Source organism: Flavobacterium rhamnosi (genome assembly GCF_048286515.1).
Taxonomy (GTDB): Bacteria; Bacteroidota; Bacteroidia; order Flavobacteriales; family Flavobacteriaceae; genus Flavobacterium.
Genome location: NZ_JBLVPS010000027.1, coordinates 1 through 49,145, shown reverse-complemented (window position 1 = coordinate 49,145; position 49,145 = coordinate 1). Strand labels below are relative to the sequence as shown.

General features: G+C 34.2%; 39 protein-coding genes and 3 pseudogenes. 34 read left to right on the top strand and 8 right to left on the bottom strand.

The window, feature by feature from the left end; all coding sequences use genetic code 11:
* The 4 genes from ACNQGN_RS16780 to dinB form a co-directional block, all read right to left on the bottom strand.
* The coding region (locus tag ACNQGN_RS16780; RefSeq protein ID WP_417988989.1) for a transposase at nucleotides 1-105 on the bottom strand (105 nt) is incomplete at its 3' end.
* A gap of 174 nt (nucleotides 106-279) precedes the next feature.
* Complete coding sequence (locus ACNQGN_RS16775; RefSeq protein WP_417988986.1) at nucleotides 280-678, bottom strand: DUF1810 domain-containing protein; 399 nt, start codon at nucleotides 676-678, stop codon at nucleotides 280-282.
* Between the two features lie 94 nt (nucleotides 679-772).
* Nucleotides 773-3,829, bottom strand: a complete 3,057-nt coding sequence (locus ACNQGN_RS16770) for a DNA polymerase III subunit alpha (protein ID WP_417988985.1) — start codon at nucleotides 3,827-3,829, stop codon at nucleotides 773-775.
* Nucleotides 3,830-3,834: 5 nt separating this feature from the next.
* Entirely contained in the window at nucleotides 3,835-5,016 is a 1,182-nt protein-coding gene (gene dinB, locus ACNQGN_RS16765) for a DNA polymerase IV (protein WP_417988984.1), read from the bottom strand.
* A gap of 89 nt (nucleotides 5,017-5,105) precedes the next feature.
* Between dinB and ACNQGN_RS16760 the strand changes: the two genes are divergently transcribed.
* Entirely contained in the window at nucleotides 5,106-5,870 is a 765-nt protein-coding gene (locus ACNQGN_RS16760; protein ID WP_417988983.1) for an XRE family transcriptional regulator, read from the top strand.
* Between the two features lie 52 nt (nucleotides 5,871-5,922).
* Here the strand turns inward: ACNQGN_RS16760 and mobC are convergent, their stop codons facing one another.
* Together mobC and ACNQGN_RS16750 are read right to left on the bottom strand one after the other, a co-directional pair.
* Complete coding sequence (mobC, locus tag ACNQGN_RS16755; protein WP_417988988.1) at nucleotides 5,923-7,905, bottom strand: conjugal transfer protein MobC; 1,983 nt, start codon at nucleotides 7,903-7,905, stop codon at nucleotides 5,923-5,925.
* Nucleotides 7,906-8,070: 165 nt separating this feature from the next.
* The gene (locus tag ACNQGN_RS16750) at nucleotides 8,071-8,985 is read right to left on the bottom strand and encodes a toprim domain-containing protein (RefSeq protein WP_417988982.1); all 915 of its coding nucleotides are present in this window, start codon (nucleotides 8,983-8,985) and stop codon (nucleotides 8,071-8,073) included.
* A 491-nt stretch (nucleotides 8,986-9,476) separates the two neighbouring features.
* Between ACNQGN_RS16750 and ACNQGN_RS16745 the strand changes: the two genes are divergently transcribed.
* From ACNQGN_RS16745 to ACNQGN_RS16650, 20 genes and pseudogenes are all read left to right on the top strand, one after another.
* Nucleotides 9,477-10,337, top strand: a complete 861-nt coding sequence (locus ACNQGN_RS16745) for an IS110 family RNA-guided transposase (protein ID WP_417988981.1) — start codon at nucleotides 9,477-9,479, stop codon at nucleotides 10,335-10,337.
* 242 nt (nucleotides 10,338-10,579) lie between these two features.
* Nucleotides 10,580-10,846: a type II toxin-antitoxin system Phd/YefM family antitoxin gene (locus tag ACNQGN_RS16740; RefSeq protein ID WP_417988980.1), complete on the top strand. Its 267-nt coding sequence runs from the start codon at nucleotides 10,580-10,582 to the stop codon at nucleotides 10,844-10,846.
* Nucleotides 10,847-10,848: 2 nt separating this feature from the next.
* Complete coding sequence (locus tag ACNQGN_RS16735) at nucleotides 10,849-11,124, top strand: Txe/YoeB family addiction module toxin (protein ID WP_417988979.1); 276 nt, start codon at nucleotides 10,849-10,851, stop codon at nucleotides 11,122-11,124.
* Nucleotides 11,125-11,308: 184 nt separating this feature from the next.
* Nucleotides 11,309-11,479, top strand: a pseudogene (locus ACNQGN_RS16730) (RHS repeat-associated core domain-containing protein); the annotation flags it as partial.
* A 255-nt stretch (nucleotides 11,480-11,734) separates the two neighbouring features.
* A complete protein-coding gene (locus ACNQGN_RS16725; protein ID WP_417988987.1) occupies nucleotides 11,735-12,163 on the top strand; it encodes a DUF2380 domain-containing protein in 429 nt (142 codons plus the stop codon).
* Between the two features lie 11 nt (nucleotides 12,164-12,174).
* Nucleotides 12,175-12,660, top strand: coding sequence for a hypothetical protein (locus ACNQGN_RS16720; protein WP_417988978.1), 486 nt, complete (start codon nucleotides 12,175-12,177; stop codon nucleotides 12,658-12,660).
* A gap of 208 nt (nucleotides 12,661-12,868) precedes the next feature.
* Nucleotides 12,869-13,084, top strand: a pseudogene (locus tag ACNQGN_RS16715) (IS1 family transposase); the annotation flags it as partial.
* Nucleotides 13,085-13,314: 230 nt separating this feature from the next.
* On the top strand, nucleotides 13,315-13,605 hold the full coding sequence (locus tag ACNQGN_RS16710; protein WP_417988976.1) for a hypothetical protein: 291 nt from the start codon (nucleotides 13,315-13,317) through the stop codon (nucleotides 13,603-13,605).
* Entirely contained in the window at nucleotides 13,605-13,895 is a 291-nt protein-coding gene (locus ACNQGN_RS16705; RefSeq protein WP_417988975.1) for a type II toxin-antitoxin system RelE/ParE family toxin, read from the top strand. Before ACNQGN_RS16710 ends, ACNQGN_RS16705 begins: the two co-directional genes overlap by 1 nt.
* Nucleotides 13,896-15,035: 1,140 nt before the next feature.
* Nucleotides 15,036-17,762: a hybrid sensor histidine kinase/response regulator transcription factor gene (locus tag ACNQGN_RS16700; RefSeq protein WP_417988974.1), complete on the top strand. Its 2,727-nt coding sequence runs from the start codon at nucleotides 15,036-15,038 to the stop codon at nucleotides 17,760-17,762.
* 206 nt (nucleotides 17,763-17,968) lie between these two features.
* On the top strand, nucleotides 17,969-20,524 hold the full coding sequence (locus ACNQGN_RS16695) for a glycoside hydrolase family 32 protein (protein ID WP_417988973.1): 2,556 nt from the start codon (nucleotides 17,969-17,971) through the stop codon (nucleotides 20,522-20,524).
* A 16-nt stretch (nucleotides 20,525-20,540) separates the two neighbouring features.
* The gene (locus ACNQGN_RS16690) at nucleotides 20,541-22,079 is read left to right on the top strand and encodes a glycoside hydrolase family 32 protein (protein ID WP_417988972.1); all 1,539 of its coding nucleotides are present in this window, start codon (nucleotides 20,541-20,543) and stop codon (nucleotides 22,077-22,079) included.
* Nucleotides 22,080-22,388: 309 nt separating this feature from the next.
* Nucleotides 22,389-23,741, top strand: coding sequence for a sugar porter family MFS transporter (locus ACNQGN_RS16685; RefSeq protein ID WP_417988971.1), 1,353 nt, complete (start codon nucleotides 22,389-22,391; stop codon nucleotides 23,739-23,741).
* An 89-nt stretch (nucleotides 23,742-23,830) separates the two neighbouring features.
* On the top strand, nucleotides 23,831-25,489 hold the full coding sequence (locus ACNQGN_RS16680) for a glycoside hydrolase family 32 protein (protein WP_417988970.1): 1,659 nt from the start codon (nucleotides 23,831-23,833) through the stop codon (nucleotides 25,487-25,489).
* A gap of 164 nt (nucleotides 25,490-25,653) precedes the next feature.
* Nucleotides 25,654-28,749 (top strand): SusC/RagA family TonB-linked outer membrane protein, encoded by a 3,096-nt coding sequence (locus ACNQGN_RS16675; protein WP_417988969.1) that lies wholly within the window; start codon nucleotides 25,654-25,656, stop codon nucleotides 28,747-28,749.
* Between the two features lie 4 nt (nucleotides 28,750-28,753).
* Complete coding sequence (locus ACNQGN_RS16670) at nucleotides 28,754-30,454, top strand: RagB/SusD family nutrient uptake outer membrane protein (RefSeq protein ID WP_417988968.1); 1,701 nt, start codon at nucleotides 28,754-28,756, stop codon at nucleotides 30,452-30,454.
* 78 nt (nucleotides 30,455-30,532) lie between these two features.
* On the top strand, nucleotides 30,533-32,353 hold the full coding sequence (locus tag ACNQGN_RS16665; RefSeq protein WP_417988967.1) for a hypothetical protein: 1,821 nt from the start codon (nucleotides 30,533-30,535) through the stop codon (nucleotides 32,351-32,353).
* Nucleotides 32,354-32,357: 4 nt separating this feature from the next.
* Nucleotides 32,358-33,461, top strand: coding sequence for a DUF4960 domain-containing protein (locus ACNQGN_RS16660; RefSeq protein ID WP_417988966.1), 1,104 nt, complete (start codon nucleotides 32,358-32,360; stop codon nucleotides 33,459-33,461).
* 151 nt (nucleotides 33,462-33,612) lie between these two features.
* On the top strand, nucleotides 33,613-35,793 hold the full coding sequence (locus ACNQGN_RS16655; RefSeq protein ID WP_417988965.1) for a glycoside hydrolase family 32 protein: 2,181 nt from the start codon (nucleotides 33,613-33,615) through the stop codon (nucleotides 35,791-35,793).
* Nucleotides 35,794-35,846: 53 nt separating this feature from the next.
* Complete coding sequence (locus ACNQGN_RS16650) at nucleotides 35,847-36,755, top strand: carbohydrate kinase family protein (protein WP_417988964.1); 909 nt, start codon at nucleotides 35,847-35,849, stop codon at nucleotides 36,753-36,755.
* 186 nt (nucleotides 36,756-36,941) lie between these two features.
* On the opposite strand, the gene ACNQGN_RS16645 is transcribed toward ACNQGN_RS16650, so the two are convergent.
* Complete coding sequence (locus tag ACNQGN_RS16645; RefSeq protein ID WP_417988963.1) at nucleotides 36,942-38,702, bottom strand: AraC family transcriptional regulator; 1,761 nt, start codon at nucleotides 38,700-38,702, stop codon at nucleotides 36,942-36,944.
* A gap of 351 nt (nucleotides 38,703-39,053) precedes the next feature.
* Here ACNQGN_RS16645 and ACNQGN_RS16640 point away from each other — a divergent pair, with 351 nt between their 5' ends.
* The 8 genes and pseudogenes from ACNQGN_RS16640 (at nucleotide 39,054) to ACNQGN_RS16610 (ending at nucleotide 44,973) form a co-directional block, all read left to right on the top strand.
* A complete protein-coding gene (locus tag ACNQGN_RS16640) occupies nucleotides 39,054-39,674 on the top strand; it encodes a hypothetical protein (protein WP_417988962.1) in 621 nt (206 codons plus the stop codon).
* 153 nt (nucleotides 39,675-39,827) lie between these two features.
* Nucleotides 39,828-40,778 (top strand): helix-turn-helix domain-containing protein, encoded by a 951-nt coding sequence (locus ACNQGN_RS16635; RefSeq protein ID WP_417988961.1) that lies wholly within the window; start codon nucleotides 39,828-39,830, stop codon nucleotides 40,776-40,778.
* A 39-nt stretch (nucleotides 40,779-40,817) separates the two neighbouring features.
* The gene (locus ACNQGN_RS16630; protein WP_417988960.1) at nucleotides 40,818-42,011 is read left to right on the top strand and encodes a hypothetical protein; all 1,194 of its coding nucleotides are present in this window, start codon (nucleotides 40,818-40,820) and stop codon (nucleotides 42,009-42,011) included.
* Between the two features lie 204 nt (nucleotides 42,012-42,215).
* Nucleotides 42,216-42,704: a hypothetical protein gene (locus tag ACNQGN_RS16625; protein WP_417988959.1), complete on the top strand. Its 489-nt coding sequence runs from the start codon at nucleotides 42,216-42,218 to the stop codon at nucleotides 42,702-42,704.
* Between the two features lie 429 nt (nucleotides 42,705-43,133).
* Nucleotides 43,134-43,367: pseudogene (locus ACNQGN_RS16620) on the top strand (DUF4133 domain-containing protein); the annotation flags it as partial.
* A gap of 324 nt (nucleotides 43,368-43,691) precedes the next feature.
* A complete protein-coding gene (locus ACNQGN_RS18940) occupies nucleotides 43,692-43,838 on the top strand; it encodes a hypothetical protein (RefSeq protein ID WP_470303668.1) in 147 nt (48 codons plus the stop codon).
* A gap of 28 nt (nucleotides 43,839-43,866) precedes the next feature.
* The gene (locus tag ACNQGN_RS16615) at nucleotides 43,867-44,667 is read left to right on the top strand and encodes a hypothetical protein (protein ID WP_417988958.1); all 801 of its coding nucleotides are present in this window, start codon (nucleotides 43,867-43,869) and stop codon (nucleotides 44,665-44,667) included.
* Nucleotides 44,668-44,673: 6 nt separating this feature from the next.
* A complete protein-coding gene (locus ACNQGN_RS16610; protein ID WP_417988957.1) occupies nucleotides 44,674-44,973 on the top strand; it encodes a hypothetical protein in 300 nt (99 codons plus the stop codon).
* Nucleotides 44,974-45,192: 219 nt separating this feature from the next.
* Here ACNQGN_RS16610 and ACNQGN_RS16605 read toward each other — a convergent pair whose 3' ends face one another.
* Nucleotides 45,193-45,849: a hypothetical protein gene (locus ACNQGN_RS16605; protein WP_417988956.1), complete on the bottom strand. Its 657-nt coding sequence runs from the start codon at nucleotides 45,847-45,849 to the stop codon at nucleotides 45,193-45,195.
* Between the two features lie 773 nt (nucleotides 45,850-46,622).
* Here ACNQGN_RS16605 and ACNQGN_RS16600 point away from each other — a divergent pair.
* The 5 genes from ACNQGN_RS16600 (at nucleotide 46,623) to ACNQGN_RS16580 (ending at nucleotide 49,046) form a co-directional block, all read left to right on the top strand.
* Nucleotides 46,623-46,820, top strand: a complete 198-nt coding sequence (locus ACNQGN_RS16600) for a hypothetical protein (protein WP_417988955.1) — start codon at nucleotides 46,623-46,625, stop codon at nucleotides 46,818-46,820.
* Between the two features lie 33 nt (nucleotides 46,821-46,853).
* A complete protein-coding gene (locus ACNQGN_RS16595) occupies nucleotides 46,854-47,135 on the top strand; it encodes a hypothetical protein (RefSeq protein WP_417988954.1) in 282 nt (93 codons plus the stop codon).
* A 5-nt stretch (nucleotides 47,136-47,140) separates the two neighbouring features.
* The gene (locus tag ACNQGN_RS16590; protein ID WP_417988953.1) at nucleotides 47,141-47,608 is read left to right on the top strand and encodes a transcriptional regulator; all 468 of its coding nucleotides are present in this window, start codon (nucleotides 47,141-47,143) and stop codon (nucleotides 47,606-47,608) included.
* A gap of 62 nt (nucleotides 47,609-47,670) precedes the next feature.
* A complete protein-coding gene (locus ACNQGN_RS16585) occupies nucleotides 47,671-47,826 on the top strand; it encodes a hypothetical protein (protein WP_417988952.1) in 156 nt (51 codons plus the stop codon).
* A gap of 404 nt (nucleotides 47,827-48,230) precedes the next feature.
* The gene (locus tag ACNQGN_RS16580) at nucleotides 48,231-49,046 is read left to right on the top strand and encodes a ligand-binding sensor domain-containing protein (RefSeq protein WP_417988951.1); all 816 of its coding nucleotides are present in this window, start codon (nucleotides 48,231-48,233) and stop codon (nucleotides 49,044-49,046) included.
* Nucleotides 49,047-49,145 lie beyond the last annotated feature (99 nt).

The following is a 49,145-nucleotide window of genomic DNA, read 5'->3' as shown; positions in this document are numbered from 1 at the left end:
ATGTACATGGTCAGGCATTACCTCCATATTCTCAATCACGACACCTAATTCAATCGCTTTTTCATTCAACAACTCTTTTAATCTAATATCAATACCGTTAATCAATACCTTTCTACGCTATTTTGGACACCATATCAAATGATAGGCTATATTGTATGTAGCACTTCTGCTTTTCCTCCATCGCTTTTCCATTAAACAAATATATAAAAAAAAGTATTTAATTGTCACTTTCATATCTAAAATGATTAGAAGTATTTGCATTTTCAATTCATCCCCCGTCTAAAGACCCAGTCTATGGGGGCTTTCTTGAAAAATTATCGTAAATACAGGGTCTGTATTTTGAACATTAGCAAATAAGGTCATGCAGGAGCGCAGTTTCAGATCGTCAGGCGTTCCGACTATCTCGGATGCCGTTTTTCCATCGAGTTGCAGTACTGCAGTAGAAATTTCAATTAAATGTTTGCCCAGTATTGGATGTGCCAGATAGGAGGCTGCCTCTTGTAAATCGGAAATACCGTAGAATTTGGCCGTGTCGCTGGAGCCGAGCCCTTTGATCTGTGGAAAGATATACCACATCCAATGGGAGTTTTTCTTTCCTTCTTTAATTTCTGATAATGCTTTTAAATACACCTGATTTTGTGCGTCCAAAAATCTTTTTAGTTCCATGTTAGATTCCATATATTCTTAAATTCAATAGCTTAATTAGTGAGTGTCCGATTTATACTGATGTATTTCGTATTCCTTTTTTAATACCTTATCTGAAGGTATGAATTTATTGTTTCATTTTATGTCTTGGCAGCCCTATTTCATGTCCTTGCGGGTATGGATCGCGATGTGTCATACTCACGTCTTCACGAATATGCTCGTGGACTTTATATTGCCTGTCTTTGGTATTGGAATACCGTGGATCGGGGATGAAAGGCATCTTAGCCATCTTGGTTATCGTAATGGTAGGAAAATGATAATCCACTTCTACTGTTCCCAAGAGCAGGTAACAGCCGCCTCCCTGAAAGGGGTATTTTTCAAGGCTGTCCGTAAAATGTGCCGTATCGAAATATTCCCCTTCTATGTCTATCCAGGTACCAAAAAACATAGCTCCTCTTTTGGTGGGCACGTGTTTTCTTGAAATTAGATAGGCGAGCATTTTAACTGTTTTTTTGTGGTGCTTCACCAGGTCTTTTGCCATTACGGCTCCCCTATATCTGGTCTGCAACAGATCGAAAGGGGAGCAGGAGACAGGAAAGCTAAGCAATTCAATTTCATCGAAGGCATCTTCGAAAGCAGAGCGTTTCAATACCGGAAGCTTATACTCCTTTACCGGTTCCTGGAGTAGCATCAGGCTCCTGTTTTCGGGCTTGAAGTTTACCAGTATCAACCGCGCAATTACCAGCAATTGATTTTTAGTTTTTTCTGTAAAGCGAAATGCTCCAATGAATATCAGTATCTGGATTCCTTCAATACCGATGGGAATGCGATTGATGAAATCTTCCAGTGATTTGAACTCGCCATGCTGCCCACGCTCCTTTACTATAAAATGCGCCATTTTGGTTTCCAGGCCTTCAAGGTGCATCAGGCCAAGGTATACGTTGATACCATATAGGGTCGTTTCATATTCGCTCTTATTGACACAGGGATTGTGTAGAATTGCTCCGGACATTTTGGCTTCATGAACATAAACCTCTGTACGATAAAAGCCTCCCTGGTTATTGATAACCGCTACCATAAATTCGACGGGATAGTATACTTTCAGGTACAGGCTCTGGTAACTCTCCACGGCATAAGATGCAGAATGTGCCTTACAGAAGGAATAGCCTGCAAAGGATTCAATCTGACGGTATATCTCTTCGCTCAGCTTTACCGGATGGCCTTTTTTGGAACAGGAGGCAAAGAAATTATCTTTTACTTTCTGCAATGCTGCTTTTGAACGGCCCTTGCCACTCATGGCCCGACGCAGGATGTCGCCATCAGCAGCCGGAAGTCCTCCATAATGTAACGCAATCTTGATCACATCTTCTTGGTATACCATAATGCCATAGGTCTCCCCGAGTTGCTCTTTAAATACCTCATGGAAGTATTCGAACCTGTCGGGATGGTTGTGCCGGAATATGTATTCTTTCATCATTCCGGACTGTGCCACGCCTGGACGTATGATAGATGAGGCCGCTACAAGCGTTTTATAATTATCACATTTAAGACGACGAAGCAATCCGCGCATGGCAGGGCTTTCTATATAAAAGCAGCCGATGGTTTTTCCACGCCCTAAATACGTGTTGGCTACGGCTTCATCTTTGGATAACGACGTATTGCGGATATCCACTTTAATGCCACGGTTTTTCTCAATCAGCTTCACGCTGTCGTCAATATGACCAATGCCGCGCTGGCTAAGGATATCGAATTTTTCAAAACCGATATCCTCGGCAATATGCATATCGAAAAGTACAATTGGAAATCCTTTTGGAGGCATTTCCAACACGGTGTAATTGGTAATTGGTTCTTCGGAAATCAATATGCCACAGGAGTGCATGCTGCGTTGGTTTGGGTATTTTTCAAGCATCATACCGTACTGCTGGACGCATTTTACAATTGCATTGGTATCCTGCAGTGCTATTGGATTTTTGGCTAGCATATCCAATTCTTCTTTTGGTAAACCGAAAACCTTGCCGACTTCCCGAAATATCGAGCGGTACTTGAACTCTACATTTGTCCCGCAGAAAGCTACATGATCAGCACCATAACGATTGAAGATATATTCGAGTATTACATCCCGTTCTTTCCAAGACCAATCGATATCAAAGTCAGGCGGGCTCTTTCGGTTTACGTTCAGGAAGCGTTCAAAATATAGATCCAGTTCAATAGGGCAGATGTCTGTAATACCAAGGCAGTAGCTCACTATACTGTTGGCGCCGCTGCCACGTCCGATATGTAAAAAGCCGCAACTGTTGCTGTAGCGGATGATGTCCCATGTTATCAAAAAATAGCCGCTGAACTCCAACTCTTGAATCACTTTCAATTCCTTTTCAACCCTAGCTTTAGCCTGTGGGTTATTAACGCCATACCTCCAAACAAGTCCCTGCTGGGCAAGGCTTGTAAGCAAAGCCATATCGTTTTTCCTATTGTTGGTATAATACTTTTTATTTTTTGGTGTTTTGAAATCGAATTCAAAATTACATTCCTTAATTATTTTTTCGGTGTTCGCTACTATCTCTGGAAACTCGTTGTATTTTACCAATAGTTCTTCCAGAGGATACATTACTTCAGAGGTCTTACAGAAATCATCCTCGGTAAGTTTAGATAAAATGATGTTAGTGTCGATAGCTCGTAAGATCTTATGCAGGTTGAATTCTTTTTTTGTACGGAATGTCACTGGTTGCAGAATAACCATTTTGCTGAGTTTATTTTTCCATTCCTGTAGGAATAACTTAGGGAGCTGTTCGGGGCGAATGCCGATGTAGTGGTTCTCTTTTAAAACCGCAGGTATATTTTCCAATGGATAAATAATAAATACATTATCAAAATCAGGAGCGGCTAGAGGCAACGGTGTTCCATTGAAATTATGTTCGGTAAGGAAACGATTCATTTGGGCAAGACCTTCACGGTTTTGGGCAAGACCAATATAAAGGAGTTTATTCTCACTACGAAATTCCATACCCACCAGTGGTTTTATACCCACCTCGTTACATGCCTTAATGAAATCATAAATACCGGTAACCGTGTTGATGTCTGTTAATGCCATAGCTTTTATATTGGATACAATGGCCTGTTGTACTAAATCCATTAGTGGGATTGTACCGTAACGCAGGGAATGAAAAGAATGACAGTTGAGATACATTGGAATTAGAATTTACGTTTTAAGATTTCTGCTTTGTTATTGGGCTTGAATGTGGCACCAGCACATCGCATTACGGCATCAAAACCATACCGACTTTTCATTTTATCCATGGCTTGATATAAAGACAGCATTTCTTCTGTATCCTCAAATAAGTTGATTTGATAGGTACCGCGAACCAAACCGCTAAAACGTATCCCTATCAATCGGAGGCGCATGCGGCGATGGTATAATTTATCAAATAAATCGGTAACATTCTTAGTCAAAATGTGATCGGCAGAGGTATATTGTATCCTGCATTGTTTGGTCTCCGTATCAAAATTGGAATACCGTATCTTAATGACTACAGTCGAGGTCAGCCACTGTTCCGAGCGCAATTGAAATGCTAGTTTTTCTACCATCCCTACCAATATGGATTTCAGTTTTTGAATATCAATTGTATCCTGTCCGAAAGTATGTTCTGTTGAAATTGATTTCCTTTCCGTGTAAGGTTCTACAGGGTTGTTGTCGATTCCGTTTGCTTTTTTCCATAGCTCGATGCCATTTTTGCCTATCATTCGTTGCAGTACTTCTGCAGGCATTTCTGAAAGTGTCTGAATTGTACGGATACCAATTCGGGACAATAGCTGAAATGTTACGTCGCCAACCATAGGGATTTTCTGGATAGACAATGGGTTCAAGAAAGGCTGTACCTTATTTTCCGGTATTTCGAGATTTCCTCTTGGCTTCCCTTCACCAGTGGCAATTTTAGAAACTGTTTTGTTTACAGATAAGGCAAAGCTTATAGGCAAACCTGTTTCTTTGGTGACAGATTGAGCCAACTCGTTGGTCCATTTATAGCCACCATAAAATTTATCCATGCCGGTAATATCAAGATAGAATTCATCGATGCTTGCTTTTTCCACAATTGGGGCTTTTTGTTGAATCACTTCGGTAACATCATGCGATAATTTTGAATACAGCTCCATGTCGCCTTTCATTACTTTTGCCTGTGGGCAGAGTCGGAGAGCCATTTTAATAGGCATTGCCGAACGTACTCCGAAAGTACGGGCTTCATACGAACAAGAAGCGACTACACCACGGTCACCACCACCGATAATCAAAGGTATTCCCTCTAGTTTTGAATTTCCTAATCTTTCACAGGACACAAAAAAAGTATCTAAATCCATATGTACAATTGCTCTGCCCATAATCATCTCCTAATTTATACATTACAAAATTAGTACAGATTGTAACAAAAAGTCTTATATTTGCTGTTACAAATTGTAACAAAATTAACATGTCTTTATTTTCCGACAACATCAGGAACCTTAGGGTAAAAAAGAAAATTTCACAGGAAAAGCTTGCGGAGTCACTGGCCATAACAAGAGGCAGGTATGTCAAATATGAAGACGGGACTTCGGAGGCTCCTTATGAAATACTGAAGAAAATATCCCATTATTACCACATCAGCATTGATCTGTTGCTTTCTGTGGACGTAAGAAAAATCCCTATGGATGATCTGATGAAATTAGAAGGCAACAGACTGGTGCTGCCAATTACCGTTGATAAGGACGGTGAGAATTATATTGAAGTTGTTACACAAAAAGTGAAGGCAGGGTATTTAAATGGTTATGCTGACCCAGAATATATTGAAAATCTCCAACAGATTTCTCTGCCATTTTTGGGGCCAGGAAAACACAGGGGTTTTCCGGTGGAAGGGGATTCTATGCCACCACACGAGGACGGATCAATCATCGTTGGACGATACATTGAAAAGCTGGGTGATGTTCTGGATGGTAAAACCTATATACTAGTTACTAAAAATGAAGGAATGGTCTATAAGCGATTGAATAAAAACAAAAAAAACACACTCGTTTTGGAATCAGACAATAGTTTTTACCCTGCTTATGAAGTCAAAGCATCTGATATTCTTGAAATCTGGGAATATGAATGTAATATTGGACGAAGCGACAGGAAAAATGATAGCTCTGAAACTCAAAATATAATGGAGATGTTTTTAGAAATCAAAAGAGAAATTAGCATACTAAAAGTCAAAGTTTGATAATCATAATTTATTATTCTAACGGAGATTAAAATTATGAATACTTATGATTTTATTTTTTTATTACTAGATAAGCCAGGACAGGATCCTTTAAAAGACGTTTCATTTCAGATTGCATTATCTCTTGAATATCTTGTTTTATCTGCAGGTAATTTCGTTGTACCTCCGTGGAATCGAGTTTGCGAATAACCGCAATGTCCTTATATTCATCCTGTTCCTTTTGGAGCGCATCATGGTCATTCAGTATCTCACAATGAAACGTTTTTAATTCAATTTTGCAATCAGGATTATCGGCTATCATCCCTACGAATTCTCCAGAACTTAAAGCAGAGATCTTGGAAGGAGGTACGGCAGACTCTAATTGTTTGGAACGGTTAATGGAGGTATCACCACTATTAATAGAAAAACTTTCTCTGTCCTGCATGATTTTTCCAAATCGCTCTGATAATTGCTTGGCAGTGTCACCATTTACCTGACCGCTAACGATATTTCCGGTGATGTTCATAATCACATCAGCCTGTTCCCGGCCATAATCTTTGCGAAGCTGGCTGAAGTCCTGAATTCCCAAGCAAGTGGCTACTTTGTTACTTCGGGCTGTGGCAATAAGACTGTCCATATTGTTGAGGTAGATGGTAGGGAATTCATCAAATATTAAACTACTTTTCAGTCTCCCTTTTTGATTCACCAATTTTACCAAGCGGGTTACAAACAAGGATAATACGGCACCATAAATTTGTGTTTTCTGAGGATTATTCACCATGCAGACAATTTTTGGTTCGTCAGGATTATTGATGTCTAATGTAAAGTCATTCCCGGATAACACATAATACAAGTGGGGAGAGGAGAGTCTCGCCATCGCAATCTTAGCGGAAGCAATTTGTCCTTCTAATTGTTCCATTACGTCATTGAGGTAGGCATTTACGAAAGGATTAATGAGTACCTCAATCTCCTTCTCGGTTCGCAATATGGTAAACAAGCTGTCATAGTCTAGTTGCATAAGCTCAATAACATGCGGCAGCGTACAGAATTGACCATCCTTATATTTCCTTAAGTACCATATTATAGCTGTCAGAAAATTGATCGGTGATTCAACAAAAAAGTCTCCCTGTCTTTTAATCCATTCTCTGTTTAATCCCAATAAAATCGTTCGCGCTGATTCTGCAGCATCCGTGATGTCGGTCATGGCAGAAGGTTCTAAAGGATTGCATCTATGGGTACGCGTCAGGTCATCAAAATTAATTAAATAAAATTGAGGTGGTTTGGGATACAGATGTTTGTATTTCAGCCAGGTATTATAGGTGATTCTGGAAAGGTCATCGAACTTGAAATCATATACGAACATAGTAAATCCTTTACGGATGTGCTGGGTAATGACGTGTCGTATTATAAAGTATGATTTACCAGAACCTGGAGTCCCCAAGACCATTAAGGCACGAAAAGGATTAATGATATTTATCCAACTGTTTCGAACTTTATCTTTTAAATGATAGCGCGCTGGCAGGTTGATAGAATATTCATTTTCCAAGAGCCTTTCTTCCTGTGGAAAGGTTTCATTTTCTTTATTAAAAATATCCTTGTGGTTGAGCCTGTTTTTTATAATACGGGATAATAGGGTACCACCCGAAAGGATCAGAAGAAACCCTGCTGAGGTAATGCTCATATATACAATTGCTACTTGCACTATTTCTGTTTTTAGGTATAATGAAAAGCAGCTGATGAAATAAATCAGGATGCCCGTAATAATATAGGCAAAGGCTGTTTTATAATTCAGTTTTTCGTCTTTACGCCCTTTAGCACCTATCAGGGAAATCATTAACAATCCCAGTACAAAGAATTTGGATTTATAAAAGTTACTGAACAATCCTGTATTGTGGATATTGCTTAAAATAGTATTACCTAAACTACTAACCAAATGCCATTCTCTAAAAGCAGCGTAACAGTAATAATAAAAATGGATTACTAATAATAGGATGCTGATTAGTCTTGTCATATCCATGATTTTTCTTAGTGCCTGTTCGTTTTCTCCAGTATGCATAGCCATAACTTCCTGTTTATTGATTATTAAGATTGCCTTTTTTTCGCTTGCTCTTCAGTCGGTTCGGAGCATGTGTTACAGTCTGTTCGAATTTGGAATTTTTCACTGTCAGAACCTGTTCAGTTTTTTAGTTAATTTTAATGTTTATCTGAATATTAAATTTTCTTATGGTTTAATTTTTTTTTGGTAATCTCGGGCCTTTAGGGAATGGATTGGTAAATACCTTTTTTCTGATTTTTCGAAATTAATGGCCCAATCATTTAGATCTTTATAGTTAGAATAAAGTCCGCTTTCATCGCTATATTTAGTACTCAAAGAAAGTGCACGCCTGGTATAACTTTGTCCCGTTTCATCCTGATCAAAGTAAAGCCGGATGGATTGATGATTTTCCATAAAAGGGCGTGCTCTTTCGAAAAAAGAAACGGAATTTAAAATAACAAAATCCAAGCTGTTTTCAGGAAGGTTTTTATTTAGGGCTTTAAAGGAAAGAAAGTCAATAAAGCCTTCAAAAGCAACTACCTCACTATTGCCATTATCAATAGAGGTAATGTCTTTAGGTGAACTGCTTGTTTTGAAATAAGGATTGCGAATTTCAAAGCCTCCCAAATCATTTTTAAAGCCAATTCCATAATAGGTATTTCTATTTAGAGCGTATCGAATTTCCATGCAATAGTGTTGTGCAATTTCAATAGGAATCCTTCTGCGCCCGAGGTAGTGTAAAAGGGATGGAGAGGTAAGCGCAACGGCTTTTAGAATTTTAATTTTATGCTCCCGTTTATCACTGTTATCAACCTGGTGAATTATTGGCTGTTGAAGTGAAAAATCATTCTTTAAATTTTGCAGTAATTCATTGATGGAGCAGTTAAAATAGTGTGTTCCAAAATCAAGTAGGTTACCGCCTTTTCCAATTCCATGGTCGTACCAACAATTAAGTCGTTGATTGATTTTGAAAGAGGGCGTTCTTTCATCCCTAAAAGGAGAAAAGAACCAAAAATCAGAACCTCTGATTTTAGAAGGCTTAAAACCTAAAGTGCACAAATAGCTAATCATGTCAATTGCCTTAGCTTGTTCTATTGTCATTGTGTTGTTTTTAAAATTCATAACAGTCATTTTATCAGGTTACTAGTTCAGTTATCTGATACGAATGTAAAGAAGCTAAAGCAGTTATGCAATCCTCCCCAAATTTTGCGTAGGACTAATTCGCACGAGTCGTTCTGTTTTTGGTTGACTCCAATTCGGCAATAAATTAATCTCTGAGGGTATTAATTTATGCCAAAACGAAAATGGCGGGTTTTTGTCATTTTTTGGCACGTTTTTGATATGCGATTATCAATTTAACTACTGTAAATTTGAATCTCCCCATTTGTTATAGCTAATTCAGAAGCTATAAAATATCACTTAACTGTTATCGGAAATAAAAAATAATCCTGATTTGCTATGTCAAACTCCTGTAAACGCGGAACAAAAAAGCATAAAAATTATCATGATTTAGCGCACGCAAACACCTATGAGTTTTTCCCGCGACGTGAATATATTGCGTAAATTAGATGTCCGAAAAAACATTTACGATTATGGAAACAGTTAAATTCGAACAGCTTATTTCTGTAGGGTGCGGGATAGATGTTCACAAAGACATTATAGTTGCGACTATACGCAAGAGTAATAAAGATTATCAAACCAAAAGCTACAATGCTTTTACAAGTTCATTGATAGATTTGAGAGATTGGTGTAAATCGGAAGGAGTTACCCATATCGCGATGGAAAGTACTGGAATCTACTGGAAGCCCTTATTCAATATTCTCGAAGAGGATTTTGAAGTCATTTTAGTTAATGCTCGTCATATCAAGAATGTTCCTGGACATAAAACGGATAAGAAAGACAGTGTCTGGATTAGTAAATTACTATTGAGTGGGTTACTCAAAGGCAGCTTTATTCCTCCTGTAGAGATACGAGAATTACGGGATTTAATTCGCTACAGAAAGAAAAAAACACAATTCATTGCATCAGAAAAAAACAGGATGATTAAGTTTTTAGAAGATTGCAATATTAAATTAAGTAGTGTAGTATCGGACACGCAAGGAGTTAGTGCTACAAAAATAATCAACGATATTATTGATGGCAAAGATGATGTCACTAGTTTGTTAACTCATGCTCATCGCAGGATAAAAGCAAGTAAAGAAGATATAGCAAAAGCCTTAACAGGAAGAATAACCCCTCACCATCGTTTTATGCTAAAGATGATTCGAAAAACAATAGATGAAAATGAAAAATTAATTACAGAGCTAGACCACCAAATCGATTTGAGTGTTGAGAAATATCAAGTAGAACTACAACTTTTACAAACTATTGATGGAGTTGGAAGAGATTCAGCAATTTCGATCATAAGCGAAATTGGCACTGATATGAGTCGATTCCAAAGCGAACATCATTAATGAAATTCTCGAAAAAAATAAAGTAGAATTTGAGAATGAAGATAGTAAAAGTGAATTTATGGATTTTATAAGTCCGACTATTAGAGACTTAATTGCAAAGTTTATTATGAATAGCTAATTTATAAATTTAAACTGTTAGCTGTTAATTTTTTTTAAATATGTATTTTAAGTATAAATTATTTGTACCTTTGAGCGTACATTAAAAAGTACATCACTAAAAAGTACATCTTAGACCAAGTATTATGAAAGCAGTAACTATATCAACACTACGAAAAAACATTAAAGGCTATTTTGATGAAGTTTCTGAATCATCAGAGACTATTATTGTTCCAAGAAATGATGAAGAAGATGCAGTTGTAATAATTTCAATTAAAGAATACAATTCAATTATGGAAACGCAACACTTACTTTCAACCAAAGCAAATAGAAAAAGACTTACTGAGTCTATTGAACAAATGGAGAAAGGTAAACTGACCTCTTACAATTTTGATGAATTAGAACCAGCTTAAAAATGGATATAGTCTTTACAAAGAATGGTTGGGAAGAGTTTGAATACTGGATTGAAAACGACTCAGATACAGTTATAAAAATTAAAGAATTAATAAAATCCATTAGGGAAAATCCATTCAAAGGAATTGGAAAACCAGAACCTTTACGGCATGATTTGAAAAGTTTTTGGTCAAGAAGAATTAGTGGCGAACATAGATTAGTTTATAAAGTATCAGGTACTAAAGGTGTTGACCAAAGGTGCGTCATAATACAGTGTAGATTTCATTACGATGATTAACATAAAATCAAAGCTCTCTTTCGAGGGCTTTTTTATTGGTTATAAGTAAGAAATTATTAGGAAAATAATTAAACTACATTTACTTTCGTATTATTGAAAATGTAGTTGGACGTTCTTTATATTGAGATTTTTTACAAGGGGTTGTTTTATATAAAAAAGGTTTACAGAACCCTATAAGTATAAGTACAACGGGAAGGAGCTGCAGGACGAGCTGGGGCTTAATGTTTATGACATGGAAGCCCGAAACTATATGCCAGATATTGGACGTTGGGGAGTGATAGATGAACTTGCTGAAAACTTTGATGATTTATCCCCTTATAATTTTTCTAATAATAGTCCGATTAATTTCTCCGACCCAACGGGTCTTTCACCTGAAGGTGCGAACCATATAGCGTCCACTTTTGTTAACAATGGTAAAGTTGTTGAACATAGAGATGATGGAGACGATAATGTATATCAAGTAGGAAATAATTGGAAACCAGGAGGTTCAAAAGATGGACTTACTGTAATTGGTAAAGAAGTACCAGGAGTTGAATATAAAGTTGGTTATAGAGTTAATATATTTAATGGTAATGCATTAGCGTCTAATCCTAACCACACTGTTCAACCAATGGGTGGTGCTTTTGATATATTTGGAGTTTGGGAAGCCTTTTATACCGCATTGTTTTCTGAAATTGGAGATGATTCTCCTGGAAGTGCTTTAGCTTTTGCACTTGTGGCAAAAGGAAAAGTAAAAACATCAACATCTACTAGAGTATTAATTGGTTTGCTTAAATCTGGAAAGCTCCATAAACATCACGTTCTATCTCAACAATTTAGAAAATGGTTTGCAAGTCGTGGGATTAAAAATATTGATGACTATACAATCAAAATGAGTGCTAAAAATCACTTAAAAACTCTTCATGGTCAAGGTAAATGGAATGAACAATGGTCTAATTTTATTAAAGCTAATCCAAATGCAACACCTTCCCAAATATTTTATCAAGCAGAATCTATGTTGAAACGCTATGGATTAGAACATTCACGCTATCTACCTTAATAAATAAAAAAATGAAAAATATATCTATTAATAATGAACCATTGGAATTGAGTATTGGTAAATCATATTATATAATTGATGCTCTTTATTTGAATGATATAAAAAAAGAATTATTAAATACTAATAATTTACCTGAAGATATAAGAAAGAAAGTTTTTCCTTATACTGATACACCTTTTGCTCAATATAAAACAAATAAAAACACATTTTTTGTCAGCCAAATAAAAAAAGTTGACTATAGTGAGGTTATATTAGGAGATGTCTCTTTTTTTTCCACAGACACAGGATTAATTATTTTTATATTTGAAGATATATTAATTGAGTTTATTAAGGATTATAATTATGAGGATTTAGTTGATTCAGAAGACGAATTAATAAATGAAAAATATTGGGAAGAATTAGTTTCAAAATTCAATGCAACAGATATTGGCTTAATATTGTCAGATATGAATTCAGGAAATGATTTTGACGGAAGCGGAACCTACAGAGTTATCTGAATATTTAAAAATAAGACAAAAAAACAGGCAATTTTAGACTGCCCCAGCTGGCGCGAGCGTCTCGCTCGGGTAATGTTTCAGATGTGTTGGTGGCTAATTACTTCATACAATATTGTCAGAAAATCAACTATTTATAGTATTATCGCAGTTAAAAATTAGACAACCTTCGGGTTGTTTTTTTATTATATAGTGTCTTAAATCGAATAAAATGGCTTTAAGTGAGACCTCGTGTTGCAGATGTGTTGGTGGAATTACATTTATGACAAAATATGGCAAAACAAAATCAGGTAATCAAAGATATATCTGCAAGCTATGTAAGAAGACGAGAGTTGAAAATTATATTTATCAAGCTTATAAGTCAGATACAAACAAAAATATTATTCAGTTAACCAAAGAAGGTTTAGGAATTCTCAACGCTTTGAGAACAGATGGAATAACCGATTGGGTATTCCAGTCCATTAAAACTAATCAATTGCAATTATCAAAATGCAATCCAAATCAGAAACAGCGTAATAGTAAACTGGCTTAAACAACGCAACGTACGTAAAACACACTTGCAGGACACTGATATATTAGTTCTACCGAGCGTTATAAACAAGACAATTTAGAAAGTTACACGAAATGATTAACAGTTTTTATCCGATACAATAAAAAATGAAACAAAATAATTACCTTTGGAGTATTAAAAACAATATGATTATGGGAGCTTTAGAATTGAGGGATAGTGTTTTAAAATATATAAACACGGCTGACGAACGTCTTTTAAAAGTCGTTAAGGCAGTTATAGAAAGTTATCAGGAAAATGATATTGTGGCTTACACTATTGATGGGAAACCATTAAACAGAACGACCTACAAAGAAGACCTTCAGGAAGCAAAAGCAGAAATAAAAAGAGGTGAATACATCAGTCAGGAAGATTTAGAAAAAGAATCAAATAACTGGTAATGGCTGAATTAAAAAAGGTTTGGACAAATACAGCCAGAGCACAGTTAAAAGCGATTTATGAAAATTACAAAGTAAAATCTCTTCAAGGTGCAAAAACCATGAAAGATGAAATACTGCAAGCCACTAAAGAGTTCCATTTTGCAGAACAATACCAACAAGATGAGATGGAATCTGAATTTAGAAGAATCATCGTAAGGCATTATAAATTACTTTACATCGAAGAAGATGGAGTTGTGTTTATTGCAAGAATTTTTGACACCAGACAAGATCCAAATGGACAAAAAGAATAAAATCAAGGAGCAGAAATGTTCCTTTTTTTATGTTTAAAAATGAAGTTCCAAAAGAAATATTCCAGTAAAAATAAACAGCAGAGCAAAAAAGTGGTCTCCCTCTGGTCGCTTCCTTTGGTCCGCTCGGCTGTTCCAGTCGCTTGAAAAAAGCTCCGTTCCACAGTCCACTCGTCAGCATAGCACCTGTCAGCCCTGAAAAAGGGCAGGCAGTCACTACGTTTCCTCGCCCTCGTCTCCACACGGTCGCTTCCCCGCTCCTAGCACGATTCTTTTATAATAAAAGGTTCCATATAAGGAATTGATTTAAAAGTAAGGATGTTATGATATCATCAAAATAAAACACATGATACTTTGAAGCAATAAAAAACCAGTGCAGGAAAAAAATCTGAATTATTTTTTTTCTATCCCAATATAACCCGCAATCTGTACACCTATTTTGTTGGTTTTTTGAGATCCTCAGGATTTTATGTTCCGGAAAATGGGTTTTATAGCTGAAGATAGCGGAGAGTTATTCACAACAACCGAAATAGACGAGTTAAATCTAAATCAAGTTTATAATCATAGGGATAAGCACAATATCTTTTTTGGTGACGAGATTGCTAGTATAATTAAAAAATAGGTGTTTTATAAAAATGGGCTGTCTCAAATTCTAGGCTTTGGAGCAAATAGTTATAGAACTAATAGAGAAGCGAAGTTCCAAGCGACTAAAAGTATTGTCTCTTAAACTGACGCAAGCATTCCGCTTGTGCATAAAAACAAACAAATAACAGGTGTAATTGCCTGTGTTTTTTGTTGTAGGAAATTGAAGCTAAATAATGCTCTTTATCTAAAATTAATAAAAGAATAAATTACAGTCCAAAAAAGAGATGTTGAACTATCACAAAATTAAGTTTTGTTGTTTTACTTTCAAGTGCTTTTTTTAGTATGTTTGTGTGCTTAGTAATTTGATTTAATATCTACCTAATAATGGTTAAGTCGAATTTTAATATGAATAAAATGAATGTGTTGCCTGAATAAAATTCAGAATAAAACTACCAATAAACCAGCTGAAACGATATATAAAGGAAGAATGTTTAAGGGCGTACCCTTAAACGATGAATCAATTTGTATGTTATTTCGCATTATTCTTGCTAATAACCCATGTTAAGAAAATTTATTTTTATAATTCTGATGACTAATGTGCTTTTTTTTAGCTCATGTCATGATTACACAAAAGAAAATCACATAAAAATTGGGTTTTCTCAATGTATAAGTGGTGATGTATGGCGAACTTCTATGGATCATACAATGAAATTAGAGGCTTCTCTCTACCCAAATATTGATCTGAAAATTTTCAATGCCAACAGAAATATCAAAACTCAAATAGAACAAATTGAGAATATGATTGATGGTAATTTTGATGTTATAATTGTATCTCCGTTAGATTCAAAATCATTAACTCCAATAATTGATAAAGCGTATTCGAAAGGGATTCCCGTAATATTAATCGACAGGAAGGTTAACAGTGAAAATTACACTACTTATCTCGGTGCTGATAATCTCGAAGTAGGTCGTTTGGCAGGAAGATACCTTGCTGCATTATCAAAAGGAAAAGGGAATATTGTGGAGATTTATGCAGAATTAAATACGTCTCCCGGATATGAAAGAAGTTTGGGTTTTAGACAAATAATCAGTCAATTTCCTAATTTAAATTTGATAAGTAGAATTGAGGCTAAGAAAAACGGATTGCAAATTAAAGATTTTGAAAAAGTATTAAATGAAAAATCATCCATTGATTATGTGTATGCATTTAATGATGACATTGCTTATCAGGCTTGGGAAGTAGCTAAAAGAAAAGGCAGAGAAAAACAAATTAAATTCATTGGGATTGATGGTTTAAATGGTCCCAATGGTGGTGTTCAATGGGTTAAAGATGGTATATTGACAGCTACAATTTTGTATCCTACAGGTGGTATCGAAGCAATTAGACTTGCTATCAAAATCGCTAAAAAAGAGTTGGTTCCTAAAAATAATAAATTGGAAACGGTACTGATAGACTCGTTAAATGCAAGTATAATGAGTACTCAATTTGACAAAATATCACAACAGCAATCAAATATAGAAACGCAGCAAAATGTTATAAAAGATCAGGAAAAAGAACAAATTACACTTTATAATCTAATTAAATTATTGATGTTTTTTTTAGTTGTTATTTTTTCTTTGGCACTTTTCAGCGTTTACTCAATTATTTCAATTAGAAAAAAGAAAAAATTATTAGAGTCTACAAATTACAAAATAGTAAGTCAAAGAAATGAGATTGAAAAATTTGCAGAAAAACTCAAGATAAGTAATGAAGCGAAAATGATTTTTTTTACTGGCCTTTCCCATGAATTTAAAACGCCATTGACGTTGATTTTGAGTTCTGTTGAATCCTTACATGATGAATTTAAAAACAAAAGTCATAATGTTAAAAAAGATTTAGATATTATGTATAATAATTCCAGAAGGTTACTGAGATTAATCAATCAGCTTTTGGATTTTAGAAAAATAGAAGATAAACAGTTTAGTTTAAAAGCAACCAAAACAAATCTTTGGGATTTTTCTAAAAATATATTTAAAGAGTTTGATCGTGAAGCAAAAAAGAGAAACATTATATATACTATTTCAACTAATAATAAAGAGGTTGCTGTTTTTTTGGATCAAAACTTAATGGATAAAGTCTACTACAATTTATTGTCAAACTGTTTTAAATTCACCCCAGATAATGGAAGAATAGAGGTTTCTATAAATGAAGATATAAAGAAGTCTAATGTTACAATAAATTTCAAAGATTCCGGTATAGGAATTCCTGAAAATGAGTTAAGTGAAATTTTTAATCCGTTTTATCAAGGCTCAAACAATTATAAAAATGGATCCGGTGTTGGTTTAAATTTGTCGAAAAATTTTGTTGATTTACATGGAGGTTCGATTGAGGTCAAGTCAAATAAAGGTGCTGAATTTTCTGTTATTTTAAAATTGGGAAATACTCATTTAGATAAGACAAAAATTAACAATGATATTGGTGTTTTTTCGGATACCAACTATGTTTATGATTATTTAGATACGGACGTAATTCAAGTTGAAGAAGCTCAAACTAATGAAAAAAAACTTTCTGTTTTAATAATAGAAGACAATGTAGATCTTTTGGAATTTATTTCTTCGAAATTGCAACAGGACTATAATGTCATCAAATGCAACGGTACTAAAGCAATCGAGGAAGCTTTAAATTTAATTCCGGAAATTATTATTTGTGATTTGAATTTACCGGATAAAAATGGTTTTGAAATTTGCGAGGCTTTAAAAACAAATGTTTTAACTTCTCATATTCCTACAATAATATTGACTGCAGTTAATGATCAGGATACTTATATTAAGGCTTTAGAAGCAGGGGCAGATTTATTCCTTACAAAACCATTTAATCTAAAAGTTCTTAAGGAATCCATAAAAGGATTACTTTTTAATAGAGAAAAGCTAAGGTATTACTATACTAATAACAGTAACAAAATTGAAGCTGATGGTTTAGGACTAATCGAAAAAGAGTTTCTTAATAAAATTGATTTAATACTTGAAAAAAACATTGATGATTCTTCTTTTTCGGTGGAGGACCTTGCGAATTGTTTAAATATTTCGAGAGTTCAGCTGTATAGAAAAGTAAAAGCTGTTTTAGGAATTGGTGTAGGGGATTATATCAATAATTTTAGATTAGAAAAAGCAAAAGAATTGTTGAAAACAACAACTTTAAATATTTCAGAAATTGCATATTCCTGCGGATTCGCTTCTCCTAATTATTTTTCTACAACCTTCAAGAGTAAGTATTCTATATCTCCAAAAGATTTTAGAAACAATTAAATGTATAATAATAATGTAACATTTTTATATATTATATAATTTTTCGGCTTTTTATTTGTGTATTTATTAAGTTATAAGTAAATAACTTATTGATATGTAGTCTGTTATGTTTTTTTATGATAAAGTTATGTGGATGTAACAATACCTAATTCTTTTTCAGATGTACTGAGGTAGTTTTATATAAAATTATATAAACATTACATACAATGAAAAAGTACATCTTAATTATTCTCTTAGGATTGGTTGTCCTAGGGTGTAAATCTAAAAAGGATCCGACTTCCGATCCAACTCCCAATCCGACTCCTAATCCAACTCCTAATCCCAATGCTGCCGCTGCGCTTTTATTGTTTGAATTCAATGAGAGCTCAGGACAAGTATTGGCAGAAGCTAAAACAAATGCTAGTTTTACTATAAATGGACCATCTAGTTCAGCTGAACGTATTGTAGGAGTTGAAGGAAATGCACTTCGTGTTAATGGCTTTTATGGCTGGGCTACCGGTACAACAAAAGTTACTTATCCAACTGCTGCTGTTTGTGTTACCGGTTGGGTTGCTCCATTGGTTTTTCCTGTTCAAAGGAAAGATCAAGATCCGCTAAGCGAAAATACAAATGCTTCTATTTTTTCAAATGTAAATGCATCTAACAGTGCTGGAATAGCTTTAGGAATCAATCATCATGGTAGAATAATTGGTCAATTCAAAATTGGAACAAAAGTTATTGAGATACTTTCTGATCAGGAAGTAACACTTAGAAAATGGAATTTTATAACCTTAAATATTAACGCTTCTTTGGGTACAGCCTCGCTATATCTTAATGGGGTTCAGATTAAGAAACAATCATTTGTAACAGGAGCAATAGCATGGGATAGTAATGCTACTGTTTATATTGGTAAAGAGGCAAAAAATAAAACCTTGGCAGGATTTGATACTAATGGATTGACTGGCGCAATCGATCAGGTTTCTCTGTGGAATAAAGATCTTACTAGTACAGAGATTGAAGCATTATACAATAAAGTAAGCCCTGGAATGCCAAATCTTACAATTCCTGTAGCGGAAAGATATGCAAATGATATTCACAGACCTAAATATCATTTATTACCAACCTCTGCTTGGACTAACGAATCACATGGCCTTATATATATAGATAATAAATACCATATGTTCAGTCAGAGAAATTTTAATGGGCCGTATTTAGAACATATAAATTGGGGACATTATGTTAGTGACGATTTGGTTAATTGGAGTGAAAAAGCACAGGTTTTATGGCCACAACCAGGGTTTGATGAAGTAGGAATCTGGTCTGGGCATGCGGTTCAGAAAAATGGGGTGCCTTATATATTTTATACTGGTGTTAATAAAGCAAGAGCAGCGATTGGCTTGGCTACTTCAAGTGCTCCCTATGATAATTGGGTTAAGAATGGTGAAGCAATTATTCCCAACGCTCCTGCTAATTATATACATGCTGACTTTAGAGACCCATTTGTATTTCAAAACAATTCAGATTGGTATATGATGGTAGGATCCGGTTTAAGAAGCGGACAAGCCAGAGGAGCACTTTTTTTATATAAGTCGGCTTCAGCAGATTTTAAACAATGGACACAGCAGGGTGTTATGGCGGAAGGAAACCCATTAGTTGATGGAACGGGAGAGTTTTGGGAAATGCCAATCTATTACAATTTTGGGGCCAAGTCAATTTTATTAGTAAATAAACTGCCAAATGCGAATGCATTATATTGGACTGGAAATTTTAATGGCTCTCAATTTATTAAAGATAGTGCTATTCCGGAACGATTAGATGTTATAAATGTATTATTGTCTCCGTCAATTTACCCTGATGCTAATGGAAATTTGTCAGCAATAGGAATTATTCCGGATGGAGTTAGTTCGGCCAAACACAAAGAACAAGGTTGGGCAAATGTATTCAGTTTACCAAGAGTTTGGTCACTTGTCAACACTAAAATTAAACAAGTCCCGCATCCAAACCTGCTAAAATTAAGAGGTGCTTCTAAAGATTTTACAAATGTTATTTTTAACGAAAATACCAGTAATGTTTTAAACAATGCGTCAGGTACTCAATACGAAATTGTCGCAACAATCAATCCGGGAACAGCAACAAAAGTTGGTTTTACTTTAAATAAAAATTCTGGATTAGGGGAACAAACACTGATCTATTATGATTATTTAACAAAGAATTTTGTTGTTGACAGGAGTAAGTCATCGATTATTAGCGGTGTGCCACTAGGAAATCAATCCGCAAGTTATGCATTGCCTTCAGGAAATATAAATTGGAGAATTTTTGTTGATGCTTCTGTTATAGAGGTCTTTGTAAATGAAGAATTAGCTTTTGCAACACGATCTTTTCCTTCTCTGGGAAGTAGTCAAATTGATTTATATGCCCAAGGCGGTACTGCTACGGCCACTGATCTCAAGATATATAATATTCAGGGAGGCGGAGTAGCCTCGGTTGCCAAAATTAGTGATTCTAAAGAAAGTGTTATTCATCCTACTGTTTTTCCTAACCCATCAAGTAATCAGTTTACGATTCAATTCGATGCTATTATGGATGTGACACCTGTATTTGCTTATGTTTTTGATTTAAATGGAATTCCGGTAAAGAGAATTGAGAAAATGTTAAATACCGATAATTCAATGATTAACTGGGATGGTTTCCTTGACAATGGAAATAAAGCCAGAGAAGGCGTGTATATAATAAAAGGACTTATTAAAAATGAATTGTTTGACGCTAAAATAATTGTAGAATAATCTAAAAACAGAATCTATGAAAAAAATAAATAAATTAATTGTAATAAATATTATTGTGGTCTTTAACTGTTTTATACTAACTAAAACTCAGGCTCAGTCGACGGGTAGTAAAGAAAATCACCGACCAAAATTACATTATACCGCAGAAAAAAATTGGATTAATGATCCTAATGGGATGTTTTTTTATGATGGGGAATACCATCTATTTTACCAACATAATCCGTATGGAGATAAATGGGGGCATATGAGTTGGGGACATGCTGTAAGTACAGATTTGATAAAATGGAAACATTTACCTAATGCCCTTGAAGAAGAAAATGATGTTATGATATTTTCAGGTTCGGCAGTTGTGGATTGGACAAATTCAAGTGGTTTTGGAATGCATTCGGCTCCTCCGATTGTAGCAGTGTATACAAGTTATGATGCCAAAACCGGATTACAGCATCAAAGTATTGCGTACAGCAATGATAAGGGAAGAACGTTTACTAAATATCAAGGTAATCCGGTATTGAACCTGAATAGTAAAGATTTTAGAGATCCAAAAGTTTTTTGGTATGAGCCGGAACAAAAGTGGATAATGGCTGTGGTATTATCTGTAGAAAAAAAGTTACAGTTTTATAGCTCCAAAAACCTTAAAGAATGGAGCTTAATGAGTGAATTTGGTCCAACTGGAGCTGTTAATGGTATTTGGGAGTGCCCTGATTTGTTTACGCTGACTCATAAAGGTATTACTAAATGGGTTTTAGGAATTAGTCTAGGAGATGGTAGTGTTGCCGGGGGATCAGGAATGCAATATTTTATAGGAAATTTTGATGGAAAAACTTTTACAGCTGATCCATCGGTATCTGGTAAAAATGGAGGTGTGAAATATATTGATTATGGGAAGGATTTTTATGCAGCTATTACCTGGAATGGGGCACCTGCTCAGGATGGAAGTCAAGTTTGGTTGGGGTGGATGAACAATTGGCAGTATGCAAATGACATTCCCTCATTTGGGTGGAGGGGATCTATGTCTCTACCAAGAAAATTAATTTTGAATAAATCCAATGGAGATTACTTTCTGAGTCAAAAAGCGATTCCCGCAGTTGATACCTATAGAATTTCAGAAACCAATCTTAAAAAAGAAACTGTTGCCAAAGTGAATCAAAAATTGCAAGAAATAGATTTGAAGGATTTGGCATTTGAATTGGATTTTAAATTTAGCCCTATAAAAACAGGTAAATTCTTAGATTTTGAGATACTAAATAACAGTAAAAGCGTAGTGAAATTAGCATTTAATAATGATACCAATGAGTTTGTTTTAACAAGGATTGATAAAGGAATTGCTAAAGAGGAATTTCAATCCATACAAAAAGTCTTCATAGGAAATAATGATACTGAAATGATTGATGTCCGTTTATTTGTAGATAAGAATTCCATAGAAATTTTTATAAATGAAGGTAAGTTCGTTTTTACTAATTTGATTTTTCCGGAAGACTTTAATACTAAGATTCAATTTAATTCATCTGATAACACAAGATCAATATTCAACTCTATTTCAATATTTAAATATTGATTTCTGCGTCTTAGAGCTTTATTAATTGTCATAAAGTAATAATTTTTGGTTTAAAAAAAGAAGATCTATATTTTTTATTACAATTAATTATTGATGCTTAAATTTTGTTAAAGGATACTGTTACGATAGTGTAATTAAATGTTACATTATTATACTGTTTCAAAGTAATAACGGAAAAATAAAATACAAGTTATTGTTTTTTAGGCATTTATAAATAACGAAATGATTTTGTAGATAATGGTAACATTCTAAAATGTGAAACTTTTCATTAAATAATAGTTTTGGAATGTAATAAATAAACATCTTAAAATGAATAAAAAAATATTGAGTTGGTCAATCATTGCGTCATTCGCAGGGTTCCTATTTGGTTTTGATACTGTTGTTATATCAGGTGCAGACAAAACACTGCAAACATTATGGAATTCAAGTGATTTTTTTCACGGTTCTGTAGTAATGGCTATGGCATTGTGGGGTACGGTAATAGGTGCAATTTTTGGTGGAATACCGACAAATAAAATCGGGAGAAAGAAAACATTACTGCTAATAGGAATCTTGTTTTCAATTTCTGCCTTAGGAACATCAGTTGCCAATGGTCCTTGGTTTTTTGCTTTTTTTAGATTTATTGGTGGATTAGGAATTGGGGCATCAACGATAGCTGCACCAGCCTACATTTCCGAAATCGCTCCTGCTAAAGACAGAGGACGTTTGGTTGGATTTTATCAATTTAATATCGTGTTGGGGATTCTATGCGCATTTTTATCAAATTATCTCTTGAGTGATATTGGTGAAAATTCTTGGAGATGGATGCTTGGGATTCAGGTTTTTCCTTCAATACTATATACTTTTTTAGTTTTTACTATTCATGAAAGTCCAAGATGGTTGCTTTCAAAATTTAAAGTAGAAGAAGCAAGATTCGTTTTGAATAAAATAAGTTCAAATGAAGACGTACAGAGCCTGATAAATGAATTAAATAAAAATGCAATTGATACACCTTCAAATGAAAATATTTTTATAAAGAAGTACCGATTTCCATTGCTGCTAGTATTCTTGATTGCTTCATTTAATCAATTATCAGGAATCAATGCCTTTTTATATTATGCTCCAAGAATTTTTGAAGAAGCTGGTTTAGGAACAAGAACGGCTTTACTAAGTAGTATAGGTATAGGCTTCATTAATTTGATATTTACCTTAATAGGGGTTTACTTAATTGACCGATTGGGAAGACGTAAGTTAATGATTTTTGGTTCAATAGGATATATTGTTTCCTTATCCTTAGTAGCGATGTCATTTTATTTAGATTGGAAAGGACTGGCTGTCCCATCATTTCTTTTTCTTTTTATAGCATCACATGCAATTGGCCAGGGCGCTGTTATCTGGGTTTTTATTTCTGAAATATTCCCAAATCATTTGAGAGCATCAGGACAATCTTTTGGGAGTTCAGTTCACTGGGTACTGGCCGCTATCATTCCTTCTATGGTTCCAATACTTTTTTCAAATTTTGGTGTCGGGAATGTCTTTGCTTTTTTTGCTTTTATGATGGTGTTCCAACTTTTGTTTGTCCTTTTTTTAATGCCCGAAACCAAAGGTGTTTCGCTTGAAGATATGAATAGTAATATTAATAAAACGGATAATTATAAATTGGAAGTCTCAAAACGAAGCTAATGAACGGGTTGTTTTCTGTTTTTGTAATGTCTTGAACTAAGGAGTTTATCTAGAATGATTTCGTAAAAAAATAACTAAAAGATAAAATTATGATTAGAGTAAGTCAAAAAAGACACTTCATCTCAATGTGTTGTGTTACGGGAATGCTTTTTTTATTTGGATGTAAACCATCTTCTTCGCTGGTAGAACAAAAAGCGTATACAGAGGAAGAGTTGTATCGGCCAAATTTTCATTTTACCCCAAAGAACTATTGGATGAATGATCCAAATGGTATGTTTTATTATAAGGGAAACTATCATCTTTTATTTCAGCATCATCCGAATTCAAATGTTGCCGGAGCGATACACTGGGGGCACGCTGTAAGTAACGATCTTATTACTTGGACTGAAAAACCTATTGCGATTTATCCGGATGAAAAAGGGTATATTTTTTCGGGCAGTGCTGTTGTTGATTTAGAAAACACATCTGGTTTTGGCAGTTTGCAAAACCCTCCCATAGTTGCCATGTTTACGTATCATGATCCTGTAAAGGAGAAAGCGGGTAAGATCGATGTTCAATCACAAGCGATTGCCTATTCGTTGGACGAAGGATTGACCTGGACTAAATATGAGAATAATCCAGTTATCAAGAATACAAATATTCAAGATTTTAGAGACCCAAAAATGACCTGGGATGCGATTCACAAACAATGGCTAATGGTCTTGGCAGCTGGAGATCATTCGATGTTGTATCGTTCTGAAAACCTGAAAGATTGGGAATTACTTTCCGATTTTGGAAAAGGTATTGGGTCGCATGACGGGGTTTGGGAATGTCCAGATTTTTTTCCAATGCCTGTTGAGGGTTCTGATCAATATAAGTGGGTGCTTTTGCAGAGTATTAATCCAGGGGGACCTAATGGAGGTTCTGCCACTCAATATTTTGTTGGTGATTTTGATGGTAAAACATTTAAGCTGGATGAATCTTTTTCAGAAGATCTGAAACAAAAAAAATCATTATGGATTGATTACGGGAGAGATAATTATGCGGGGGTTACCTGGTCAAATATTTCGGAAACAGATGGCAGAAAATTGTTTATAGGCTGGATGTCCAACTGGGACTATGCCCAAAAAGTTCCGACGCAAAAATGGAGAGGCAGCTCGACGATTCCAAGAGAATTAAGACTTATAAAAGAAGGGAATCATTTTAGGGTTCTATCGCAGCCAGTAAGGGAATTGAAGAAGTATGTTTCAAAAACTGTAGAAAAAGATATCGTTAAAATTGATAAAAAAACGGTATTGGTTGATAAATCACAGGTTGACTTGTCAAAACTTGATATTCAATTTACGATGAAGGATCTAAAAGAAGATGTCTATACTTTCTCGCTATCCAATACATCCAATAATTCAGTTCAATTTGGCATCAATAAAAAAGACAAATACTTTTTTATCGACAGAAGAAATTCTGGAAATTTATCCTTTTCTGATGTTTTTGCAAAGCAAATTTCAAAAGCTCCGTTTCCAGCAGATTTTGACAAAATAGAAGTAAGAGTAATTATTGATAAAACTTCAATAGAAGTATTTTATAATAATGGGGAAACAGTTATGACTGAGCTGTTTTTTCCCGAAAAGCCTATGGAAATATTTTCAGTCGCTAAAGGAATTTTCGATTTCAATATTGAAAATTTAATAATTAACCAACTCAATTTTAACCAAGCGAACTTGTTGGGTGAACTTGATTTAAATAAAGAAAATAAAGTGAAAATAGAATAAAAAAGGGCAAACAGGATTTCTAAACTTCGTAGGAAGAAGGGTTGAACTTACACAAAAATTTCTGGAGCCGGTTTATGATACCTAAAACCAAAGGTATATCGCTTGGAAAGATAACAATAGTAATAACCACCAATTTTTTTAACTAACAACCAAAAACAAAATGTATGAAAATTAAGTATTTTAAAAACAAGAAAAACATAATAGCTCTTTGCTTGTTTTTCTCTGTATTTATTGCTTCAGGCCAAGAGAAGCAGGTAAATGGATCTGTTTTGTCAGACGACGGAGGGCCCTTGCCAGGAGCAACAGTTCAGGTCGAGGGTTCTATTGCGGGAACAGCAACAGATTTAGATGGGAGGTTTCAAATTAAGGCTAATGAAGGGGCAGTATTATTAGTTTCTTATATAGGCTATACAGATGCAAAAGTAAAAGTTACTGGAAATAAAACATATACTATTACTTTAAAATCCTCTTTAAGTACGCTTGCAGAAGTAATTGTGACAGGATATACAAAGGAGCGAAAGGCTGATATAACCGGAGCTATTTCTATTGTCAATATTGATGATTTGAATGAAGGAGCCACTTCGAATGTTGTGTCGAAATTGCAATCTAGGGTTGCGGGGCTTTCTTTTACATCTTCAGGTGTTCCCGGAGGTAACGATACACAGATATCTATTCGTGGATTGACATCGGTTTTTGGAGGTACAGGACCTTTATGGGTTATTGATGGTGTTCAAACTACCTCTTCTGCCGGATTAAATCCAAATGATATTCAAAGTATTCAGGTGCTTAAAGATGCTGCATCTGCGGGTATTTATGGTACAGAAGCAGCAAGAGGTGTAATAATAGTTACCACCAAGCAAGCAAAAAGTGGTACCCAAAAAATCACTCTTGATACAAGGCTAACCTATAATACTGTTCGGGAGAATTTCAATGTATTAAGTGGACAACAATGGCTTGATGTACGTTATAAAGCGCAAGGGAATAATCCTGTATCAGCGGGAAATTTTATTTATGTACCGGGAACTCCGCTTCCTGAGTTTTTGGATGACAATAACAACTTAAGACTTTCAAATACCAATTGGATTGACGTGATCTTAAAAAATTCCTTCTCTTCAACAACAGATTTTGGTTATTCTTATGCAAATGACAGATGGAAAATTTTTACTGGTCTAGGGCATACTAAAGATGATGGAATAATAGAGCATACTTATTATGAAAGAGCAAACTTTAGGTTAAATACAAGTTTGAAATTATTTAAGGACAGGTTAACTATTGGAGAAAACTTGACAGTTACTAATTTCCGAGAAGTCAAAGGAAATTCAATGGAAGACGCAATTCTTCAAAATCCATTAATTCCAGTATATGGAGAAGATGGGACTTGGGGAGGACCTACAGGTGCAGGACTTCAAGACAAATGGAATCCTTTGGCTATTTTAGAAAACAACAAAAATAACCAACAAAAAACATGGCGAACTTTTGGAAATATCTATGCAGATTTAACGATCAATAAGAATTTTGTGTTTAGTTCCAAGTTAAATTTTGATGTCAATAAATTTAAATTTGATGAAAAAACGGGTGCGTTTAATCAAAATGGCAGCATACTAGGCAATAGAATATTGCTTGATGGTGCGGAATTTTCAAGGTTTGCCAGAAATAGAAATTCATCAGAAACATTTATTATAACGAATTTATTGACTTTTAATAATAAGTATGGGGAACATTCTATCAGTGCTTTTGCAGGGCAGGAAATTTTCAAAAAAGACCAAACTAATACATACCACCGCTTACAGGTTCCGTTTGGAACAAGTGTTGATTTTGAAAATTATACAAATTATGAAATCATATCGGATTCCAATTCATTAGATGCCTATGGTATAGGTGCAGATAGCAGAAGAGAATCTGTATTTGCAAAAGTATCTTATGATTTTGCTAAAAAATATTACTTCTCGACAAGTGCAAGAAGAGATGGCTCTTCTCGTTTTGGTAAGAACAATCGATATGCACTTTTTCCAACTGCCTCAGCTGGCTGGACCATTAGCAATGAAAAATTCTTAGAAGATTCCAAATTATTCAATAATTTAAAAATAAGAGCCTCATGGGGAGGGAATGGAAATGCTGATATTTTAGAATATGCACAGTATTCTATATATAATATGTCATTAGAAAATAGTAATTACGATTTATCAGGTGCAGGAAGTGGTACTATTGGTTTGGGAGTTTCGCCAAATCAAATAGGAAATCCAGATTTAAAGTGGGAGCAATCTTATCAAACGAATATTGGTATTGACCTTGGGATTTTAGATAACCGTCTAAATTTAACGGTTGATTTGTATGAAAAGAAAACGTCAGATTTATTACTCCAAGTAATTCAGCCTTCGGTATTGGGTGAAGCAGGAAAAACATTGTTCTTTAATGCGGGAGATATGGTGAACAAAGGAATCGATCTTATGTTAGGTTACAAATCAAAAAACCAAAATGACTTTAATTATGGGATTGATTTGACATTCTCTTCGTATCGTAACGAAGTTACAAAGCTAAATAATTCGGACAATTTCATATTGGATGGTATTTCCTTTACAGGAGTTGGACATCCTATTGGATCTTACTTTGGATATATTGCTGATGGATTATTTAGAACACCGGAGGAAGTAGCTGTACATGCAAATCAAACAGGGAAAGCTTTAGGAAATATCAGATATAGAGATTTAAATGGGGACGGAGTTATTGATCAGGAGGATCGAACAATTATAGGGAATCCACATCCTGATTTCACCTACGGTATGAATCTTTCAGCTAGCTATAAAAATTGGGATTTGAGCCTTTTCTTTGATGGTAGAAGTGGTAACGATATGTATAATGCACAAAGAGAAATGCTTGATTTTCCTTATTTCGGATTTAATCATGGTTTAAATACATTAGATGCTTGGGCTCCTGATAATGCGAATTCTCTTATTCCAGCCTTAAATACAACAGATGGCAATGATCAAAAACGTGCCTCTACCTATTTTATTGAAGACGGCTCTTATTTCAGATTAAAGAATGTAAGTGTTAACTATAGCTTTAACCCTAAAGTCTTTAAAGATTTAGGTTTGACTTCTGGGAAAGTATTTCTTCAAGCGGAGAATTTATTTAGTATTACTTCATTTACAGGATTCGATTACGAAGTACCTGGGCTAAGTAGAACTGGTATTGGAATAGCCGGTCTGGGGGTATATCCACACACAAAAACATTCAGTTTAGGATTTAATTTACAATTTTAAAAACATGAGAAAAATAAAATTATTTTTAGCTGTATTAGGAATAACAATGAGTGTCGCTTCTTGTCAAGAAGATTTCTTAGATGTAAGTCCTGAAAATGTAATCTCAGAAGAGAATTTAGATTTAGAACAATTAGTAGTAAGCGCTTATAGTTCACTTGACTATAGGTTTAATACTGGGGAGTTCAGGGATAATTGGCCTTTTGATCATGCGCCTTCTAATTGGTGTTTTTCTGATATTAGAAGTGGTGACGCCTATAAGGGTGGTGGAGGTGTAGGTGATAACCCAGGGGGCGGAATGCACGCACTTGAAATTCACCAGGTATTTCCTTCTTCCGGAAATGTTTATAGCCTTTGGAGAGCAATTTATTTTTCTATTTTTAGGGTAAACAGCGCAATTACTGCAGTAAATAACAGTGCAGATTTTGCAAATAAAGACTTAAGAATTGGAGAATTGAAGGTGTTAAGAGCACATTTCTATTTTGAATTGATGAAAAACTTTGGCTCTTTCGCATACATTGATGAAAATACTCCGATTGAAGAGGTGACCGGTGTTGAAAACTCATTTGATAAAGATTTTTTGTGGGGAAAAATAGAAAAAGATTTAACGGATGCTATTTTAGTACTGCCAGAAACTCAGTCTGAATTGGGAAGGGTGAATAAATTGGTTGCTTATGCATATTTGGCAAAAGCTCAGTTGTTTCAGAATAAATGGAGTGAAGTTATCATAAATGCAAATAAAGTTATTGCGGGACCTTATAAATTGGTAAGTGATATAGAAAAATTATATTCTTCGCCTGGTTATGGAAACGACGAAAATGTATTTGCAATACAATATTCGGTTAACGATGGTTCCGAATTCGGTAATCTGGATTTCGGTAATTTATTGAATAGCCCTGATTCTCCCGGAGATGATTTGTTTCATCCATACTTAAACGGAGATGATTTTGATAAACCAACTCAAAACATTGTAAATACTTTTAAAGTTGATGCGAATGGTTTGCCATTATTGGATTCTTACAATAACTCAGATTTAGATCCTAGAGATATTTCAACACCAGTTGATCCAAGACTAGATCACTCAATTGGTAGACCAGGAATTACATGGAAAAAATGGCAATTATTGCCACAACAGAATAACTGGAGCAGAGACGTTGCTTCTTACGGATACTATGCACGCAAAAAAAATCAGATCGATCCCTATTCTGATTTGAGATCTTCAGGTGGTTTTCCATGGGCGAAAGGAGCTCTGGACTGGCCTTTAATAAAAATAAGTGATGTAATGTTATGGAAAGCAGAAGCTTCCATTGAGTCCGGTGATATGACTACTGGTATGAATATTATTAATCAGATTAGAAGCAGAGCTAAAGCATCACCGTATGTGTACGATTTTTATAATAATGCTATTAATGCGGCTAATTATTCAATAGGGTTATATCCAAGCAGTGGGGTTACGCAACAATATGCCAGAAAGGCTTTGAGAATGGAAAGAAGGCTGGAACTTCACAATGAAGGACATCATTTTTATGATTTAGTAAGATGGGAAGTTGCAGGGGAATGGATAAACGGTTACATGTTAAGTGAAAGTGCCAAACGCAATTATTATAGTGGTGCATCATTTACCTCTGGAAGAGATGAATATTTGCCGATTCCACAAATTGAAATTGATGCGTCCGGTGGAGTGTACAAGCAACGATTAGGTTATTAAAATGAAGTGAACGCGAATACTCATCAAGAGATTCAGCTCATTAACAATTAAAACTATTAACAATAAAAATTATTTAATATGAAAATTATAATTAAAGCAATTAGATTGATTTCTTTTCTATTCGTAGGAATCGCAATCTCTTTTTTAACAGGTTGTGAAAATGATTTGAAATTTGAAGATCATGTTCCTGATTATACGCACTCTATCATTCGATCTTTTGAGGTAAATGGACAGGCTGCAACGATTGATCATACGAATGGTGTGATAAATTTAACATTGCCTGCAGGCTCAGATATTAGTAAAGTGCCTGTAACGCTAACAAAGCCTGAAGGCGCTACAGTGGCTCCCGATTCTGGAAGTATTGTTGATTTTTCAAATGGCTCTGTTATATTTACAATAACAAATAAAGGTGTTACCAGAGAATATACCGTAACTGTTGCGGTTTATGGTAATCCTATGATAATGAGTTTTTCAATAGGAGCCAATCTGGGAACAATAGATCATGTAGCTGGTATCATTAGTATAACTGTAGGCAGCCAGGAAAATATTACCAGATTAGTACCGCAGTATGTTGTACCAGGAGGTACTACTGCCACACCACAATCAGGAATTGCGCAAAATTTTTCTAATCCGGTTAAATTTACGGTTGTTTCTGACGATGGATTTACTGGCAAGTCTTATTTTGTTCATGTAATTCAAATAGCAGCACCAATAATTTTAAGTTTTAATGTTGATGGAAATGTAGGTGCGATTAACAATATTGATCATACCATAACGGTTTTGGTTCCGCCAACATACAATTTATCAAGTATTACTCCAACTCTAATTTTAGCAGAAGGACAAACAGTCTCTCCTGCGACTCAAGTAGCACAAAATTTTTCAAATGGGGCTATAGCGTATACCGTTACGAATACAGAAGGTTTATCACAGGTTTACCAAGTTTCAGTAATTAGCTCAAAAACAGGTATAGCATTTATTGGTGATGGGAATGATATAAATTCAATTCAGGATGATGATGCTAAAGCTGCTGCTCTATTTTTAAAAGAAACCTATCCTAATGATTTTAATTATATCAAATTTTCGGATATCACGGCGGCTTCTTTAGAAAACATTAAAGTTATTATGCTTTATTATTTATCGCCTTTACCAAATTTAGGATATGCTGCGACTGCTTCAAATGCATTAACAATGTTACCTGCTGAATTAAGACCAGGTACTTCACAAAGTAATGTATTGAAGAGTTGGGTAAAAGCAGGAGGCGATATGTTTATTGCTGGAGATCCTACACCATTTGTAAATGTTTTAGGAAGAGTGCCAGCGGATTATTCTAAAGCTAAGGCCATCGGGAATTATGTTTATACTGAATTCGGATGCGGAGCAGCAGGTGGATGTGTTGATTATGGAAAACCAGCTGACGATATTTGGGGACTTGGAGTTCGTGATGCTAATAACTCAGGAAATAGAAGAACGCATCCAATTTATTCAGGATTGAATTTTGTGGGTGACGGGGAATTACCGCTCTCAAATTCTGCAACACGTGAAGCAAGATTAGTGTGGTGGAATTCGATGGAAGGTTTAATCGGCGGAAGTACTTGTTGTGGTCAAAGTGAAACGGAATTAATAGAGCAAACATTGCATTCCGTGAAATTAGGAACTCTTAGATGGGTTGGCGATGGTTTCGGAATTGGCGCAATGGAGTATTTGGGAACTGATAAAAATCGTGATGCCAATTATGACAGCAATATCCCAACCGATTTCAAAGGACATATCATTACAATGGAAAATACAATTATAGGGTATGAATTTAATCCAAACGGAACCGTTAACAATTATCAAAACAATATTGAAAAATTGACTAAAAATATAATTGGATATTTAAGAACTATAAATAATGATTAAATCTATGAAAAACTTAAGTAGTACTATATTCCTGCTTGCAGCCCTTCTTTTTGGGCTGCAGTCATGCAGCGAAAGAGAAAACTATACCGACGGTCCAACTGTCATAGATATAGTTGAAAAAGTGATCCTAAATGGTAAATCTGCTCAAGTAGACCATTTATCAGGGGAAATACAAATAAGCTTACCGGGTAATACTGACTTGAGTAATGTATCATTTGAAGCAATTGTACCTAATGGTGTAACCTTAATGCCATCCAATGGGACAGTGCTGGATTTAACAAACCCAGTTGAAGTTGTAGCAAGTAATGGAGTCACTGAAAGAACCTACAGAATCAGAGTTAAATTATTGCCTTCTAAAATAGCTTTTTTAGGAGATGGGGCGACAATTGAAGACATAACTGATGATGATGTAAAAGAAGCTGGAATGTGGGCACTGGCTACCTATGGAGATAATTTTGTTTATATTCCATATGATGAACTTTCTGATGAAAAATTAAATGGAGTGAATGTGATTTTATACATACATGATCAGGTTGGATCTTCCAGCCAGCCTCAGGCCCTAAAAGATAAATTAAATGTTTTATCTAAATTTTTTGTGCAGGGCGGTAAAATAGTAGCGGGGCAGTTAGGTACTGGATTAGTAGAAGAGTTAGGAAGGGATACCTCTGGATTGAAAACGATTATTGGAACCGGAGCAGGTGGTGTAAATGCGGATGTATGGTCCGTAGGGTTTACAAGTTCTGAAGCTTCCAATATTTTAACAAATGGGGTTGTTCGTAATGGCAATGGAAACATCGATGTAATTGATGGCGGGTATAAGGAAGATCACAACTGTATGTGGTCATTAGATCCTCTTGATATACCGAAATATTCGAGTTTTTCATCTAAATATAATGCAGAGGTTTTAGCAACTTGGGATTGGCACCTTGGGTCTCAAGGCTCTGCTGGAATTATATTGTGGAATCCTAATGGGAGGTTTAAAGGATCTATCATTACAATTGGATTAGGTGGTATGGAATGGAAGATGAACGACGGGAGAACAAATATATACGCTTCAAATACCAGAACTATCTATAAAAATGCTATTGATTATTTAGGTACGAAGTAGAAATTGAAAGGGCAGGCAGTATGCCTGTCCTTTTCTACTATTTTCAATTAATCTAATACTTTACTACTAGCAATGACTTTAATAGTTAATTTGTCATACTTAAAATAGAGTATGAAAATCTAAAAAAGAATCCACATAAATTCATAAAAAAATGAATAAAATATTTTACCTTCTCTTGGTATTTTTTATAGTATCTGCCTGTCATTATAAGCCGGCATCAAGATACGAGTGGGATTTTACTGCTCAAACACAGAAAATTATCTTTGAAAAGAATACTAATAAAAAATATGCGATAAATAGTAATTTTGATGATCCTGAGTTTGTCAATGGTACAGATTCTTATGGTCTTCGTTTTGATGGGTATTCTACTTTGATAAAAGAAAAGCTTCCAAATAAAATAGCCGTTCCATCGAGTATAACCGCTTGGGTCGCACTGGAAACTTATCCTACAGCTACAGCTGGCTTTTTTTCTTTATCATCCAATGATGATTCCCAAAACTGGATTTCTGCCAGTGTTGATCGCTTTGGGAAACCTCTAATAGTTTTAGGTATAAATGGAGAGGAAAATTACTTTGTGGCTGAAACTATACTTCCTAAATTTAAATGGTTCAACGTGGGATTAAGCATTTTTAACAATAAAGTAAGTTTGTTAATTAATGGAAAAGAAGTTAAAACGGTACCGTTTTCTGATAAAGCTTTTGAAAAGGGATTTGAGAATATTACCATCGGAGGAGATGAAAAGGAGAAATATCTTGAGAATCTATTTCCATTAACACACATTAACGGGATTGTTGATGAAGTTAAAATTTGGGATGGACCCATGACTAATGGTATCATAAACTCTTTGGACGTTGCATCAAAGACGAATATTAAACCCGATTTATCAATTCCTGAAACCCGTTTCAAAAATGATTTTAACAGACCAAAGTTTCATGTTTTGCCAGCCGCTAATTGGACAAATGAAACACATGGTTTTGTACATTACAATGGGAAATACCATATTTTTAATCAAAAAAATGGGACTAATTTATTTTTGGGACAAATAAACTGGGGGCATTTCAGTAGTCCGGATTTAGTGCAGTGGACCGAGCATAAACCAGCTTTAACTCCGGAAGATAATTATGACCGAATTGGAATTTGGTCAGGACATGTCGTAAAGGATGAAAAAGGTAATCCGGTAATTATGTATACCGGTGGAGACGGTAAAGAACTTGGAATGTGTCTGGCATTTCCTAAAGATGATAATTTGGTGGAGTGGGAGAAATACGAACATAATCCAGTAGTTAAAGGTCCGCCGAAGCAATACAAACGAATAGATTTTCGTGATCCTTATTTATGGAAGGATAATGAAACATGGTATATGATTGTTGGATACGGTATCACTGAGAATGAAGTCGAAAAAGGGACGGTTCTTCTTTATAAGTCAAAAGATTTAAAAAAATGGGATTTTTTACATCCACTTTTTATAGGGGATCCAAAGAATGATGGTTCTGGAATTTTTTGGGAAATGCCTGTATTTTGGAAAATGAAAGACAAATATATTTTGTTAGCAAATCCTATTCCTCATGATGGCAAGCCAGCAATTTCTCTCTATTGGGTTGGTGATTTTGTAAATGAAAAGTTTATTCCTGATAGCCCATTACCTCAAAAGTTGGAAGTTATTAATAGAATGCTGTCGCCTTCTGTTACTTTAGACATCGATGGCAAAACCACAGCAATAGCAATAATTCCAGATCTGATTCACCCTAAAGAACAGTTAAAACAAGGTTGGACACACTTGTATAGTATTCCAAGAACCTGGAATTTAGTTGATGGACAAATTCATCAGGCTCCTCATCCTGCAATTCAAAAATTGCGAGATACATTAAAAACTTTTAAAAGTCTTTCTGTGTCTAAAGATGAAAGTATTAAAATAGGGAAAGGCCATCAAATGGAAATAATTGCTGAAATAACACCCCAAACAGCTACTAAATTTGGTTTCCTAGTTGGAAAAAATGTGCAAAATGGTGAAGAAACCAAAATATATTTTGATTTGGAAACCAATCAATTGATTATTAATCAATCCAAAACAAGTAAAATAGAGTTGATGGATAAAAGACTGGAAGTGGGGGATTTTAAAGTGAGAAAAAATGAGACTATAAAACTTCATTTGTTTATTGATGGTTCTGTAGTGGAAGGTTTTATAAATGATAAAGAGGCATTTACAACCCGAATATTTCCAAAATTTGAAAACAGTAATGAAATTGAAATATTTTGTGAAGGAGGGGATGTTAAAATTGAAGAAGTTAAGATTTGGAATTTAAGAAGCAGCAAAAACAAAACAGATTTTTAAAAAAAAAGTACTAATAAGAAATCAAAAACTAAGGTTTGGTTTAAAAATTAAAAATGAGTAAAATCATGGAAAAAAAATATGCACTGCAAGCAGTAAGCTTTGGAGAGGTTTTATGGGATCTTTTCCCGACACATAAAAAAATTGGAGGGGCACCATTGAATGTTGCCTTAAGGATGAATGCTTTAGGAGTAGCTACCACAATTATAAGCCGTGTTGGTGCAGATGCGGATGGAGATGAAATACTATCCTTTATGAATGACCAGAATGTCAGTTTAGATTCGATTCAAGTTGGGGAAGATTATAAAACTGGAGTTGTTAATGTAATGATTAACGAAAAGGGAAATGCTTCTTATGATATCATGTATCCTTCTTCATGGGATAAGATCATACTTACAAAAGAAATGGATCAGAAGGTTTCAGAATCAGATGCTTTTATTTTTGGAAGCTTAGTCTGCAGGGATGAAATTTCAAGATCGACGTTGTATGCTTTATTGGATAAAGCGAAATACAAAATTTTGGATGCCAATCTTAGATCACCTTACTATACGGCAGAAGTGCTTATCGAATTAATGGCAAAGGCAGATTTTATTAAGCTTAATGACGAAGAATTATATGAAATAAGCCAGCTCTTAGGGTCGTCTTACAACTCTTTTGAGCAGAATATTAAGTTTATTGCTGAAAAAACGAATACAAAACATGTCTGTGTTACTAAAGGTGCATTTGGTGCTGTTTTATATTACAATGATAAATTCTATTATAACAGTGGTTATTTTGTAAAAGTGGTCGATACTGTAGGTGCTGGAGACTCTTTCCTCGCATCTCTGACGGTAAGATTACTGAGAGGGAAGCTACCACAAAAAGCTTTAAATTACGCATGTGCCGTTGGCGCATTAGTAGCGGGACATGAAGGAGCTAATCCAAAGATTAGCGAAAAAGAAATAAAAAAATTCATGATGATCTAGTAAATTGAATTTTAGTTTAATAATAATAATATTAACACTTCTATTGTCTAGATTAGAAGTGTTTTTTTTTTACAGATAGGGTTTGCTTAATAATTTGTTTATGTTAAAATATTTGCAACCAGACCCTATAGAACTAAAGCGGTTGATTATTGAATTTTTCTGCCCAACGAGAAATGTTTATTTCGTTTAAAATGATTGTTTTTTTGTTGTTTGTGGACTTAATAGAGCATCGGTTAATTTTGGATGGAGACTACAGGTTTCAATTAAAATTTCTGATTGTTCTTTTTTAAGCTTCTCGATAAAATAGGAGGTTGGCATCTCCGTTCTTGCAAAAAAAGCATTGGCAAACCGTTGCGTACTGCTAAAACCCACTTCTTCGGCTAAAGCCTTGTTCGTGTAATTCCTTATTCTTTGATTCTCTTTTAATAACAAAATTAAATAATCTATTTTAAGATCATTAATGTATTCTATAAATTTTTTACCCCTGTAATGATAGATTATTTTTGAAAGATATTTGGTGTTTGAATCAAAAGCGACGGTAAGCTTTACCAATGTCAAATCTTTTATAAGAAATTCTTTATCCCTTTCAAATTTTTGTAATTGTTTCAGAACAGCCACAACCACCTCTTGGTTGATATCCAATATTTCATCATTTATATTCTTTGATATGGTCGCAGCTCTAGGTAGGTCGTTTTTCAATATTAATTTTTCAAATTTACGTTTGTATATCTTCCTGCTTTTATTGTAGCTGTGCATTAGATATGCTAGCGTAAGAAATAGTAGTGCTATAACTGAAATAAAAAGAGAGCCATCGTGTTTTCTCTTACCAAGTAAGTCTTCGATATTTTTTTTCTCCAATAGCAATTCTTTAGTGTCGTACTCTTTATGAACTTTTCCAATCAGATATTTATAAGTGTCATTTAATATGTCGTCTGCCTTTAGTAACTGATCTATATAATGAAGCTGAATTTTTGAATTATCAGTTGTTTTATAATACCGAATCAATAATTCGTAAACTTCGCGAAGATCGGGACGAATGTATCCTTTGTCCTGAAAAGTCTGATCGACTTTATTAAAATAGGATAGTGCTTTTTCCGGTTTTTTAAGATCCCAATAGCTTTTTCCAATATAAAAATTTCCGACCGCCTCATTCGCAAAATCTTTGTTTTTATGTATACCAGTAAGTGAATATGCTATATTTCTAATGGCTAGTTTATAATTTCGTTTGAAATATTGATTAATGCCCTCTGAATGCTGGAAATAAGAGCTCATTTCATTATTGTCCAGTATTTTACCTTCCGATAAGCCAATTTCATTTGTCTGCGTACATAATCTGTAGTTACCTATTTTGGTATAACACAGTCCTAGTGAATGGAGTGAATTGAGATAGGGTCTTGCATTTTTATTTTTGAAATAAACAGTACATTCTTTAAACAAAGAGATTGCTTCATCATAAAAGCCCAGATAATATTTTATATGGGCAATGTTATATTTCACCTTGTAGACCAAATACCTGTCATTGGTTTGGGAAATAAAATTATTAGCTATAAGATAATTATCTAATGCAGAATTGTGTTTTTTTTGAGCATAGTACACAATTCCCTTTGTAAGATAGGCCGATCCAAGCAAGGAGTTATCCATTGACTTTTTTGCAGTATAAATCATACTGTCAGCGTAGATCAGTTTTAAATCTTCGGACGAGTGATAGACATAATTTTTATATCCGTTTATGACCTCTCCTAAATTTTTTTCTGATTTGGCTTTGGATAAAAAGAATCGAAGATAGAGCGATTGTTTGGCACTATCTTTTTCTAAACCCTCTATCCGATCAAACAGATAATCATAATCCTTATTCCGAATCGTATCAGGAATATTAAATGCACTTTTTTGTGCACCTACCTGATTTCCTAAGCATAGCAATGCTATAAGTAAATACTTTTTAATCATAGGTTAAATTAGAAGTGGGGTACTATATGGTCTGTAGAATCATTTTGAATACATAAAACAGTATTGCAAAAATGTTTGGGGATATTCCGCCAGAAACTATCTCAAATATACTATAAACTATTGATAATCATTGCAATTTTAGAAAAAAAATAGGGTATGGATTTCATGGAAATCCATACCGAAATCATGGAAATCCATACACGATGTGTTGCAAGGCAAAAAAATGACTTTTAGATTTGCCTTGAATTCAAAAGCAAAAAAATTAAGCATCATGCTAAATTAAAGTTCTGCTTACCCGGGTGAAATGAACTGATGAAAAAAATAATCAATTTCATTTAACACATTTAAATTATGAAAAATATTTTATTATGGTCATTAATAGTACCATTACTTATTGTTTCCTGTACCGCTGACACTATTGACAGCCCTGATAGCATTGATAGTAAGTCTACCGGCAAGTCAGAAGAATCTTCACTGTTAGTGCACAACTTGACACCTGAAAATCCGGCAAACCTTTACGACCTCACCGGTAAGTTAAACAATGACATCCTTGATGTTTATTTGGCAGGCAATGACCATTACGGTACAATTACACAAATTAGTCAACAATTTGAAGCCATTACCAGCGCATCAATGACAAATGAAGCAAAAAGTAGTCTTTCCAGTTTTATGAGCGCAGTACTGCTATGGGAAAATGCGGAGTACGAGCAGATTCATCAAGCCATAATTTCTTATGAATCAACTGTAATGGCTCATCCCCAATTTAATAGCGCGGATAAAAGAATTATCCTCACTACTTCATCGATAGCCAGGTATTCGCTTTTTTATTTGAAGGAGCGAAAAGATAAAGATTGGGAATCCTCCGTTGGAAACCGTGTCGGTGGAGATAGTGACGCTCTTGATAAGTCGACTACCGCCGTCAAAATGGCACTTATATCTGGTATTCGTCAAAAGAATCTTGCAGCCGATTGACAATGGATAGAATACTATTGATTGAAAAAATTAATAATTTTTTTTAGTCCTGATTATTTTCAATCTAGTTACCCTTTATTTCATCGTAGACTTATTGTTCTGCGATGAAATAATTAACTACACAGCAACTAATGGAAGGGAAAAAACTGATCCATGAGCAAAAAAATTGGTAATTCTAATACTGTTTTCGGAGTGTCTCAAATACGTTTGACTATGATTAAAGATTTGGTAAATATTGATTTGGGAACTAATCCGGTATCGGGTATGACGATTCATATCATCAAGAAGTACATAATAAAAACGCCTTCGAATGAATCCTTTAGAGTCAGTAATTTTTCAATTATACTGATTAAATCTGGTGAATGTAAAATTCAATTGAAGGATGATAGTATAGAACACTTATCGGCAAAGGATATTTTGGTAATACCCAAAAATTCATTTTGTAGGCTAGTAGAAGTAAAGTATAGGTTGCAGTTATTTTTATTATCATTTACGCCCGAGTATTTTGCTCAAAACAGCATAATAAAAAGAAAAACAGATCCTTTTTATTTTTTTATTACAAGGACTACTTCTAAAATAACTCTTGATGATCAGGATTTTTTGGTATTGTCTCTTCTTTATGAATTGATTTATAACATAAATGCGGAACTTGAAAATTCTACTTTAAAAAAAGAGCGAGAAGGAATTAGTTTTAATTTATTCCGATACGGATTAAAAATGCTTTATGAAAAGTATCAAAAGGATTTCATTATAAATTTTACTGGAGAAGAAAAGCTTGTTGTCCAATTTGTTACAATTCTAGCTGTTCATTGTAAAAAACAGCATAGTGTAAAGTTTTACGCGGATACGCTTTCTGTCTCTTCCGGGTATTTAACCAAAAGGGTTAGACAAGTTGTAGAAAAAACGCCAAAAAAATTAATAGAGGAGGCTATTATAATCGAAGCAAAAGCTTTACTTGAAAATCCAGAATTAACTATTACTTATATAGCGGCTGAATTAGAATTCAGCACCGCTTCATTTTTTAGTAATTTTTTTAAAAAACATACCTCAATTTCACCTTCTGAATATCGTTCGAATACTACCGAAAGATTTAAAAATCACTAGTTTTCGTTGCAGCTAAATATAAATTTAAACAGTACTATCATGATTAAAACATATCCTTTAGAATGGTTGGATTCTTTGATATTATGTACCCTTAATCCAAGGCAAAGGTTCATTAAAACTATTACGGAGAACGACGTTGCTATTATTTACGAAAAAGTTTTAAGCGAAACACAAAATATTCAAACTCAATTGAAAAATGAGATTTTCTCCTTGCACAAGAAAAGACAGATTAGGCTTTTGGTACGGAAGTACCATTCTACATTAATATTTCTGTTGGATAATATGATTGAAAACCAAGAAGAAGATCTATTTAAAAATGCGGGTTTGTCTGACATTATAAACACATTAATTTCCTGTTTAGATGAATTGCTTGCTTTTATAGAGACTCGTTTCTCGTCTTATCTCGGTCTTGACAGACGAGTTCCGATTAACTACCTCATTGTGTTCAAGAAAGAATTGAAGCTGAAGATAGACAAGCTGAGTAAAAAAAAAATAGCAAATAGTGATGATAAAAGTATTTTAGAAATTGTTTTTAGCAGTCTTTATGGGTTTGTAAATTCAAATAGTCAGCGAACTACATATAGGCAGATTCTTTATCAAAAAGAATTAGTAAAAGAGTTGGAAGTGCTAACAGACTCTCAAAAACAGACTGGTAGTTATACTGCGTTAAATGAGCTTCTCATTTGTATGAACTTTAATAGTAAGGCTTATATCAATCATTTCAGTGAGTGCATTACTAAAAACACTAGTATTCTTAAAAACACAGGAGAAAGAATGGAGAAGCTTTTGTTTTATTTTAAGGAGTTGAACCAATTGCATTCTAATGAAACCGTTATACTGGACCATGATTATCATAATTTGAAAATTGTTTTGAGTAATTGGTTTACGCATGAAATAGCGTATCTCCAAAATAAGATTGATCTGTGTGCCGCTCCAATAAAGGATTTAGGGACGAATCAAAGTCGGTTAACGGAAAATAATAATAAAATCGAATGCGCTTTATCTGCGGATCAGATGGGACTTATTTTGAGGGCTTCTGAAGAATCACGAACCGTGAAGGCCAAATCGATGAGTGAAGTTTTTAAAACGATTGTACCGCATCTTTCTACAGCTTTCAAAAAAGACCTTTCATATCATTCTGTAAGAATTAAATCATATAATGCAGAGGAAAGGGATAAAGAAATTGCTATTCGGACATTAGAGAAAATTATAAAAAAAATTAGATCTTATTAGAGTATTAGCGTAATTATTATAATGATTTTTAACCGTAACTATTCCTGTTTTAAATTATAGTAATTAATTTTTTTATTTAGGTAAAACGGGCAATTAACAAAGGTACAGCTAGGTACAATTAAAAACTGTACTTGTTGTAAACAGATTATTGCTGTTACTTTGGAAAAGAGTTTTTAGTAATGTATAACAAAAAATAGAGTGCGTATGTTTACAAACATTTCATGGAGCAATTACATAGTTGTATTTGTTCTGACATTAGTAAGTTGGTATTTGTTTACGGGGTTGCGATTTTACTTTAACGTGTTGAAAGATATCGTGGCAGGAAAACGTAAACTTCAAATCCGTGAGGCAACAGGAAAATCGGATGAAGAGTCAGATTATGATGTGAGGTATCTGGATTCCATTGAAATTATTTCTTTTGAATCCGTGTCTGCTGCATCGGGTACAATCTTCGAAGAAGTGGATGCGTTGGTGAAGCAACTAAATAATGTGCTTATTGAAGCGACCCAAAGAAAGCTTGCTAAGCAAGAGTTCGAAGACTACATGAAGTTAGTTCTCAAAAAATATCCATTGCTAAAGGAATCTCCTTATCGCTGGGTTGTTGATGAATTGATTGTTATCGAATGTGAAAATCATGGACCTGTGTTTTTGACGCAGCAGGAGGTGGAAGTCTTATGGGATGAAAAAAGCTAACATGCTATTGTGAAGAGCTACTGGCCATATGACCCAAGTCACAAGATGAAACGGAGGGTATAACAGTAGCAATCCTCCGTTTTTTGGAAATTTGAGAAGCTGTCATAAAAAAAATGGTTTCTACTAGTTGTGGACGGTAATACAATCTTTTTTCGGAGCACAAAGGAAAGGCGAGAAAAACAGGAGGGACCTTCTTAAGGGAAAGCCCCCAAATAACATCGTTCTTAGGATTGATCTTCATGTGAGCTATTGCGGATCGATTTCCACAACATAAATTTTGTCTCGATGTCCCTGCCAGTACTTTTTTTATCTGTAATATTCAGTTACTTCCACATGAGCTTTCTTTAAATAAAAGAGGGAAAAAAAACTGCCGTGCGCAATAGTATGTGTCGAATGAATAAGGGTGTTGAATAATGTGTTGATTTTAAAGATCTTAAGGTTCGCTATATGGTATTTATAGGAACGAATTATCTTCGAGTTATTTCCGCCCGCAAGTACATTCTAAAACTATTTTCTTTTAACTGGATAGGAGCTTCAGGAGCGTTGCTGGTGATGAAAGTGCATTCTATGACTCATAAATATGGAACGCACGGTCTGATGAAAGCGTTGCTTAAAAGAGGGGTGTTTAAAGAGTTAGAACATATAGTAGGAAAGTTTTTATGATGATATGATCGCATCGCACGCATTAAAAGGAAAATAATAGGGGTGATATTTTGCTAATAATGAATGCATATTTCAACTATTATTTGTTCATTCAAATTGTTAATTACCAGATGATTTTTGTAAATCATTGTAAGTTTTATTTTAACATTTTTAGAAATGGAATCATTGTAGTGAGAAGGAAATATTGTATAACGAGTACTCTTTTTAAGTAAAGCCTAAGTAATCTTGACTAATTCACTAGAAATAATGTCTTTATGATCTAATTTACTCGAAGTAGGACAAGGTTTAGCTGGGTTTACAGCCATTTGATGTATCGGCTCACGAGTGTGGGTACTTATCCCAAATGTTGGGCCTGTAGATTTTTATCCTTTTTTCAGGCCGTTCGTTTTATCGAAAATAATGGCACAGCTATTTAGAATTCCAAGTAAAAATAAAAAATTGATGCTGATAGCAGTACTGTCAGTTTTATAAAGTATGTAATCATTTAAAATAAATAGTCATGAACGAGAAAAATTTTGAATACCTGTGTGATCAGGTAAAGTACACCGGTTTCGGTGAAGGATTAGAAGACGAACTAAAAGAAAAAATGCAGCAGCAAAAGCCCAGTTTTTCGATGAATCATGAGGCCTACTATGGCGAGGATGTTGCAAGGGTTTACTTGAACTTCAAGAAGTCAGCGCTAAGTGATATGTATTTCTTTAATTCGTATAAAATCGATTTGTTGAAAGAAAATGCAACGGAGGGCTTAGAGCAGACTTTTTACATCAACAAAGGAAGTAATTTCACCATGAAGGAAGCCTACAATTTGATGGAAGGAAGGGCTGTTAATAAAGACCTCACTACTAAAGAAGGTCAGCCATACAATGCTTGGGTTCAGATGGACTTTAAAGAAACGGATGCCAATGGAAATTTCAAACTAAATCAATACCATAAAAATTATGGATATGATGTTGAGAATACGCTATCTAAACACGCTATCAAGGAGTTGGGAAATCCAAAGTACAAGCAGGACCTAATCGATTCCATGAAAAAAGGAAATCGGCAATCTGTTACTTTCTTATATGATGGAAAGGAGATTAAACAATTTATCGAAGCAAATCCTCAATTTAAAACTATTAATCTTTACGATAGCGATATGCAACGTATTGATAACCGTCAGTCTAAAGATGAAAAGAAGTCTAAAGACGAAGCTGAGGCAATTAAACAGGACAATAAAAAGCAAAGCCAAAGTAGTGATGGCGATGGATCAGAAGTACCACAAGAGAAAAAAAGAAGAAAAAGGATATCTGATTCAAAATAGATTCTGATGAAAACCTCAATGTCCTTATCCGATTTTTTTTTTGCTATTGAAAACGATTGCAGAGTCACTATTACACATATTGGTGTCTATGCAGCTTTGTTGCAATTTAGGTTGGATAAGGGTTGGGGAATCAGAAAACCAATTGAAGCATTTAGCTATGAAATTATGCGGCTTGCAAAAATATCGAACGCTAATACATATCATAAGTATATTAGAGAGCTCAATGAATTTGGCTATATTAAATACGAGCCTTCTTATAAAAATAAAGAAAGAAGCAGGATTTATTTTGTAAAAAATTTACGATAAGTACAGTTGTTTTGTTTTTAAAATCAAACGTTTAGATCACGATTTGCTTAACCGTCAAGATGACTACAAGAGTATCATCAACTGTTAAATAGTTATTAGGCACAAATGCTACTTTGGCATTTGGAAAAAAAAACAGCGATTGATAAAAAGGGATGCTCATTAAAACAAGAAGTTATAATGGTTGGGTATAAAATTTTACTACTGAAAGAAATCTTCAAATTATTTGGTAGATTTCATATTAGTTGCTGTTTTAAATTTTTCCGGAAACTGTTTAATGATACCGTTGGCAAGCATATCTGACATTTCCAGAATTTCATTATGCACTTTATCATAAGCAATGACATCAGCGTCGTAATTCTTTTTGATGCGCTGCACTGCTTCATTTGTTGTTAGTTTGAGGTGGGTGTTCATCATCATTTTCATATCCGCTAAAGCCCATTTTGGATTTGCTTTGCATAGAAATTCAGATATCTCGTTAGCATTCGCATACCATTTTTTATTGGCTATATTAAGTGCAGCAGTATTTCCGGCTTCTGCCGCATTGACTACTTCCGCGGTGATGGTGATGTGTGGCTTAAGTAATTCTGTTAATTTATTTCCTGCTTTTTCTCCGTAATAAGGTTTGATAGCGTTGCCAATGTCAACCTGGTTTTGGAGAAGTCGTTTTACTGCCTGATCCGTTCCGGGAAGTTCATCAACAAGACAGAAAATTACATTACGGGTCCATGTAACATGGTCTTCCCAAAGTTTGCGCATATTTGTTCTAAGTGTAGCAGCACTTACTTTCGAATCTGCTTTTTTAGTTTCCATTTTCATTTGTCCGAATGAAGGACTGAAAATAAGTACCGAGATGATCAATAGGATTGCTTTTTTCATTTTGTAAAGGATTTATTGATTTAATTTTTGTGAGCGGCAAAAAAATGTGTTTGAACGAATGGCAGACTAAACAAATATCCCATCTAAAAACAGAAAATTAAAGTGCTATTTGTATTTATTATCAAGTCTGATTTGGGGTTTATCAAACATCTTCCCCTACTTATCCCAGGTTTTTTATACCTCTGTATTTAAGAGGTATAAATTTACAAAAATAAGTTTAATAATCCAGAGGTAAGTTGTTTATTTTTAATTAGTTATGTGTTTTTTGATGGATTTTAAGAATATGTGGATTCGCTCTACTGTGCCAAAGTTTGTCCGTTATTCACAATTTTTAGTGATTTTTATCATGGAAAAACTTTATAGTACTGTCCAATTATTAATTCATTGCCAAACAAGAGAAATTAAGGTGTGAATAGTTTGTTGCTTACCGAAAGAGGGCTTATTTTTTCTAATGATATTAAATCGCAATGCATGATATTAGAAATCAAGCGAAAATTCGTATCCACCAGATGATTTATTTTATGCTTAGTCAGTGGTTAGAATATTTAGTCCATGAACCATCTATATGAACTTGTGTAACTGGTTCAGCGAAAAAAAAAAATTGGATGAGCGAAGGAGTTGTCAGGTTATAAATGGACAATGCGGGTGCTCCAAAGCAACGGGAAATGATTAATCGGTATTTTCCGAATATTTAAAGCAATATAAATTAACAACTAAAATTATACAATATGTATAATTGTTTAGTATGTTTGTTTAATGAATTCTAGCATACAATGAATGTAAAAATATTAAAAATAGCAGGAAATATTTTAGTAGATGCTAAAATTTCAGATTCAAAATCAATAAAAATAAACCTTCCTTCGATGACTGATGAATGGAGGTTTAATTTTAGAAAACACTCAAAAGGCAAAGGTTTTGAAACCTATGTTTTGGTATGTGAAGAAATCCTAAAAAAATTGAAGGTTGCTTAATTTTTGAGATGATAAGTAAGATAGAACCTTTATATGGCGTTTATTGAAGTAGCACCTCATAATAAAGGTAAGAATAAAGAATATGAAAATGTCGCTGGTTGTTTAATTGCATTTACCTGTAGGCTGAGTTTTAAAAAAGGGAAAGGCGATTATCTTGGCTATTTAGCATTTGATGTCATGGAAGAAGATAAAAAAGACGAAATAAAATTGATGGCACTCTATTCCACAAAATATAATGCAATTAAGTGGGGAGAAACTGGCATGATTATTCCGCCAGAAGGAGGCGAAAAGTTAATTAATGAATTTTTAAACTAATGGATATGAAAAATAAAGAGATTCAAATTAGTGATATTTGGAATGATAAAAAGAAAGGGGAATTAAAAAAAATTATATCATCTCATTCTGCCAAACAATCCAAAGAAAGAATATTAACGAATCAATTACTTTCTATTCAATATAAATTAGAAGATTATATTCAGAATGAAAGTGACGATGTGGAAGTTTTAAAAATTCTTGACTTTGTTAAGATGTATTTAAAGGTTCTTAACTTAACTAAAAAAGAATTAGCCACTTATTTTGAAATGAGGGACAGTAATCTTCATAAATATCTTTCAGGTGAAAGAAAGCTGAATGCAAAATTAGTTTTAAAACTCAGTACATTCTCCCATACAAAGCCTGAACAATGGTATAGAGTTGAAGTAAAGAATGAGTTAATCGAGCTCAAAAAAGAAAAAGAAAACGTCGAATATTATAAAAAATTCGATTACCGTAATTTGGTTGGGGTATAAAAAAAGAAAATATTAGGTTATGATATTGAAATTAAATTCGACAAACTGAAAAACAGCGAAACATGGAAAAGCACAAAACAACATTGACTCAGAAGAAGATTATAGACGCAATAGATAAAGTTTATGAAAATTTGATTGAATTTAAAAAGAAAAAAAATAGCGATTTAGTTGTCATGAAAAATGGCAAAATCGTAAGGATAAAACCTACTTCATTTTAGATTATTATTGATAATCCATTGAAAGCCATCAGAAATGAAGTCTTTTTTTAAGAACAAAATCTACCTTCTTATTATTGAAAAATGCAACTAGACGTTTTTTATGGGTATTCCAGTCCAAACTCCACGGATTCCAGTGTTAACTGCCAATTGTTCCATAGATTCTAAAAGCTTCAATTGAATTGTATTCGTCTTGCGTTTTTTTTCCGTTGCAGCTTATTAGACTGCGTTTTTTACTATTGTAATAATGAATTTACATCAAAATACAAACTAAAGTAAGGATATTCTCAGACCTTTAAACTCCAACATAATTTATGAGAATTTTTATGAGATTAATAAACAAATTTAGTTTATAATTGTACTTTTTACACAAAATCAAATTAGCCAATCTTTAAACCTATCTTTTCTTGAAGCATTTTGTACTACATATTGTACTGTTATTAGTTTTTTCTCTACCAGGTTTTTCACAAGAATACCCCGTTAAATTTCTCGATATATCTGATGGCTTGTCGAACAATTCTGTAATAACTATATATCAGGATAGTGATGGCTATATGTGGTTTGGTACTTATGATGGGTTGAATCGCTATGACGGATTTAATTTTAAAGTGTTTCGCAATAGGATTAACGACAAAAAATCGTTGCTGTTTAATACCATCTATCATATCGAAGGTGACTCAAAAAAAAATATTTGGATAGGAGGATCTAAAGGCGTGTGTATTTATGATAAAATCAGTGCTACTTTTCATCCAGTTGAATATGTTTTACCGAACAATAGTAAACCAAAAATATTAAAAGACATTATTCATCAGATACGATCCGTTTCGAAAGATCGAGTACTTGTTGCTTCTCAAAATTTGGGCTTGCTCACTTTTGAAAACGGATTATTTGTGGGTAAACCGATCCCGCTCGAAGGATTAAAGATTAACGAGCGTAAATATAGTTATGACGCTGCCGTTATTGAAGATGACAGAATAAATGGTTGTTGCTGGGTATATGTAAGAAATGTAGGTGTTTGCAACTATAATTACAATTCAAAAAAGTTAAAGGTCATGTATCCATTGCTAATGGACGTAAAATGCATGAAGCTTTCTTTAGATGGAAATCTTTGGTTGGGAACAGATGAAGGTCTTTATCAGTTTAACACTAAATCAAGTTCACTTTCAGAGAATTATTTTTTAAATAAATGTACTGTTACACATATTATGCGAATCAAGGGTTGAAAAGTAACAGGAAATATACACAAATAATAAGAAATATCTTTCAATTTATTTGTTTTAAAGTCTGAAAATCAGTACATTTAAGGTGTGTCCTAAGCACTT

Coding starts and splice junctions, on each gene's coding strand:
- ACNQGN_RS16720 (WP_417988978.1), top strand. CDS start 12,175: ATGAAAAATATATCTATTAATAATGAACCATTGGAATTGAGTATTGGT.
- ACNQGN_RS16770 (WP_417988985.1), bottom strand. CDS start 3,829: ATGTATCTCAACTGTCATTCTTTTCATTCCCTGCGTTACGGTACAATC.
- ACNQGN_RS16595 (WP_417988954.1), top strand. CDS start 46,854: ATGGCGTTTATTGAAGTAGCACCTCATAATAAAGGTAAGAATAAAGAA.
- ACNQGN_RS16745 (WP_417988981.1), top strand. CDS start 9,477: ATGGAAACAGTTAAATTCGAACAGCTTATTTCTGTAGGGTGCGGGATA.
- ACNQGN_RS16760 (WP_417988983.1), top strand. CDS start 5,106: ATGTCTTTATTTTCCGACAACATCAGGAACCTTAGGGTAAAAAAGAAA.
- dinB (WP_417988984.1), bottom strand. CDS start 5,016: ATGGGCAGAGCAATTGTACATATGGATTTAGATACTTTTTTTGTGTCC.
- ACNQGN_RS16655 (WP_417988965.1), top strand. CDS start 33,613: ATGAATAAAATATTTTACCTTCTCTTGGTATTTTTTATAGTATCTGCC.
- ACNQGN_RS16675 (WP_417988969.1), top strand. CDS start 25,654: ATGAAAATTAAGTATTTTAAAAACAAGAAAAACATAATAGCTCTTTGC.
- ACNQGN_RS16605 (WP_417988956.1), bottom strand. CDS start 45,849: ATGAAAAAAGCAATCCTATTGATCATCTCGGTACTTATTTTCAGTCCT.
- ACNQGN_RS16590 (WP_417988953.1), top strand. CDS start 47,141: ATGAAAAATAAAGAGATTCAAATTAGTGATATTTGGAATGATAAAAAG.
- ACNQGN_RS16645 (WP_417988963.1), bottom strand. CDS start 38,702: ATGATTAAAAAGTATTTACTTATAGCATTGCTATGCTTAGGAAATCAG.
- ACNQGN_RS16700 (WP_417988974.1), top strand. CDS start 15,036: ATGTTAAGAAAATTTATTTTTATAATTCTGATGACTAATGTGCTTTTT.
- ACNQGN_RS16670 (WP_417988968.1), top strand. CDS start 28,754: ATGAGAAAAATAAAATTATTTTTAGCTGTATTAGGAATAACAATGAGT.
- ACNQGN_RS16610 (WP_417988957.1), top strand. CDS start 44,674: ATGAAAACCTCAATGTCCTTATCCGATTTTTTTTTTGCTATTGAAAAC.
- ACNQGN_RS16615 (WP_417988958.1), top strand. CDS start 43,867: ATGAACGAGAAAAATTTTGAATACCTGTGTGATCAGGTAAAGTACACC.
- ACNQGN_RS16585 (WP_417988952.1), top strand. CDS start 47,671: ATGGAAAAGCACAAAACAACATTGACTCAGAAGAAGATTATAGACGCA.
- ACNQGN_RS16640 (WP_417988962.1), top strand. CDS start 39,054: ATGAAAAATATTTTATTATGGTCATTAATAGTACCATTACTTATTGTT.
- ACNQGN_RS16740 (WP_417988980.1), top strand. CDS start 10,580: ATGAAAGCAGTAACTATATCAACACTACGAAAAAACATTAAAGGCTAT.
- mobC (WP_417988988.1), bottom strand. CDS start 7,905: ATGCATACTGGAGAAAACGAACAGGCACTAAGAAAAATCATGGATATG.
- ACNQGN_RS16705 (WP_417988975.1), top strand. CDS start 13,605: ATGGCTGAATTAAAAAAGGTTTGGACAAATACAGCCAGAGCACAGTTA.
- ACNQGN_RS16695 (WP_417988973.1), top strand. CDS start 17,969: ATGAAAAAGTACATCTTAATTATTCTCTTAGGATTGGTTGTCCTAGGG.
- ACNQGN_RS16710 (WP_417988976.1), top strand. CDS start 13,315: ATGAAACAAAATAATTACCTTTGGAGTATTAAAAACAATATGATTATG.
- ACNQGN_RS16625 (WP_417988959.1), top strand. CDS start 42,216: ATGTTTACAAACATTTCATGGAGCAATTACATAGTTGTATTTGTTCTG.
- ACNQGN_RS16775 (WP_417988986.1), bottom strand. CDS start 678: ATGGAATCTAACATGGAACTAAAAAGATTTTTGGACGCACAAAATCAG.
- ACNQGN_RS16725 (WP_417988987.1), top strand. CDS start 11,735: ATGGGTGGTGCTTTTGATATATTTGGAGTTTGGGAAGCCTTTTATACC.
- ACNQGN_RS16600 (WP_417988955.1), top strand. CDS start 46,623: ATGAATGTAAAAATATTAAAAATAGCAGGAAATATTTTAGTAGATGCT.
- ACNQGN_RS16680 (WP_417988970.1), top strand. CDS start 23,831: ATGATTAGAGTAAGTCAAAAAAGACACTTCATCTCAATGTGTTGTGTT.
- ACNQGN_RS16665 (WP_417988967.1), top strand. CDS start 30,533: ATGAAAATTATAATTAAAGCAATTAGATTGATTTCTTTTCTATTCGTA.
- ACNQGN_RS16690 (WP_417988972.1), top strand. CDS start 20,541: ATGAAAAAAATAAATAAATTAATTGTAATAAATATTATTGTGGTCTTT.
- ACNQGN_RS16630 (WP_417988960.1), top strand. CDS start 40,818: ATGATTAAAACATATCCTTTAGAATGGTTGGATTCTTTGATATTATGT.
- ACNQGN_RS16635 (WP_417988961.1), top strand. CDS start 39,828: ATGAGCAAAAAAATTGGTAATTCTAATACTGTTTTCGGAGTGTCTCAA.
- ACNQGN_RS16660 (WP_417988966.1), top strand. CDS start 32,358: ATGAAAAACTTAAGTAGTACTATATTCCTGCTTGCAGCCCTTCTTTTT.
- ACNQGN_RS16750 (WP_417988982.1), bottom strand. CDS start 8,985: ATGACAATAGAACAAGCTAAGGCAATTGACATGATTAGCTATTTGTGC.
- ACNQGN_RS16735 (WP_417988979.1), top strand. CDS start 10,849: ATGGATATAGTCTTTACAAAGAATGGTTGGGAAGAGTTTGAATACTGG.
- ACNQGN_RS16685 (WP_417988971.1), top strand. CDS start 22,389: ATGAATAAAAAAATATTGAGTTGGTCAATCATTGCGTCATTCGCAGGG.
- ACNQGN_RS16650 (WP_417988964.1), top strand. CDS start 35,847: ATGAGTAAAATCATGGAAAAAAAATATGCACTGCAAGCAGTAAGCTTT.